This window comes from Ruegeria arenilitoris (assembly GCF_013035425.1).
GTDB lineage: Bacteria > Pseudomonadota > Alphaproteobacteria > Rhodobacterales > Rhodobacteraceae > Ruegeria > Ruegeria arenilitoris_A.
In genome coordinates this window covers 340,823-396,517 of record NZ_WQHX01000004.1, presented here as the reverse complement: position 1 = coordinate 396,517, position 55,695 = coordinate 340,823, and the positions used below count along the sequence as shown (strand labels likewise).

Genomic DNA, 55,695 nt, shown 5'->3' with positions numbered 1-55,695 from the left:
TGAGGCGGAAATACTTGTCCGGCTATCTGGTACGCCGCAACAGGCCAGAAAATGGGCTGAGGTCGCAGCCACCGTCACCGCCCGTATGCGACACGGGCAGGCAGTGAACCTTGACCCCACCGCTTTGGTCCTAGATACGGTGTTCAAGATACAGGAAACCGCCGGCCAAAACAGATGAGCGATACCCCCCAAATTACCGACAGCCATTGCCATCTGGATTTCCCTGATTTTGAAGGGAAGCTTGATGAAGTCATCTCTCGTGCGGTCGAAGCGGGTGTTACCCGCATGGTGACGATCTGCACCAAGTTGCGAAATGAACCAAAAGTCCGATCCATTGCCGAAGCCCACGCGCAGATCTTCTACGCTGCAGGCACTCACCCTATGAGCGCTGCAGAAGAGCCGATGGTCAGTGTCGACGAATTGGTTGAACTTTCACACCATCCCAAGATGGTTGGAATTGGGGAAAGCGGACTGGATTATCACTACACTGCTGACTCGGCCGCTGTGCAAAAACAGTCACTGCGTATTCATATCGCAGCCGCACAGCGCACCGGTTTGCCTTTGATCATCCACTCCCGTGACGCTGACGATGACATGGCGCGCATTCTATCCGAAGAATTTCGTAATGCGCCCTATACCTGTGTGATGCATTGCTTTTCATCCACTGCAAGCCTTGCCAAGACAGCGTTGGATTTGGGTTTCTACCTGTCTATGTCCGGTATTACTGCTTTTCCAAAAAGCCAAGCGCTACGAGACATTTTTGCCGCCGCCCCAATTGAACGGATTCTGGTAGAAACCGATGCTCCTTACCTGGCCCCGCCACCTTACCGCGGAAAGCGGAACGAACCGGCATACACAGCTTACACGGCGCGAAACGCTGCCGATGTATTTGGTGTTTCGTACGCGGATTTTGCGGCTCAGACACAGAGTAATTTCGACCGGCTTTTCGCTAAGGCCGCCCGATACAAGGCTGCGGCATGAGTGAATTACGATTTACTATCTTAGGCTGCGGGTCGTCCGGGGGCGTACCTCGACTGGGCGGGCATTGGGGAGAATGCGACCCAAAGAATCCAAAAAATACCCGGCGACGTTGTTCGCTGCTTGTTGAAAGAGACAGCCCAGAGGGAACGACTTCGGTCTTAATCGACACCTCTCCGGACATGCGCAGTCAGCTGCTGGATACTGGCACCGGTCGGCTGGATGGCGTCGTATATACCCATTCCCATGCGGACCATACGAACGGAATCGACGACCTTCGTATGATCGTATTCAACATGAAGTCGCGCGTTCCAGTTTGGGCAGATGGGGACACTCAGAACGATCTGTTGGGGCGGTTTGGATATGCTTTCGTTCAACCCGAAGGTTCGCCGTACCCCCCGATCCTTGAACTAAAAACCATTGATGGACCTTTTCAGATAGACGGGCCCGGAGGAGCTATTCCATTCAGCCCTTTCCGCGTAAATCACGGATCAATCGATGCGCTCGGCTTTCGCATCAAGGATCTGGCTTACTTGCCTGATGTCGCAGAATTTCATAACGACACACGTTCAGAACTTGCTGGGCTGGATTACCTAATCATCGATGCATTGCGACGGTCACCACATCCGACCCATGCCCATTTGGACAGAACACTTGGCTGGATAGACGAGCTGCGGCCAAAGCACGCTGTATTGACGAATATGCATATCGATCTGGATTATGCCACGGTCGAGGCGGAAACTCCGGATTACATCACACCCGCCTATGACGGTATGGTGATCCGGCAACCGGTTTAGGCTCGAAAGTGTATTCGCCGCCAGACGCAGTCAGGACGACTTAATGTTCCAAAGTCTGATCGATGTTGTCCTACCGGTTTTTCTAGTAATCGGAGCGGGTTACGCCGCGACGTATTTCGGGTATTTTCGCGAAATCCACATCGATGGACTGATGAAGTTTACACAAGGCTTCGCAATCCCCTGCCTGTTGTTTCTTGCCATCGCAAACATCGATCTTAGCACAAGTTTCAATCCCAAGCTTTTAGCAAGCTTTTATACGGCAGCTGGTCTGTGCTTTGTCGCTGGAATGCTTGGAGCACGCTTTATTTTTGGCCGGGAATGGGAAGACTGCGTTGCAATCGGGTTTTGTTGCCTTTTCTCGAATTCCGTTCTTTTGGGCTTGCCGATTACCGAACGTGCTTATGGTCCTGACAACCTGACAGGTAATTATGCAATAATCGCCTTTCACTCTCCGTTTTGCTACCTCGTTGGCATTACGGTGATGGAGGTGATCCGCAACCGTGGTCACGGCAGTGCCCGAATGGTTAAATCTGTGCTGTCTGCCATGTTCAAAAACGCGCTGATCTTGGGGATCGGTCTTGGATTCATAGTCAACCTCTCCGGAATTACAGTGCCTGCTACATTGGATGAAGCTTTGGGTTTGATTACCAGGGCCGCTTTGCCGGGTGCGTTGTTTGCGTTGGGCGGCGTTCTGGTCATGTATCGGCCCGAAGGTGACCTGCGCACGATCGCTTTTGTCTGCAGTGTTTCGCTGCTTTTGCATCCAAGCCTGGTTTGGGTGTTCGGGACATCACTGTCGTTACCACAAGATCTGTTCCGCTCTGGTGTCTTAAACGCGGCTATGGCTCCTGGATTTAACGCATACATTTTTGCCAATATGTATGGCCGGGCAAAACGTGTAGCCGCTTCATCGGTTTTGGTGGGTACGGCGGTTTCGATTCTTTCCGTTTGGATGTGGCTGATACTTTTGGGTTAAGCGTTTTTTCGTTGTTCGGATTGACTCTGCCCGCTAACGCGACATCTTCCCCTCGAACAGTTTTCGGAACTAACGAATGCCACACGCCGTCATTGTCGCTCATGGTCAGCCATCGGACCCAACCCCAGCCGAAGTTTCATTGGCCGCGTTTGCACGGTCAGTCGGTGCTTTGACTCCTGATATTTCTGTCCATTCTGCCACGCTCGCCGCTCCGAATGCGTTGGAAAACTGCTTGGATGAACTTCCCGATGGAGCGACAATTTATCCGTTGTTTATGGCCAAGGGTTGGTTTGTGAACAACGCCCTACCCAAAAGGATCGGATCCCGAAATGTTAGCGTGCTTGATCCATTGGGGGTCGATCCAGAATTGCCGGCATTGGTCTGGGACGCGCTTCACAAGATTTTGGAGCTGAATAAATGGTCGGCGATAGAGGTTGATTTGGTAATCGCGGCACATGGGTCGGGCCGGAGCCAAAACCCGGCAAAAGTGGCGCAGGAGTTCGCATCGCGCCTGAAAAGTTTTGGGTCATTCAAATCGATCCGAACTGGCTTTGTCGAACAGCCGCCTTCGATCGCCGAGGCCGCTGCCGGAACCGAAAGCAAATCGATCTGCCTTCCGTTCTTTGCCTGCACTGGCGGGCATGTTCTTGAAGACGTTCCACAAGAACTGGCGCGTGCTGGTTTCAATGGTCATGTAATGCCCGTTGTCGGAGAATTGCCGAGAGTTCAACAGCACATTGCTGACAGGTTAAACCAGGTATCAGCTGAATAACGAACGAAAGTATTCCGATAACCGCGGTTATCGGTCTCCTTGCTCCACTCAATTACCAAGAGAATTGAGTTTAATTGGCTTTCGCTGGTTCTTCATAGAAAACGTGGCGGGATCTGCCATTTTTCTTAGCCTCATACAACGCCTGATCGGCAGCATTCAGGACCTTTGCCCATTCCTGTGTTTTGAATTGCGTCGACAGGGCCGTTCCGATGCTGGCTGATATAATACATTCCGTGTTGTCGAATGCGATCGGCTCGCGCAGTCTGGCGATTAGTCTTTCGGCAATGCCGGTCAGTGTTTTGCGATCTTTCAATCCTTTGAAAATCAGAACGAACTCATCGCCCCCAATACGCGCGACGGTGTCTTCGCTGCGTGTTTCTTCCATCATAATTCGCGCCGCCTGTTGCAGCACGTGGTCACCAGCTGCATGACCGAGACGATCATTTACTGACTTAAAGAAATCCAAATCAAGGTGCATCAGCGCGAAGCTTGATTGCGATTGTATGAGCTGATCCAGCATGTGATCCATAGCCCGCCGATTTTTGAGACCCGTAAGCGTATCCGTATAGGCCTGTTCTTCGGCTTCCAACATGGCGCCCTGCAATCGCAAATTCAGGGACCGGGACGCTTCCATCGCGGCTGATTTCGCCTCTACGAGATACAGTAATTCGATTGCCAGATCAGCCCCGGAAAAATCAGCGCTTGTCAGAGCATAGTCCCGTACCGCGTCTAGGATAGATATACCGAAGGACAGATTGATGACCGCGCCTGAACGGTTCCGCAGCGGAGCGACTAGCCCCTTGAGCGTTGTTCGCGGTTCATCGCGAAATCTAAGTTGCAACCGGCCGCAAGAAGCCACCATAAGACCCGAAACCGTTGTTACTGATTTAGGACGAATGAGTTCGAAGATATCAAGAAAATTTCGCTGAGCCATCGGCTGATCTGGACGCAACTTCTGCAACGTGTGACCGACGCTTTGAATTTGTCCTGTTTCGTCGACAATGACAAACATCGGACACAGAGTTTCCAGCAACTCAACCAGATCCGACATTGGTGTCATTGCGCTCGGGCCCCAAGGTCGAATCGTCGGCCTTCAGAAAAGGCACTTTCCACCAAAATTATCGAGATTACATCGTTTGCGCCCAGACCCTCATCATTGGAAAGCATGACCAAAGCACCGTAATCATCGGCCATGGCGCGCAACACCCCCGTCATGACACTGGAATATCCGGGCAACCCTGGTGAACAGCGCAAAGTATATTCCGTCGAAGATTGCTCGCGCAGTTCCAACACAGGCAAGTCTAGATCGGATACAGCCAGACGGGCCCGATCCGAAAGGTCATCCAAAGAATGCAGGAACTCAACATATGTCACGCCGCCAAAGCGTAGCAAACGGCGCAGACCTTCCATATTCGGGTGCGATACCAAGTAAGTTCCAAGGTCTTCAAGAAATTCTGATTGAGATCGACTCAGCTCGGCACACAACGCGTCCAGTACTCGTGTCGACACATCTGCATCGTATATCAGCATAGGCTCGAATTCGACAAACCCGAGATTTGCTTTCTCGGTCGCACGTTGCCAGCAGGACCACCCATAAGTGGCACAGACGAATGATTGAATCGCCCTGTTGATCAGACCGTGCATTTTAAGCCTCAGGTTTCGCGTACTGCATGATCTGACGGCAGAAAACTTAACAAACTGCCAAAGTTGGCCAGTTTTTCACTACAATGCCAGTCAGTTTGACTGTGACACAAACAGGGCAAACAAAGAGAATCGGCTTAAAAGTCTGTAGGTGCGCCACCTTCCGCTTTTCGGCGTTCCACAAACTCAGCCAGTTCTTCTCGGATAGCTTCTTCCATGGGTGGGGCTTCAAAACTGCCAACGATTTCCTTGAACATTCTATGCGCCCTCTCAGCAGTCCAGATACCACCGGCCGCGTCCCAGGCCTCATAATTCTTCCAATCGCTAAGAAATGGCTGGTAGAAGGCGGTAGAATATCTGTCCTGCGTGTGTTGAATCCCAAAAAAGTGCCCGTCATTGCCAACATCGCGAATGGCATCTAAGGCGATATCGTCAGGTCCGGTCGCGACCAGCTCTGGCTGCATATAGCGTTGAATATGCTGTAAAATTTCGCAATCCATGACGAATTTCTCAGGGCTCGCTATAAGGCCGCCTTCAAGCCAACCGGCCGCGTGATAGACCATGTTGGTGCCTGATTGCACTGCCGCCCATAAAGAGTTTGAAGTTTCCCAGATCGATTGTCCGTCCGGCACATTTGCAGCGCATACCCCCGACGAGCGCATCGGCAGGTTGTAAAAACGGGCCATCTGACCGGTCATCTGGGTCGATCGCATATATTCCGGCGTCCCAAATGCAGGAGCACCCGATTTCATGTCTACGTTCGACGTAAATGTACCGATTACACATGGAATTCCCGGCCGGACATATTGGAACAGAGCTATAGCGCATAATGCTTCGGCTAAGGACTGTGCAACAGCTCCGGCCATGGTAACAGGCGCCATTGCCCCGGCCAATGTGAATGGGGTCACCACAATCGCTTGCCCACGTCGCGCTAGGCGCAAACAACCGTCGATCATTGGGTGATCGTGCTTTAACGGAGAGGTGGAGTTGATATTCGTGTACATGCGCGGCGAAGCCTCGAATTCTTCGTGGCTTAGGCCGCTGGCAATTCGCACCATTTCCATGACATCTTCGACCCGCTCTTTGCCCAGTGAATAGGCATGCATGGCTTTGTCGGTCAGGGTAAGTTTATCGTAGAGCACGTCCAGGTGCCGAACACTCGCGTGGACGTCCACCGGCTCAACCGGGTAACCTCCTGCGAAATGAATACAGTTGAAAAATTGAGTCAGCTTCAGCAAATCCTGGCACATTCTACGGGTGCCTGGAACTTTCTTACCTATCTCCATGTCCCAGTAATTCGGTGGGGAGGACACGTTCCCGAAAAGCAGATTTCTACCGCCAATAGTGATTTGGTGGTCTGGGTTGCGCGGTGTAATGGTGAAACTGGATGGAGCTTTAGCCACCATTTCCATTACAAAATCACGCCCCATTCGAACGTTCGAGTCCTTGATTGTGCACCCTGCTTCGCGAAGAATACCAATGGCTTCTTCGTTGTAGAACTCGATTCCAATCTCTTCGAGAATGCGCATTGCACCGTCGTGAATGGCTTCGATTCCTTCTGGGCCAAGCGGTTCGGTTGGACGATCTGTGTTAACTGGCGGGTTCCATGGCATCTGGTCAATAACTGCGCTGCCACGCCTCGCGGCGGCTCCTGCGCGTCCACCACTGCGGCGTCGGGATGTCCTGGTTTCTGCCATTGGGTCCTCCGAGGGTCTGCTTTGTTCAAGCAAGCCCTGAAGTGCCGGTAAATGGCCGTTCTGTCAGCGACAACGGATGTCGGTTTTGTGGCCCTATTATGCTATTTTCCCCTTAATGTCGTCACTTGCTCGACAACCATCCGGCGATGTATCCGATATCGGGCAGAACTACATCTGCCAAGGGTTCCAAAACTTCCGCCGGAGCCACGCCAGTCAACACACCGATTGTGGTCATTCCCGCGGCCCTGCCTGCCTCAAGATCGTGACGGCTATCGCCCACCATAGCGATTTGTGAAGGATTGATCTTCACGTGATTGGCAAAAGCAAGCAATTGCCCCGGCCCCGGTTTAAATCCGTGCCCGCTGTCGTATCCAGCGACAAAATCAAAATAGTCTCGTATGCCCATAGACCGCAAATGCTGCACAGCAGGCATTTCTCCGTCATTTGTAGCAACCCCAAGTTTTAGTCCGGTCTGACGCAAATTACTCAGAAACGGGCCAAGGGGTACTGCTGGTACCTGCTCGGCCAGCGCGGACTCTCGATTCAAAATACCGACAAGTTCAGAATGATCATAGCCCTTCAGATGTGGTATCAGGGCGTCTGCAACTTCGCTGACTGTTCCGGCAATAACAACACTGTCGCCTTGATAACAGCCCTGCGCAAAGTCAAAACCTACTACCTTACCCAATTTGGCAGCCTGACTGGTATCTCCTTCAGAAAGGCGCAGTAGTACTGCGCGACCGAAAGCACCCCAAGTGGCCGCAAAATCAAAAAGAGTACCGTCTTTGTCGAAAATGAGCGCCTCAACTCGCACGCCACGCTCTCCTGTCAAGTCCAGTGCATTGCCGATTCGCCCGCCAAGACGGATCGAGCTTGTGCAGGAAGATCATAACTTTCTGAATTAGCGTCACAATATGAGACCACCCAGGAATCATCCAACAACAGAAAATCAAGCACTGACACCAAAAACTCGGTCTCTCCAACTCGGTTACGCAGATCCTGTTCCGAGGCTCCTGTTGCGCCTAAAAATATCGGCAGAAGCTCTTCGTTACCCACCAGCCAGCTCAGTGCATTCAGGGCCAGTGTTTCTGCGGAGTTCTTAGAGATCGACATAAACTCGCCTCGTTATTGAGCTTGGAAAGGGTTTGTTAACCAGACTCATAAAGACTTTGGCAACGCATGCAATCTAACGGTGAACGCCAATGTCTGTGCAAGGCACGATACTTGTCCTCGACGGGGTCTCGACCAACCGCATTATGCTCAAGGTGCAGTTGACTGCTGCTTGGTATCATGTCGTTCAAGGTGAAAGACTAAGGGGACTGCCGACTTTGTTACGCCGAAGCCAGCCCGACCTTGTTCTGGCGGCGCAAACTTTGCCAGACGGCAAAGCAGCGGACGTAAAGAAACTGTTGGCCGGCGATCCAACTCTTGCAGATATTCCCGTTGTCGCCATAACGCAGCAAAACGACAAGGCCGCGCGAATTCAGGCGCTAGCCGACGGTTTGGATGACGTCCTGGCATACCCGTTCAAAGACACCCTACTGCTTGCACACGTCCGTAGCCTTCTTCGCATACGTGGGAAACAACAAGAGTTGCGGATCAATGATGAACCCAAGTCTATTGGATTTGCAGAACCGCAAACCGCCTTTTATAAGCCTCCCCCCGCAGGTTTGGTGGCGTTACTTGCTCACAGCACTCGCACCAACTCGATATGGCGTAAGGCTTTGTCCAAGCAAATGCCAAACTCCATATCAACGCACACATTACCCAACCTGAAGGGTATACTTTCCGCCCCAGCCCCTGACGCGATTGTTGTAGAACTTGGACCCGGAGCAGCCGGACAAACAATTCTGTCGGACTTACGATCCAGGGCGACAACGCGCCATTCGGCGCTGATCGGAGTGATGCAGGGTGATAATGCGGACTTGGCTGCCGAAGCGTTGGATTGGGGAGCTGACGCCGTGTGCCAGGGCGGTTTCGAGACAGACGAGATTGTCCTACGATTGAAACGGCACATAGCCCGCAAGCAGACAGACGACAAGCTGCGCGCATCATTACGCAAGGGGCTGACCGACTCGCTGACTGACGCATTGACAGGGCTTCACAATCGCCGTTTTGCCATGTCCGCGCTTGACCAAATCGCGCGCAAATCCTTGAATTCAGGGCGTAGTTTCGCCGTTATGGTTGCAGATCTTGACCACTTTAAGTCGATCAACGACAGGTTTGGACATAGTGTCGGCGACCTCGTGTTGACCGAAGTGGCAGGCCGACTGCAGCGCACCGTCGAAAAAGCTGGGTTTGTCGCGAGGATCGGTGGTGAAGAATTCTTGATATGTATTCCCGATGTTCCGCAAGAAAACGCATTGGAAACAGCAGACTTGATATGCGACCGCATATGTGCGGAGCCGTTTCGATTGCCGGACTCCCAGTTATCGATCCCAGTCACAATCAGTATTGGCCTAAGGTTGTGCGAACCATGGAGCTTAAATCGAAGTGGTAGTCCATTTCTGGCTGGTGATTTATTAAAATCTGCGGATATAGCACTGTACGCCGCAAAGAAAGCCGGTCGCAATCAAGTGCAGATTAGGCCAGATGCCGCGTAGTTAACCTTCAGTTTTCCTTGGGCTTTCCATTTCGATGGCGGCCACGCTTGATTACCTCTTCCAGACGTTCGGCATAAATCTGTCGTTCACTATCGGTCATTTCGGAGACTTGAGTCAGCCACTCCTGATGCAAAGACTCCTGCAAATCAGCAGTGGCCTGAACCTGTTGATCCAAAAGCCCTTGAACAATCTCCGGCTCAAACGGGACTTGCAGCAAAGCCTTACGCAGTTCTTGAAAATCCTTCGAACGCCGTTCTGACCCTTTGCTGCGCAATGTAGCCAATTCGCCCCTAAGCACCTTTCGGTCCTCTTTAGGCAATGCGTGGTACAACGCTAGCCCAAAGCCGGGCGGCACCCTTGCCTGCTCTCCTCCCTTTATCCTCAGGGCCGTTCCGAGAATGATACCAACAACCAACAGGTTCACAGCCAATGAGACCGCTAAGAGGATCGGCATCCATCGGCGCTTTGATACGGGGATTTCACTCATTCCGTGCCCTCCAGATACTCGGTGTCCAAATTGAGTTCAGCCATCAAAAACGTCGCTTCTTGCGGCAGGAAGAGGTTGGCTGGATCAGGTAGAAAGGCAGGAGCAGAAAAGCCGATCCAGATCCCCGCTGCACACGCGGCTGCCAGCCCCCCCAGAACTCTTAGCCCGCCGATACCTTCAATTACCTTTCGCCACGCGCGTAATTCAGGTCGCTTCGCCGCTTTCAGCCTTTTTAACCGAACCAATTCAGCGTCGGTTTCGATCCGAACCGCCAAATCATCGGGCATCCCAGAGCTTTCCTGACGGGCCTGGGCAAACAGATTTTCCAACTCATTATCATCAGCCATTTTCGTACCCCAGTTCGTCGCGCCGCTTGGCCAGTATTGTGGCGAGTGATCTTTTTCCCCTTGCGGTCAAACTCTCGACCGCCTCTACCGAGATGTCCATGATCCCGGCGATTTCGGGATTAGACAACTCTTCGATATGCCGTAAAATCACGGCTTGCTGCTGTCGCTCTGGCAACTGCTCAAGCGCGTTCTGCAGCGCATCCGAGCGTGCCTCATCTTGTATCTGATCCACAACACTGGCAGAGATGTCCTGAACTTCCGGAGCGTTTTCAACAGTTTCAGGCCGTTTTCGTCGCCGTAGATCGATGCACAGATTCATAGTCACGCGGTATAACCAAGTGGAGACCTTCGCTTGCCCCGGCACCCATTCGGGTGCCATTAGCCAAAGGCGCATCATGGCTTCTTGCGTTACGTCTTCGGCTTCGGATCGATTACCTAGCATTCGAAGAGCCACCGAAAAACTGCGCGGCCCCAGACGATCAGTCAAAAGGCGCGCCGCCATCGCATCGCCATTGGCGAACTGGCCCAGCAATGACTCGTCGCTGGGCTCAGGTCCAATAGCGGACCCGACTTGCGACCTATCCAGGTGCGAGGTCAGATCCTCCATCCTGCATCAGTTGCTGTCAGTGTCGTTGTCGCGCATACGCTTGTGCTTGCGGCCCATTCTAACTTTTGCATCCGCATATTCCTGTTCCGAAATCGAACCGTTGCCATCAGCATCGATACGTTCGAACATTTTTGCGCCACGGCGCGGTTTCGGCAACTCATCTGTGCTGAGAAAACCATCATTGTTTGCATCCTGCCGTTCGAACATCTTCTGTACACGGTCGTTAGCCTTGGCCTGCGCAGCGGCTTGCATCTCGTCCAAGCTCAACTGCCCATCGCCGTTGCTATCGGCATCAGTAAATCGTTGCATACGATGTGTATCAATTTCAGCTTGTGTTATTTGGCCATCCCCGTTCGCATCCAGTTCTTGAAATGTCGGCTGTTGCCGGTCTTTTGACCCTTTAGCAAGTACAGCTGTACCGGTGACAGCCACAGCGGAGAGAACAATTGCTGAAATAATGGTTGCAGGTTTCATTTCAGATTTCCTTTGCTTTTGCAGGCCCAATGCCATTGTTGATACATTTTAAAACGCTGAAGGAATGAATTTCCGTCGAACTTTTTTGGGATCTCAAGTGCATTATTTAAGTTGTCGGCTCTGGATGCTATTTTGAGGCGACCGCCGCAAAGCGACGCACCCCCTTTTCCAACGGCTCGATAATGCGCAATATCCCGAACAACTGAATGCGCGAGTATCATTATGACAGATCACACTATTGACATGACAGCCGAGGATGACCGCCCGACACGCCCCGCGCTGATCCGAGGTTTTCGCGGTAAATGCCCCAATTGCGGTGAAGGTAGACTATTACACAGCTACCTAAAGGTCAGCGATGAATGCACCCATTGCGGGCAAGAGCTGTTTCACCATCGGGCAGACGACGGCCCTGCTTATCTGACGATTCTGATCGTCGGCCATCTGCTTGCCCCGGCACTGCACATTTCTTATGTACATTGGCGTCCCGAACCGTGGACAATGGCCATCGCTTTTTCAATTGGCTGTGTTGCCTTGTCGCTGTATCTGCTTCCACGGCTCAAAGGGGTTGTAGTTGCCTATCAATGGGCGCGCCGGATGCACGGGTTCGGAACCTCTGCATGAGTTTGGATAAATCCGCGATCCGGAATGCTTCTACCGTAATCGTGTTACGGGACCGGTTCGACGACCCGTCGATCCTGATGGGTCAACGCGGAGCGGCTGCGGCGTTTATGCCAAATAAGTTCGTTTTTCCAGGTGGTGCCGTCGACCCTGAGGATGCGGATATTCCGCTATCGGCTCCTTTGCCGGAGATTTGTCGGAACCGATTGTCCCATAGATCCGAAAAGGGCTTGGAGAATGCCCTGGCCACTGCCGCAATTCGCGAGCTTTGGGAGGAAACTGGCCTTGTTCTCGGCCAACCGGGTTCGTGGCCGGATAAACCTCCAAAGGATTGGCAAGCCTTTGCAAACATGGGGTTTCGACCTTCTGCCGATGCACTGCAGTTTGTTTTTCGCGCAGTCACACCCCCAGGTCGGCCGCGCCGGTTCGACGCCCGTTTTTTTCTGGTGGATTCCGAGGCGATTCAGGGGGATCTTGACGATTTTACGCATGCCTCAGACGAGCTATCGCATTTGCAGTGGGTAAAAATCCGACAAGCGCGCGAGTTTGATCTGCCGTTCATAACCGAGGTCGTACTGGCAGAGATTGCTGAACGCGCCAAGGACCGCAATCCACCAGACAGCGTTCCGTTCTTTTTGAATAACGAAGAGGCTAGCCTGTTTTTGCAGCTAAAAGGATTCTCGATGCCGCAACACGACTGAATAGCGTCATCTCATTCGGCTTATCACCACAGTCACTTCGGGTTTTTTGCCAAGCTCGACCCGCGCGCTTTGACGAACAATCCGCCTTAAAGCTTCCTCTAGTTTTTCATCATCGCGCAAGGTTTTGACCTCAGCACGCATCAAAAACTGATTTAGATCCTCTTCCAGTATTTCGGTCAAAGCCGCGTTCGACGCGCCGATTTCGGGTAAACCTATCGCATCGCACCATGGTTCGCCCAGTGGTTCGTCGTCCTCGTCAATAATGACTGTGACTGTCACATGGCCATTCAACGCCATGCGGATGCGATCGCGCACAACGCCATCCAAAGCACCAATTTTTACGGTACCATCCAGATAGGTTCGACCTGTTTCAACGTAATCAACAACTGTAGGTGCGTTCCCAGTCAGGTCCAGAATGGTTCCGTTCACGGCAAGAACACCAGTCCGTCCGCCAACCTTAGCCAGCTTGGCATGTTCGCGTAAATGCCGATGTTCACCGTGCATAGGGATAACCATCTGCGGGTCCATAAGAGCATGAATCCTCTCAAGGTCTGGTCGGTTTGCATGCCCTGAAACGTGGTAAAGACCAGAACTGTCGTCGACGACATCAACGCCTTTTTCGCTGAGTTGATTGATTATGCGGATTACACCCTTCTCGTTGCCAGGAATTGTTTTTGAGGAAAACAGAAACAGATCACCCTCTTTGACTTCCAAGCCACGATACTTCCCGCGGGCCAGCTGCGCACTGGCGGCTCTTCGTTCGCCCTGACTGCCAGTGACGATAAGCATCAAATTCTGACGTGGGACGTCGGCTGCCTCTTCAGCGCTGATTACGCGGGGAAAATCGGATAATATTCCTGTCTCAGTTGCGGCTTCGATCATCCGTCGCATGGCGCGCCCAAGCAACACCACCGATCGACCGGCCTTCTGACCCGCTTCGGCCAAAGTTTTTACCCGTGCCACGTTCGAAGCAAAAGTTGTCGCGATTACCATGCCGTCAGCATCCTGAACCAGCTTGGCGATCTCGGGACCAACCTCTGATTCCGAACGACCAGGATGGTCGGAAAACACATTGGTGCTGTCACAGACCAAAGCCCTTACCCCGGGTTTCGCTACCTCAGCCCAAAGGGTTTCCTCAAACGGCTCGCCCACGACCGGTTTCGAATCCAGCTTAAAATCACCTGAATGAACCACGCGACCAGCCGGAGTGTCTATTACAAGGCCAGCGCTTTCAGGGATCGAGTGCGACACCGGTAAAAAACCAATATTGAATGGTCCCACCTTGGTCTGTTCTGGCCAAGCAGACACGGTATGCACTGCCTCGGTCGGGTGGCCCTGATCCTCCATTTTGCGCCGGGCTATATTTGCGGTGAAGGGACGAGCGTAAATTGGCACACCAAGATCTGCATAACACAAGGCTACAGCGCCCACGTGGTCTTCGTGCGCATGTGTGACAAATATCGCCTCCAATTGATCCGCACGTTCTTTGAGCCACGTGATATCCGCAAAAATCAGGTCAACGCCCGGAGAAGAATCCATATCCGGAAAGGCGACCCCCAAATCCACTAGGATCAGCCGTTCTTGCCCCGGCTTTCCATAACCGTAGACATATGCATTCATGCCAATTTCGCCTGCACCGCCGAGCGGCAGATAAATCAGTCTTTCACTGCTCATGTTGAGCCATTATCCTTATTATAACTATGGATCACGGTCAGTCCGTGCATCGTCAAATCGTCTTCGATCACATCAAAGCCAACATCGGCCTGATCAAACAATGGCGCGAGACCACCTGTCCCTATGACCTTCATCGGCATCCCAAACTCAGCTTTAATGCGCGATATCAATCCTTCAATAAGCCCGGAATACCCCCAATACACCCCGGATTGAATGCAACCAACAGTGTTGGTCCCAATCACTTTTTCAGGTCTGGTAATGTCGATATGAGGCAACGCTGCCGCGCCTTGATGTAAGGCTTCAAGACTTAGATTGACCCCTGGCGCAATTATCCCGCCGACATATGCCCCGTCCGCTGCAACGACATCAAAGTTCGTGGCAGTTCCAAAATCGACCACAACCACATTTCCACCGTGGCGGTCAAACGCTGCAGCAGCGTTTGCAAGACGGTCTGGCCCTGGGATTGTTCCCTCGTCCACCCGGGGGTTTACCGGCAACAAGCAATCCGGCTTACCAACCACCAAAGGTCTGCATCCAAAGAACCGGTCGGCAAAGACGCGCAAGTTAAAAACCACACGCGGAACCGTCGACGCGATGATCACATCGGAGATGTCAGCCTCAATACCGTAGTGTTTCACAAGGGTGGAATACCAAGTGAAATAGGCGTCTGCAGTGCGGGCATGGTGGGTCGAGGTGCGAAGCGTACACAGAAACTTCTCGCCATCCCAAATCGAGAAAACCGTATTGGTATTGCCGCAGTCAATTGCCAAGAGCATCTGCGTCTCCTTCAGAAATATACATCCGCCGCAGGTATGCTGACGCGACCTCTGGCGGTGTTTAGGACAAGGTTACCGCCCGCGTCCACCGTTTCAAAAGTTCCAACTGTTTCCGAAGCCGTCGTACGCGCCGAAATAACTTCCCCCAAGCGGGCCGCACGAGACAGCCAGGCAGCCCGGATCGGCTCAAACCCATAGATAGAAAACTGGGTTTCGTATTTCGCGTATGCGACGGCAAGCTCGGACAGGAAATCTTCCGGGGTAACGTTGGTACCAGTTTCAGACAGCAAAGAAACAGGCCGCAACGCATCAGGCTCGACCTTATCGGCTCCGGGGGCTTGCGACAGGTTTACTCCAATACCGATCGCCAGATGGGTCACTTGGTTCGCTTGACCTGTGCTTTCCAATAAGATGCCTGCTAGTTTTCCGCCATTCAGCAAAACATCGTTGGGCCATTTTAGTGAAAACCCAGATGCCCGTCCTGTTACAGCCACACAAGCGTCAAACAATGCAAGAGCGGCGACAAAGCTGCGCAAGGCGGCTTGTTCCGGATTGCCTTGCGGTCTCATTAACAAAGTCGCAGCCAAATTTCCTTGTGGATTGGCCCAGGCGCGCCCTCTTCGACCGCGGGCCGCAGTTTGGTTATGTGCCATTATCCAAACAGGGCCTTGAGCGGAAGGCGCAATTCGGGCCGCTTCGTTCAGAGTGCTGTCAACTTCCTGCAGAACATGCAGACCATATCCCTGAGGCCAATCGCTCATGTCAAAAAGGCCCAGCTATACAGCCAGGCCCTGCGTCTTTCTTGGCTGAACATTCAATTGACAAGCGTGGCCGCAGCGGCTGCCGCTGCACCTTCAATACCAAACTGGTAGAAAACTCCGATAAGCATCAGTGCAGCCGATCCCATCAGCGCGCCCCACAAAACAGGCGATGAGTGGGTTTCAATCGGTTCGTCATTATCGGACCCGAAATACATGTAGAAAACGATCCGCAGATAGTAGAATGCGCCAATCACCGATGCGATGGCGGAAACTATCACAAGGCCAATTAGCCCCGCCTCGACACCAGCCTGCCAAACGCCAAACTTTGCAAAGAAACCCAGCATAGGCGGCACGCCGGCCAGGCTGAACATCAATATCAGTACCGCCAATGCTTTGCCCGGATCCCGTTTGGAATATTGCTTCAAGGCGTCGATGTTTGTGACCGGTTTCCCGTCTCGTTCCATCATTAGAATAAAGGCGAAGGTTCCGATATTCATCGTCACGTAAATGGCCAGATACATTAACATCGCTTTTATGCCCAACACCGTTCCTGCCGCCAATCCGATAAGCGCGTAACCCATGTGAGCAATGGACGAGAACGCCATCAGGCGTTTGATGTCGCGCTGACCAATCGCCGCAACGGCACCCAAAAGCATGGATAGGACGGACAACAGAACAATCACTTGCTGCCAATCTTTAACCACGCCCCCAAAGGCATCGTGCAAAACCCGAGCGAACAATGCCATTGCTGCAACTTTTGGTGCGGTTGCGAAAAAGGCAGTGATTGGGGTCGGCGACCCTTCATAAACATCAGGAGTCCACATATGGAACGGCACAGCGGAAACTTTGAAGGCAAGGCCAGAAATCAAAAAGATCAATCCAAACAGCAAACCAATTGAAACGTCTTCATGATGGACAGTTTGGATGATGCCAGAAAACAAGGTTGTTCCGGTAAAGCCGTAGACCAGTGACGCCCCGTACAGCAGAAGACCGGAGCTTAAGGCACCCAATACGAAGTACTTCAATCCGGCCTCAGTTGATTTGGCGCTGTCCCTGCGCAGCGCGGCGACTACGTAGAGGGACAGAGATTGCAGCTCAAGCCCCATGTACAATGACATCAGATCGCCAGCGCTGACCATCATCATCATACCGACCGCAGCCAGTGCAACCAGAAGTGGGTATTCGAACCTGAGCAAACCGCGGCGCGTCATGTAGTCCTGACTCATGACCAAAACAGCAGCGGCAGACAACAAAATCGCCACCTTTGCAAACCTGGAAAATCCGTCATCTACGAACATGCCATTGAACGCGATGTTTGTGCCGTCGCCGTTTGTCGCGATCCAGAAAGACAGAGCCGCCATCAGTCCGGCCGTGACCCATATAAGCGCCGGCGCTAGTCCGTCTTTGGTGGTATAAACAGCCCCAATCAGAGCGGCCATCGCATATACCGCAAGTACAACTTCCGGCAAAATTATCGTTAGATCAGCTTGGATCATGTCTCCAAAGCTCCCTTAATGCGAGGCGGCCGTCTGGGTCGCCGCCTCAGCCGCGGCCAAGGCCGTGTCATAGTTCGAAATCAACGCTGCAGTCGTATCCCCGATCACATCGGTCACCAATGAAGGATACACGCCCAGAAGGATGGTCATGATGATCAGCGGTGCGAAAACAAGTCGCTCGCGCGCGCTCATATCCGTGATCGATTTCAGGCTTTCCTTTATCAAATCGCCAAACACCACCCGACGGTACAGCCACAGCGCATATCCTGCAGAAAAAATCACACCGGTCGCAGCTACAGCGGTTACCCAAGTATTCACTTGAAAAGCGCCCATGAGCGTCAGGAACTCGCCGATGAACCCGCTGGTACCTGGCAGACCGACGTTGGCCATGGTGAACAGCATGAACACCAGCGCATAGGCAGGCATCCGGATTACCAGGCCGCCATATGCCTCGATATCGCGGGTGTGCATACGGTCGTAAATTACTCCGACGCACAAGAACAATGCGGCGGAAATGAACCCATGGCTCAGCATCTGGAAGATTGCGCCATCGATCCCTTGCTGGTTCGCAGCAAAAATACCCATGGTCACAAAACCCATATGCGCGACCGATGAATAAGCGATAAGCTTTTTCATATCCTCCTGCACCAGCGCCACCAACGAGGTGTAAACCACTGCAATCGCAGACATCCATAGCACAAGATCGGTCATCACCGCCGACCCTACTGGGAACATCGGCAGGCTGAACCGCAAAAAGCCATAGCCACCCATTTTCAACAGGATCGCAGCCAGCACCACCGACCCGGCGGTAGGTGCTTGAACGTGTGCGTCCGGCAACCATGTGTGCACTGGCCACATTGGCATCTTCACTGCAAATGAAGCAAAGAATGCCAGGAACATCAGCGTTTGCAGGCCGCCAACTACATAAATTCCCAGCACACTGAACCCGTCAGAGGAGAACTGATGGCTCATGAGAGCTTCGATATCAGTGGTACCCGCATCTGCATACATGGCTACCATCGCAACCAGCATCAGAACCGAACCGAGGAATGTATAGAGGAAGAATTTAAAGCTGGCATAGATACGATCTTTCCCGCCCCATATGCCGATGATCAGGAACATGGGGATCAGGCCCGCTTCGAAGAACAAGTAGAACAGCACCAGATCCAACGCCATGAAAACGCCCAGCATCAGGGTTTCCAATAGCAAGAAAGCAATCATGTACTCTTTGACGCGGGTTGTGACCTCCCAACTGGCGAGAATGGTCAACGGCATGATAAAAGTGGTCAGCAATACGAAAAGAACGCTGATACCATCCACGCCCATTTTGTACTTTAGGCCCATAAGCCACTGACCTTCTTCCACCATCTGAAAGCCAGTGTTGGACGGATCAAAGCCCGTGTAGATACCGATCGAGACCAGGAAGGTCACGGTCGTCGCGACCAAAGCCACCCATTTCGCATTTCGCTGCGCAGCCACATCTTCGCCATGAAGGAACAGCGCCAGAATACCTGCTGCGATTGCTGGGATAAACGTGACAATGGAAAGGATATTGTCCATTAGTTCGCGCCTCCGCCGATCGACATCCAGGTGACAAGAGCCGCGATGCCCAGAACCATCCAGAAGGCGTAAGTAAAGATGTAACCGGTCTGCGCCTTGCCCGCGAGGCGCGTAAAGAAGGGTACGACGCCCATTGCTACTCCATTCAGGAATCCGTCGATGGTGTTGCCGTCACCGCGTTTCCACAGGAAACGCCCAAGAGCGACGGTGGGTTTTACAAAGACGACTTCGTAGATTTCGTCGAAATACCACTTGTTCAACAGGAACAGGTACAACGGTCGTTGGTTCGCGGCCAGACGCGCCGGTAGTGAAGTGTTCACCATGTAGAACCAGTAAGCCACCACAAAGCCCAGCAGCATAGCGACAAATGGTGATACCTTTACCCACTTGGGGACCGCGTGTGCTTCGTCCAGAACATGATTGTCAGGTGCGATATAAAGCGCGCCTTCTCCTGGTTCTCCAACAAAAGCGTAGTGGTGATCCCCGCTGTGTCCTTCCGGTTTATCATGCGCGGCGTCGTTATCATGGCCTTCATCGGTGGTCGTACTGTCACCATGGTCGTCATCGGCATGCCCAGAGTCCGCATGAGCTACATCGCCGTGTTCGGCCGCCTCGGCGACGGGGATACCATAAAACTTACCCACCTTATCGGCATGACCAAAGAAGTTGCTGTACCAGATCATCCCGGCAAATACCGCACCCAATGACAGAGCGCCTAGCGGGACCAACATGGTCATAGGACTTTCATGCGCATGCTCATGAGTATGCTTGTCGCCTCGCGGTTCCCCATAAAACGTAAGAAAAATCAGGCGCCAGCTGTAGAATGAAGTGAATACCGCCGCAATAACCAGCATCCAGAACGCGTATCCTGTTCCGCCTGCAAACGCGCTCTCGATAATTGCATCTTTGGACAGAAAACCGGCGAAACCGATATGAGTAAGCGGGATGCCAACACCGGTGATCGCCAATGTTCCGATCATCATTGCCCAGAAGGTGTAAGGGATTTTCTTACGCAACCCGCCGTACTCGGTCATCTCTTGCTCGTGATGCATGGCGTGGATCACAGATCCTGCCCCGAGAAAAAGCAGCGCCTTGAAAAAGGCGTGTGTCAACAAGTGGAACATCGCGGCCGAATACATCCCGACACCCGCTGCCACGAACATGTAGCCCAACTGGGAACAGGTCGAATACGCAATCACGCGTTTGATGTCGGTTTGTACCAAGCCCACGGTGGCGGCAAAGAATGCCGTCGACGCTCCTAGGAATGTTACAAATCCAGTCGCACCCGGCGCGAACTCCATAAGCGGTGACATGCGGCAAACCAGAAAAACACCGGCGGTAACCATGGTCGCGGCATGGATGAGCGCAGAAACCGGCGTGGGGCCTTCCATGGCGTCCGGCAACCATGTGTGCAGGATCAATTGTGCCGATTTTCCCATCGCACCGATGAACAGAAGCACGCAGATAACCTCGACCGCAGTCCATTCTCCCCAAAGGAAAGACAACTGCGTCTCAGCCAGCTTAGGAGCCGACGCGAATACGTCTGAAAAGTTAATACTGTCAGTCAGGAAGAAGATCGCGAATATTCCCAACGCAAAGCCAAAGTCACCTACACGGTTCACGATAAAGGCCTTCATCGCGGCTGCGTTGGCTGACGGTTTGCGGTAATAAAAGCCGATCAAAAGATAGGATGCCACGCCGACGCCTTCCCAGCCAAAGAACATCTGGACAAGATTGTCCGCAGTCACCAGCATCAGCATCGCAAAAGTAAAGAATGACAGATAGGCAAAGAAACGCGGCTTATAGCTTTCGCCTTCGCGCCATTGCGGATCGTGATCCATGTAACCAAAAGAGTATAGATGCACGAGCGCCGAAACAGTCGTCACCACAATCAGCATAATTGCCGTCAGCCTGTCCAAGCGTATTGCCCAGCTTGTCGAGAGCGATCCGCTTTCAATCCAACGCAGGATTTCAATATGCTGCGTTTGGCCGTCGAATGACAGGAACACAATCCAGCTTAGCAAACATGCCAAAAACAACAGCCCTGTTGCGGTCCACATAGCAGCCTGCTCGCCAATGAATTTCCAGCCGAACCCGCAAAGCAAGGCACCCACCAAAGGGGCAAAAAGGATAGTCGTTTCCATGATCCCTTACCCCTTCATCATATTAACGTCTTCAACCGCGATCGATCCACGATTACGGAAAAAACAGACCAGAATGGCCAGACCAATCGCCGCCTCGGCCGCCGCCACGGTCAGCACGAACAGCGTGAACACCTGCCCGACCAGATCGCCGAGGAAACTGGAAAACGCCACGAGGTTGATATTCACCGCCAACAGCATCAACTCGATGCTCATCAGCAGGATGATGACGTTCTTGCGGTTCAGGAAGAGACCGAAGATGCCGATGACGAACAGCGTCGCCGCGACCGTAAGATAGTGTTCAAGTCCGATCATCTTTTCACAGCCCCTGCCCCGGTTTCACGTCTTTCAATTCCATTGCCTTGGCCGGATCGCGCATCATTTGGCCGACGATGTCCTGACGCTTGATATCCTGACGGTGGCGCAGCGTCAGCACGATCGCCCCGATCATGGCTACCAGCAGGATCAAGCCCGCCAATTGGAACAGAAGAAAATATTGGTCGTAAAGAATGACCCCCAGCGCTTCGGTGTTATGGCGATCCGCCGGAACTGGCTGCGCAAGATTGGCCGCCGCGTCCTGGGCACTGTCCCAGGCGCCAAATGCCATGACGAACTGCATCAGGATGACCAAACCAATCAGCAGGGCCAGTGGCATGTATCGTGCCATCTCGGCTTTCAATTCGGCAAAGTCGACGTCCAGCATCATCACCACGAACAGGAACAGAACCGCGACCGCGCCCACGTAGACGATGATCAGCAGCATCGCCACGAACTCGGCCCCCAGCAGAACGAACAGCCCCGCCGCGGACAGGAAGGAAAGGATCAGCCACAGCACCGAATGCACCGGCTGGCGGCTGATTACTGTGAACAACCCTCCGGCGATAGCGCTGATGGCAAACAGATAAAAGGCAAAGACGGTCATTGATCCTTATCCTCGTTGCCGCCCATGACCTCTTGCGCCAAATCCAAGGCGCGAGTCATGGCCGGGATGCCGGCAAAGACCGACATCTGTCCGATCGTTTCCACGATCTCTTGATTCCTGGCCCCGGCTTCAAGCGCGTGGCGCACAGTCTGGCGTACTGCAGTGTCCGCTTGTGCGCCCTGACATGTTAACCCCGCCAACGTCAACAGAAGACGGGTCTTGGCGTCCAAGCCGTCGGTGTTGACGGTGTTTCCAAACATCATCTCCATGACTTCTTTGGGCATTGTCGGCCAAAGCGCCTCGAACCCTTTGGGCGAGAAATTCTCCATCGCCGGGTTCATCGCCTTGGCCATGTCCTGAGCCTGCTTCATCATCAGCTCAAACGGATTTGTCGGGCTGTCGCTCATCGGTACGGCGCGTCCATTTCCAGATTGCGGGCGATCTCGGCTTCCCAGCGTTCGCCATTATCCAGCAGTTTTTCCTTGTCATAGAACAGCTCTTCCCGCGTTTCGGTGGCGAATTCAAAGTTCGGGCCTTCGACGATGGCATCGACTGGGCAGGCTTCTTGGCAGAATCCGCAGTAGATGCACTTGGTCATGTCGATATCATAGCGCGTGGTACGGCGGCTGCCGTCCTCGCGCGGTTCGGCGTCGATGGTGATGGCTTGCGCCGGGCAGATCGCCTCGCACAGTTTGCAGGCGATGCAGCGTTCTTCACCATTCGGATAGCGGCGCAGGGCGTGTTCACCCCGGAAGCGCGGCGACAGAGGACCTTTTTCGTGCGGGTAGTTCACGGTCGCCTTGGGCGCGAAGAAATACTTCAGCCCCAGCTTCATGCCAACCCAGAAGTCTTGCAGCAGGAAGTACTTAGCGGCGCGGGTGTAGTCGATTTGGGTCATGCTCAGCCTCCTACGCTCCAACGGGCAAACGCGCCCCAGAACCAGTCGAATTTCGCTGCGAAAGCCACGAAAACCACCCATGCCAGCGAAAATGGCAGGAACACCTTCCAGCCCAAGCGCATCAGTTGGTCATAGCGGTAGCGAGGTGTAATCGCCTTGACCATTGCGAAGAGGAAGAAGAAGAACGCCATCTTGCCGACCATCCACAACACGCCGTCCGGCAAGCCCGGGACTGGCGACAGCCAGCCACCAAAGAATAGCAGCGTGGTCAGTGCGCACATCAAGAAGATCGCGATGTATTCGCCGGCCATGAACAGCAGGAATGGTGTCGCCGAGTATTCGACCTGATAACCGGCGACCAATTCCGACTCTGCCTCGGGCAGGTCGAACGGAGGCCGGTTGGTTTCCGCCAATGCCGAAATGAAGAACAGAAAGACCATGGGAAAGTGCGGCAGCCAGTACCAGCTAAAGAAACCGAACCTACCATCCTGCGCATGCACGATCTCGCCAAAGTTCATCGAACCGGTTGAGATAATCACACCTATGATGATCAGGCCAATTGAGACCTCGTAGGAAATCATCTGTGCGGCAGACCTAAGTGAACCAAGGAACGGGTACTTTGAGTTCGACGCCCAACCGCCCATTATCACGCCATAAACTTCGAGTGACGAGACGGCGAAAACGTAGAGAATGGCCACATTTATGTCCGATAGCACCCAGCCATCGTTAAACGGGATTACAGCCCAGGCGATCATGGCCAAAACGAAAGAGGTCAGCGGAGCAAGGATGAATACCGTACGGTCTGCTCCCGCTGGAATGACCACTTCTTTGACGACATATTTCAATGCATCGGCCACAGATTGCAGAAGGCCATACGCGCCAACCACATTGGGGCCGCGCCGCATCTGGACAGCCGCCCAGATCTTGCGGTCACCGTAGACAAGGAACAACAGCGAGATCATCACAAAGGCTACAACGGCAAGCACTTGCGCGAGAATAATTATGGCTATTCCGCCGGGGGTGTTAAAGAAATCAGCCATTTGTCCTCACACCGTGGATCGTCGGAATTACATTTTGATCGGCATTTTTTTTCATTCTGCGGCGATCCTGTCTGTCTTGAGCGCCTTAGCCTGCGCTGAGAGTTCAGCCATCAGTTGTGAAGCGCGCGCAATCGGGTTCGTCAGATAGAAATCCTTGATTGCATAACGGAAGGTGGCCTTGCCAAGCTTCGCTGGCTTTAAAGGCTGCACCTTATTTTCGATCACTTCGTCTACCTGAGCCAAATGCGGGACAGCTTCGATCAACGCAGTTCTCAAATGCGCCAAAGTGTCGAACGGCAAGGTTGCGTCCAGCTCTGCCGACAGGGCCCGAAGAATCGCCCAATTCTCCTTGGCCTCACCTGGCGCGAACCCTGCCCGCATGGCGAGTTGCGGGCGGCCTTCAGAATTTACGAACAACGCGTTTTCTTCAGTGTATGCGGCACCCGGAAGGATCACGTCAGCGCGGTGTGCGCCCCTATCGCCATGGCTGCCCTGATAAATGACAAATGCGCCTTCACTGATCTCGACCTCGTCGGCACCCAGATTGTAAATCACGTCAGCCGAACTTATTGCTTCCATACCATTTTCGTTAGTCGCATCCACGTCCATCGCACCGACTCGCGACGCCGCTATGTGAAGCACCAACAGACGGCTTTCTGTATTTTCTGCAACTGTCTGAGCAGCAGCCAGAACGGCGTTACCATCAGCCTCTTGCAAGGCGCCCTGGCCAACAATGATCAAGGTCCGCTTGGCCTTGATTTCGTCGTCACCGCTCATATCGACAACCTTTTGCAACGCGGCACGGTCTTCGCCCATGTGGTGATAATCATAGGTCAGATCGACGGCAGGCCCGATCAAAGCCACTTCGGCCCCGTGGGTCCAAGCTTTGCGAATGCGGGCATTGAGAACCGGAGCTTCGTCCCGGGGGTTCGTCCCGATCAGCAAAATGCGTTCGGCTGTGTCAATTTCTTCAATCGCAGCAGTTCCCACATACGCTCCACGGTTGCCAGCAGGCAGCTTGGCTCCATCAGTACGGCATTCGACAACACCGCCCTGCCCTTCGATAAGTTGCTTCAGTGCAAACGCAGCTTCTGTTGGAGCCAAATCACCGACAATCCCGGCGGGCTTTTCAGCGCCTTTCAGAGCGTTTGCGGCTTTGGTCAGCGCCTCGGTCCAGGTCGCCGGACGTAGTTTACCGTTTTCTCGCACATACGGTTTGTCCAGCCTTTGACGCCTCAGGCCGTCCCACACAAACCGCGTTTTGTCACTGATCCATTCCTCGTTAACCCCATCGTGGTTTCGGGGCAGGAACCGCATGACCTCGCGACCCTTGGCGTCCACGCGAATGTTGGAACCCAGCGCATCCATCACATCAATGGATTCAGTTTTGGTCAGTTCCCACGGGCGGGCAGTAAAGGCATATGGCTTTGACGTCAACGCACCGACTGGACACAAGTCGATTATGTTGCCCTGCAAATTCGATTGAAGCGTCTGGTTCAAATATGAAGTGATTTCCGCATCTTCACCTCGCCCGGTCTGACCCATCTGAGTGATCCCAGCGACTTCGGTTGTGAAACGCACACAACGCGTGCAAGAGATACACCGTGTCATCGCCGTTCCAACGAGCGGACCAAGATCCAGATCATCCACCGCTCGCTTGGCTTCTTTGAATCGCGAGCCAGAGACGCCGTAGGCCATCGCTTGGTCCTGTAGGTCGCACTCTCCGCCCTGATCGCAGATCGGGCAGTCGAGCGGATGGTTGATCAGCAGGAACTCCATAACCCCTTCACGGGCTTTCTTTACCATCGGAGAGTTCGTTTTGACCACCGGCGGCTGTCCTTCCGGACCCGGACGCAGATCGCGAACCTGCATCGCGCATGATGCCGCTGGTTTTGGCGGGCCGCCCACAACCTCAACAAGGCACATCCGGCAATTGCCAGCAATCGACAATCGCTCGTGATAGCAAAACCGGGGCACTTCAATTCCCGCTTGCTCGCAGGCCTGAATCAAGGTCATGGCCCCATCGACTTCAATTTCCTGTCCATCGATGTTGATCTTGCGAAGGTCAGACATGGTCTAGTTCGCCCTCAAATAAACGCCAATGGCGCTGTTTCTTTCAATTTCCTTCCGACCCAGGGAACAGAAGGTTTTCGGGTTATCATAGGACACACCATTCTGAGCCAGATATGCCTCACCTTTGGCGCGCATTCTGTCTTTTTCAGAATCCGATTCCACGTAAGCGCGAATTTCCTGATCCGAGTAACCCAGACTGTTTGCTTTGGATTTCAACCCCCACATCACACCAATCGCTTTCAGGCGGCGTCCGCTGATTGACTCGCAATATTCAGAAATTTCGTTTGCAACTGCGATGTAGTAGAGTTCGTTGTCTATTTCTTTCACTTCGCGCAAAGGTGGTTTTGCCTCGGCCGCGACCGGAACACTAGCAGCTATTATCAATGGGAGCATTTTCAGAATGGACATAGGCTTTCCTTTCGTTCTGTGCAAAACAGAACGAAGCCTGAACCGAGTGCTATGCAATAACACCTTCATAGCCAACCTATTTTGAAAACCTTTCTCGATCATGGCCGCTGACACTTTCCCGCAAATGTCAGTTTGTCGTTTTCGATACGCAGCGTTTGCGGTTCGGAGTCAGGCCCCACTTTCCATTCGATTTTGGAAGACCCAAAATTCCGAATACAAAACCTAATTCCCTCATAGCGCCCAGCCTCACGAGCACCATCTAGCGAGGCACCGACGCCATTCACGGTAACAGTGAAATCTGCAGGCGACGCTCGTTTGTCTACCGAACGGGCGTTGGCACGAAAATATATTCCATCAAACAGGACACGATTGTTTGACGATTTTGCTCCACATCCGGACAAAATAGCCAAACAAAGGAAGGCAGAAAGAAGAACACGTAAGGAAACCCGGGGTTTCCTCATGCCAAAAGCGCCATAGCGCCATGCCTTCAACCTATGTCCCGCTTCACTGTTCATCAGAATGCAGCTACCAGCGCAATAAGTCCCAGAATGAACATGCATGCCCAACCCAGAACATAAAATATCGACCTCGGACCCGCATTCGGTTTGCCAATACCGCGCAAGTGGATGACCAGCATTACAATCCGAGCCACTAGAGCGACCGAAGCCAGCAAGTTCACCCAAAAGGGGCTTGCGCCCAAAAGAATCGCGGCGACCGTAACGGTCAGGAACGCAGGTAAGGTTTCAGTCCCGTTCAAATAGGCTCGGTTCAGTCGATACGCCTTATCAGAATAATCCTGCTCCGGCGTGCCCCCAGGAGCCAGCCCCTTTCCTTGCTTGGCCAACGCCGTGAAAGGCGACATGAAAAGGACGATCAATGTAAAGATCACCAAAGAGGCAATCGCGTGGGAATATTCAGCAAATACTTCCATTAGAATTACTCCGCAGCTATCGCACCAATACGGCCTGATTTTTGGGCCTTGATGCGGTCTTCGATCTCTTCGCGAAAATTGCGGATCAAGCCTTGAATTGGCCATGCCGCAGCGTCGCCAAGGGCACAGATCGTGTGACCTTCTACCTGTTTGGTCACATCAAACAACATGTCGATTTCTTCGAGTTCGGCTTCGCCTCGGACCAAGCGGTCCATAACCCGCATCATCCAACCCGTGCCTTCCCGACATGGTGTGCATTGTCCGCAACTTTCGTGCTTGTAGAACTTTGAAAGCCTCCAAATCGCCTTGATGATGTCCGTGGATTTGTCCATCACAATTACGGCCGCCGTTCCCAGTCCCGAACCCAACTCGCCGCGAAGATAGTCAAAATCCATTATTGCATCGCGCATGTTTTCGCCGCGCACGCAAGGCACTGAGGACCCACCGGGAATTACAGCCAGCAGATTATCCCACCCACCGCGAATGCCGCCGCAATGAGTTTCGATCAGTTCTTCAAACGAAATCGACATAGCTTCTTCGACAACGCAGGGGTTGTTCACATGGCCAGATATCGCAAAAAGCTTGGTTCCGGCGTTGTTCTGGCGCCCAAATCCAGCAAACCAATCAGCACCACGCCGCAGGATAGTCGGTACAACGGCAATCGACTCCACGTTGTTCACTGTGGTCGGGCAACCGTAAAGCCCCGCACCAGCAGGAAACGGAGGTTTCATCCGGGGCATGCCTTTTTTGCCCTCAAGGCTCTCAATCAGCGCGGTTTCTTCCCCACAAATATAAGCTCCAGCACCGTGGTGAAGGAACAGATCGAAATCCCATCCCGATCCGGCGGCGTTTTTGCCCAAAAGACCTGCGTCATATGCCTCGTCAATCGCAGCCTGCAGTGCCTCCCGCTCGCGGATGTATTCGCCACGCAGATAGATGTAACAAGTATGCGCATTCATGGCGAAAGAAGCGATCAAGCATCCTTCGATCAGGGTGTGAGGATCATGGCGCATAATCTCTCGATCTTTACAGGTGCCGGGTTCGGATTCGTCTGCGTTCACAACAAGATAAGCAGGGCGCCCGTCGCTTTCCTTAGGCATGAATGACCATTTCAGGCCAGTTGGAAAACCCGCGCCGCCGCGACCGCGAAGACCCGAGTCTTTCATCGTCTGAATGATCCAATCGCGTCCCTTGCCGATCAAACCTGCGGTACCGTCCCAATGCCCGCGGGCTTCCGCGCCTTTTAGCGTTCGCTCATGCATCCCATAGATGTTGGTAAAGATCCTGTCCTGATCCTTCAGCATCGCTCGCTTACCCTTGGTTGTCCTGACGCATGCGCCAGAGTTGAAAAATATTGACACCCGCGTAGATGAAACCTGCCAGAGCGGCAAAATCAAAAAGCAACGCATAACGCCCCGGCAATTCCATCGCGGGGCCAATAAATAGCGACATCGCAAGCCAGAAAAGCATAGTCACCGCGATGACCACGCCAATACGTCGGCCCTTTCGGGCTATTGCCTGTTCTTTGTCTTTGTCCATCTCACCCTGATGCCTTGCTGGGCACCGTTGTTCAGTCTTCGTAAATGCCATCTTTCTTGGCACGCTTCGCAAATTCTGTATCCTCGCCAGCCGCCAGTTTGACCGCTTGCTGAATCCAACCATCTCGCTCTATCCGACCCTTGAATTTCAACCGGGAGTCCACCCATGCGACGTTTTCCGGCGTCCATTTCGCTATCTGGTCAAAGTGGAAAAATCCGAGATCGTTTAGGGTCTGTTCCAATTTGGGACCTACGCCCTTCAAAAGTTTCAGATTGTCAGGTTTTCCATTTCGGGCGTCCGTCAGAATCTCTGGCTGGTCATCTGTTTCCTTGGCCTTGGCTTCGGCAGCCTGTCTTACAGCAGGCTTCCCCGGAGCCATCGCCTTTGGCGGTTTCGGTGAAGTCTTGTTAGCCGCCGCTTTGCCATCTTTACCAAGCCACGGAGTAAGGATCGATATTTCAGTTCCGTCAATTCTTTTGATCGTATCGCCCAGATCTGCGGCCAAAGCGACGCTTGCATTGTATTTCGGCTTGTCGCCTTCATGTTCCATTAGGCTGGTCAATCCGCCCAAAGGTTCCGCAGCGTAGCGTCCGTTCTGCGAACCAGGGGTCGGAACCTTACCCGCCGCCAAATCTTCAATGATGCTGGAAAAACTTTCGGCCGTCAGGTCTTCGTAGTAATCCTTGCCGATCTGAGCCATCGGCGCATTGGTGCAGGAACCAAGACATTCAACTTCTTCCCAGCTGAGCTTGCCATCTGCCGACAGCTCATGCGGTTTCGCCGAAATCTTTTCCTTGCAAACAGCGATCAAATCCTCGGCCCCGCATATCATGCAAGAAGTCGTGCCGCACACCTGAATATGCGCAATAGAACCAACGGGTTGAAGCTGAAACATGAAGTAAAAAGACGCAACTTCAAGCACGCGAATATAGGCCATGCCAAGCATATCGGCGACGGCCTCAATCGCTGGACGGCATAGCCAGCCCTCTTGTTCTTGTGCGCGCCAAAGCAGCGGGATAACCGCACTGGCTTGACGCCCTTCTGGGTACTTGGTGATCTGCGCTTCGGCCCATTGCCGATTTGCGGCGGTGAAGGCAAAGCTATCTGGTTGCTCGGGATGCAGTCGACGAAGCATTAGCGGTCTATCTCTCCAAATACGACATCCATCGTGCCGATAATGGCAGCGACATCGGCCAACTGGTGACCTCCGGCAACATGGTCCATTGCTTGCAAATGCAGGAACCCGGGCGCTCGAAGCTTGGCGCGATATGGTTTGTTGGAGCCGTCAGCCACCAAATAAACGCCAAACTCGCCCTTTGGTGCTTCGACAGCGGCATAAACTTCGCCCGCAGGTACGTGGAAGCCTTCAGTGTAAAGTTTGAAGTGATGGATCAGACTCTCCATCGAAGTCTTCATATCCGAGCGTTTTGGCGGTGTGATCTTTCCGCGCGCCAAAACGTCACCGGGGCATTCGCGTATCTTGGCGATTGCCTGACGAATGATAAGAAGCGACTGGCGCATTTCTTCCATACGCACCAGATAGCGATCATAACAATCGCCGTTCTTGCCAACGGGAATCTGGAACTCGAATTCGTCGTAGCATTCATAAGGCTGTGCACGCCTTAGGTCCCATGCCAGGCCCGATCCGCGCACCATCACGCCCGAAAAGCCGTATTTTTGGATGTCGTCTTCGGTCACAACGCCAATATCTGCGTTGCGCTGTTTGAAGATGCGGTTTTCAGTCAGCAGGCCATCAATGTCGTCTAGAACAGAGGGAAATTCGTGGCTCCATGTCTCAATATCGTCCAGCAGTTCCGGCGGCAGGTCCTGATGCACTCCTCCAGGACGGAAATAAGCAGCATGCAAACGAGCACCACACGCACGCTCGTAGAAAACCATCAGTTTTTCGCGTTCTTCGAAACCCCAAAGCGGCGGAGTCAATGCGCCGACATCCATTGCCTGAGTGGTCACGTTTAGCAAGTGGTTCAGTACGCGCCCGATCTCGGAATAAAGGACGCGGATCAATGAGCCACGACGCGGCACCTCGACCCCTGTCAACTTTTCAATGGCCAGGCACCATGCGTGTTCCTGATTCATTGGCGCCACGTAATCCAGCCGGTCAAAATATGGCAGGTTCTGCAGATAGGTCCGGCTTTCCATCAGCTTTTCCGTGCCACGGTGCAACAAGCCGATATGCGGATCGCAACGCTCCACGATCTCTCCATCCAGTTCCAGCACAAGACGCAACACACCGTGCGCTGCCGGGTGTTGTGGGCCGAAGTTGATGTTGAAATTGCGAATCTTCTGCTCGCCACTTAGCGCGTCGGCGCTACCGTCATCGTATCGAGAGCCGTCCATCATTACCGCCCCCGCTTTTTCTTGTTCGCCTCAGCCCGAACACGGACCTTTTTTGACTCAGCTGCTTTGGCCGCTGCACCAGCAAGCAATACGCCCAGCGCACCCACGAAAATTATTTCCCCCAGCATCTCAGCGACGCTCCATTTCTTGCAGCTTCATGGCCATCACCCAAAGCAGGACCAAGGTTCCAATCGGGACGACACAAACCACCACCCAGAATTTCTGGATTCCGAAATGCGGCAACAACTTTATCATCGGGATAATCGTTGCCACGGTTATGACCAGCCAGATCAGAAACTCCATAATTTACGACTCCTGCTTCTCGTCTCCCGGAAGAATGTAGTTCGCACCCTCCCATGGGGACATGAAATCGAATTGACGGTATTCCTGCACAAGAGAAACAGGTTCGTATACGACACGCTTTTGCGCCTCGTCATATCGTACTTCTGTATAGCCGGTGGTCGGAAAATCCTTGCGCAGCGGATATCCGCGAAAACCATAATCGGTCAGAATACGGCGCAAGTCCGGATGCCCTGAAAACAGAATGCCGAACATGTCAAAAACTTCGCGCTCGAACCAATTGGCCGATGGGTGAACTTCGGTAATCGAAGGCACCATGTCTTCCTCTCGGATCGAAACCCGAAGCCGAACGCGTTGGTTCCGGTACATCGACAAAAAATGGTAAACAACGTCAAACCGCTTGGCGCGTTCGGGATAATCCACCCCGGTGATGTCCACTAGAGTTGAAAACTGGCAGTTACGGTCGGATTTCAAATGCTCGACAAACTCGACCAGATTTGACGGGGCGACATCAATGTTCAGCTCCCCATGGGTAACATCCCAGGACAGAACGCAATCGGGACGCTTGAGTTCTATATGCGTGCCAAGTTCGTTGAGTGCTTCGCTCATCAACTTTCTCCTCAGCGCACTATGGTGCCGGTACGGCGAATTTTGCGTTGCAGCTGCATCAAACCGTACAGCAACGCCTCGGCAGTCGGGGGACATCCGGGAACATAGATATCTACCGGAACGATGCGATCGCAACCACGAACGACTGAGTAGGAGTAGTGATAATATCCACCGCCATTCGCGCAAGATCCCATCGAGATCACGTAACGCGGCTCGGGCATCTGATCATATACCTTGCGCAGAGCCGGAGCCATTTTGTTAGTCAGCGTTCCTGCAACGATCATAACATCGGACTGCCGCGGCGAGGCGCGGGGCGCAATACCAAACCTTTCAGCATCGTAACGCGGCATCGAAGTATGCATCATCTCGACCGCGCAACATGCCAGCCCGAAAGTCATCCAGTGCAGCGAACCGGTGCGTGCCCAATTTATAATGTCTTCGGTTGACGTCAGCAGAAATCCCTTATCCTGCAACTCGGCGTTCAGGGTCTGGGTCGCAACTTCTTTGTCAACACCAGCGGTATTGGCACCCGTCATCACTCCCATTCCAGCGCCCCTTTCTTCCATTCATAGGCAAAGCCAATGGTCAGAACGGCCAAAAACACCATCATGGACCAGAAGCCAACATCGCTGATGTCCTTGAACCCTACGGCCCAGGGGAAAAGAAATGCGATTTCAAGGTCAAAGATGATGAACAGAATCGAAACCAGATAGAATCGGACGTCGAACTTCATCCGGGCATCGTCGAACGCATTGAAACCACATTCATATGCGCTGACCTTTTCAGGGTCGGGATTGCGTACGGCAAGCACTACGGCAGCAAGAATCAGTACGATTCCCAAGCCTGTAGCAACGGCCAGAAACACCATAATCGGGAGGTATTCCCGCAACAGGTCTTCCACGAATAGCTCCTTTCCCGCGCAGGCCTCGAATGGGTGCGCCGTCAATTGGCAGTTTGACTGGACATTCTCTATCCGTGTGGGGTGATAGGGTCAACCGAACACAAACGCACAGGGGACGAATTCTCGAACCCAAACAACCCCGTATCTAACACGGTTCGCAGGCACAGTTAAAAAGTTGCAAGAACTAGCTAAGCCTAGCAATTCCAATTAGGTTTCCGTTGGTCGAAAAACGCGGCAATCCCTTCGCCGGCTTCGTCAGTTTCCCACCTTTCAACCAGCGCGTTGATGGTTTGATCGATCACTTTATCGTCGATTCTGGGTCCCAGCGTTCGGATCAACGATTTGGCCGATGCTACTGCACCCGGCGCACAGGCAAGATACGGCTCCACTTCGGCCTCGACCGCGTCTGCCAAGTGGTCAAATGGCACAGCCTTGGATAGCAGACCGAGGTCAACAGCCTCAGCGGCGTCAAACAATCGCGCCGACATAAAGACACGTCTTGCACGCGCTTCGCCCATGCGCGCTATCACATAAGGGCCGATGGTCGCAGGTATAAGCCCCAGCCGGGTTTCGGTCAGGGCCATTTTCAAATTGTCTGCACCAAGAGCAACGTCGCAGACCGCCGCCAAGCCTACGCCTCCGCCAAACGCATTTCCCTGCAGGGCGCCAATCAGAGGTTTGGGCAGTTCGTTGAGGCTCTGTAACATCTCGGCCAGTTTGCGTGCTTCGGCAAAGCGGGTTTTTGCATCTGCCGCCATTTGCTCCTGCATCCATCCTAGATCACCGCCGGCACAGAAACTCTTGCCCGTACTTGCAAGAACAACCACACGGACCGCGGGATCTTGCGCCAATTGGATCGCGGCATCAGTCAATTCCGCAATCATTTGCGCCGACATCGCATTATGTTTTTCAGGGCGGTTCAATGACAGCGACGCAACGCCCCGGTCGTCGGTCGCTAATGAAATTGTGTGGTACATTCCAACCCTTTCATCATTGGCGCATGGCACGGGCCATTTGCGCTGCTTCTTCCAGAACTGCTTCGTCCAGCCCTGTTTGATACCCTAACCTGTGCAGATGCGCGGCCACCTCCTCGGTCGCGACATTACCTGCCGCCCCGGGCGCATAGGGGCAACCGCCTAAACCACCGACTGCAGCATCGAAGACCCGCACACCCAAAGTCAGTGCAGCATCGATGTTGTCGATAGCCCTGCCATTGGTGTTATGAAAATGACCGGCTAACCGCGTGACTGGGACACGATCCCGTACGGCCAGCAGCATTTGTGCCACCGAATCCGGAGTACCCTGTCCGATCGTGTCTCCTAATGAGACCTCGTAACAGCCCAGGGAAAACAAACGGTCCGCGACCTCTGCGACTTTATCTGGCGGTGTTTTACCGTCATAAGGGCAATCCGTAACGCAGGACACATAGCCTCTCACAGGCAAGTCTATGTGTCGCGCGGCTTCGAGAATAGGAATGAACCTTTCAATCGATTCCGCGATAGTGGCATTGATGTTCGCTTTGGAAAATCCTTCGGACGCTGAGGCAAACACTGCGATCTCGTCGGCATTAGCCGCCAATGCATCCTCGTACCCGCGCATGTTTGGTGTCAGAGCTGCATAGCGCACTCCTTCCTTGCGAGTAATCCCTGCCAAAACCTCTGCGCTTCCTGCCATTTGCGGCACCCATTTTGGTGAAACAAAACTAGCGACTTCAATTCGGTGAAATCCTGCCTGACTAAGGCAATCGACCAATGCCACTTTCTCGGATACCGGAATTTGGCGCTTTTCATTCTGAAGTCCATCGCGCGGCCCAACTTCAAAAATCTCGACCGGTTCAGCCATTGCTAAGCCTTTCTTTCATTAAATCTGATCAGAATTCTCGGCAGCAGAACTACGGCCAAACTTTTCGAAACAGATCATTCCTCTTGTAAACGGACAAGCGCCGCCCCCGCTTCTACCTGTGCACCGGCGGAAGACAAAACTTCGGCAACAACGCCGTCTCGCGCGGCGAGCAAAGCATGCTCCATTTTCATAGCCTCTAGAATAACCAGCCTATCGCCTTTGCTAACTGTTTGACCCATCTCCACAAAAACGGCTTTTACGAGACCGGGCATCGGCGCTTCGATCAAGTTGGTATCACCGGCGGCGGCAGTGTCCCGATCAAGCGGGTCAACGACATCGAAACTGTGGCCGTAGTCACAAAAGACAGTGATCTTTGATCCGGAAACAGCCACATTCGGCATCGGAGTGTCCTCCAGACGCCAACGGCCATCAACGCGTTCAGCTGCAACCGTTTCGTCGTTTACGCTCCAGACTTGAATATCCGGTCCTTTGACTTGAACATCGAACACAATCTGTTGTCCGTCTTGTTCCAATTGAACCGAACGGCGCAAAGGCGACCACAGTGTAAACCCGACATCGTCACCTGGTTCGAACAGTTGAAGCGCCGCCATAGCTGCGGCTACTCCAATTTTTGCCGATCCCTGACTTTGACTGGTCAGGTACTCGATATCACGCCCTATTAACCCGGTGTCCACGTCACCTTTAATAAATTCTTGATGTCGCGCCAGTGCGCCGAGAAAGGCAAGATTGGTTACTGTCCCCGCAACTTCTGTTTCCTGCAAAACGCGGTCCAGCATTTTCAAAGCCACCCCGCGTGTCGGACCGTGAACTATCACTTTTGCGATCATCGGATCATACCAAGGGCTGATTGCGTCCCCGGCACGAACGCCGCTGTCAGCTCTGCAATCTGCGGGAAACTTTAGATGCGTCAGCATTCCCGTTGCGGGTAGAAATCCCTTTGGCACGTCCTCGGCATACAAACGCGCTTCAAAGGCGTGCCCAGTGATTGACAGGTCTTCTTGGCGCAGGGGCAGAGTCTCTCCTGAAGCCACCCGCAGTTGCCACTCCACCAAATCGACCCCTGTAATTGCTTCGGTTACAGGATGTTCCACCTGAAGGCGTGTGTTCATCTCCATGAACCAAAACCGATCAGGACGCAGGCCATCTGATGCATCGACAATGAATTCGACTGTCCCGGCACCTTTATATCCTATGGCTTCGGCAGCGCGAACTCCAGCTTGTCCCATGGCGCTTCGCATTTCTTCGGTCATACCGGGAGCCGGAGCTTCCTCTATCACCTTCTGGTGGCGCCGCTGAAGGGAGCAATCCCGTTCGAAAAGGTGAACCGCATGGCTACCGTCGCCAAAAACCTGAACCTCGATATGCCGGGGCTTGGCTACAAACTTCTCGACCAGCACAGCGTCGTTACCGAAGGCGGTCAGAGCCTCACCACGTGCACTTTCGAGCGCCTCGGAAAAGTCCTTGGGCTGCTCGACCAGCCGCATGCCCTTTCCGCCTCCGCCAGCGACGGCTTTTATCAAAACCGGATAGCCAATCGCCTCGGCAGCACCCGCCAAATGCTCAGGGTCCTGATTGTCACCATGATAACCCGGTACAACAGGAACACCCGTTTTCTCCATCAGAGCTTTAGCGGCGTCCTTTAGGCCCATCTTGCGGATTGCATCGGCCGATGGGCCAATAAAGGTCAACCCAGCAAGCTTAACCGCCTCGACAAAGTCCGGGTTTTCGGAAAGGAACCCATATCCTGGGTGTATAGCCTGAGCACCAGTATCCAGGGCGGCTTGTATAATCGCATCGCCTCTGAGGTAACTATCCGCCGGCGCTGGCCCGCCTATGTGCACGGCCTCGTCTGCCACTTGCACATGTTTGGCATTTGCGTCGACGTCCGAAAAAACAGCGACACAACTGACTCCCATTTTTTGCGCGGTGTGCATTACCCGGCACGCGATCTCCCCGCGGTTGGCAATTAGGATTTTATTGAACATCAGCGAATCCTTGTAATTCGAATCCCACCGCTTCAAATTTCAACTTATGAGCGAAAACATTTACGATCCCGACTTCGTAGCCGGCGTCTTTGATCGTTGTTCCAGTGCCTACCGAAACTGGAGCACAATTGCGTCTTTTGGGATGATAAGGGCTTGGCGCAAAGCCTGTGTAAAAGGACTTGAATTGCCTCCTGAGACCAATGCAGCGGGTGTCGATCTTATGGCCGGAACTGGTGAGGTCTGGCCGCACTTGTTCAGCAAATTTCCCAAAATCAGCAAAATCACCGCCATAGATATAAGCTCTGGTATGCACAAACAGGCGATAGACCGCCTTCACAAAAGTAAGGAAGACCGAATTTCTCACCACTGCGCAAATATGTTGACCACTGACCTGCCGAGTGCGACTGCCGATTTTGCAATCTCTACTTTCGGTCTTAAGACTTTCAACGCTTCGCAACATCTGACCTTTGCACAGCAATTGGAAAGGATCCTCAAACCGGGAGCGCCATTTTCTTTGATCGAAACAACAGATCCCGTCGAATGGCATTTGCGACCTCTTTACCGTATCTATTTGGACAGCGTTTTGCCGCAAGTTGAACGGTATTTTTTGAACGGCGCGCAGGACTTTGCCATGATCGGCACCTACACACGAAACTTTGGCAAAGGTTCCAGCGTGTTGAACGCGCTCCAAGCCGCGGGGCTTGAAATAAAAGTAAAGTTCTTTGTCGGTGGCAGTGCCGTTAGGTTCGCGGGGTTCAAACCAATCACAAATGGTCATGAATCACATCCTGAACACGCCAAAGCGCGTCTCCCCGATCGGCGCGTTCAATGCTGCTCTCAGCGATAATGCCAGCACATCGCGGCTTTTGCGCGGGTCAATTATGCCGTCATCCCAGAGACGCGCGGAGGCGTACAATGGATGCGACTGCTCCTCGAACATTTCCAAAGTGGGGCGTTTGAATTCAGCTTCTTCTTCTTCGGACCAGATCCCACCTTGCCTTTCAATCCCATCTCGCTTGACCGTGGCCAAAACACCCGCAGCCTGCTCGCCGCCCATGACTGAGATGCGCGAATTGGGCCAGGTCCAAAGAAATCTGGGCTGATAGGCGCGGCCGGCCATGCCGTAGTTGCCAGCGCCAAACGACCCGCCGACAAGCATAGTGATTTTGGGAACTGCAGTTGTTGCCACTGCGGTCACCATTTTGGCGCCATGCCGAGCAATACCCTCGCTTTCATATTTTTGCCCAACCATGAAACCGGTGATATTCTGCAGGAACACAAGGGGAACTTTGCGTTGCGAACAAAGCTCGACAAAGTGGGCACCCTTTTGAGCGGACTCGGAAAACAAAACACCGTTGTTGGCAACAATTCCAACTGGGCAACCTTTGACATGAGCAAAGCCGGTTACCAATGTCTCACCGAACCGTGGTTTAAACTCGTCAAAACGCGACCCGTCCACAAGCCGCGCGATCACTTCGCGTATGTCATAAGGCGTCCGCAAGTCTGAGGGGACTATGCCAAGAATTTCTTCGGGGTCGTATGCAGGGTCCTCGGGACTTGCCCAATTTGTTTTGCTGCCTTCGCCCAAATTCAGTGACAACACTGCACGGCGGGCCAGCGCCAGAGCATGCGTGTCGTCTTCGGCCAAATAATCCGCTACACCGGATAACCGGGTGTGAACATCGCCGCCGCCCAAATCCTCGGCGGATACGACCTCGCCAGTTGCGGCTTTCACCAAAGGTGGCCCGGCCAGAAAGATCGTTCCCTGCTCTCTTACAATGATCGTCACATCCGACATTGCTGGCACATAGGCTCCGCCCGCAGTACATGAACCCATCACGACAGCGATCTGAGCAATACCTTTGGCGCTCATCCTTGCCTGATTATAAAATATGCGGCCAAAGTGATCGCGATCGGGAAAAACCTCGTCCTGATTGGGTAGATTGGCGCCCCCAGAATCGACGAGGTAGATGCACGGCAGACGGTTTTCTTCTGCAATCTCTTGCGCGCGAAGGTGTTTTTTAACGGTCAGGGGATAGTAGGTACCGCCTTTGACTGTTGCATCGTTGCAGATCACCATGACGTCGCGCCCTTCTACGCGTCCAATACCGGCGATGACGCCCGCACAGGGTGCCGCACCATCGTACATACCATGCGCTGCAGTGGCCCCTATTTCGAGGAACGGGGATCCGGCATCCAACAGGTTGGCGACCCGACGACGAGGCAATATTTTTCCCCGCGATTCATGGCGCGCGCGAGACTTCTCGCCGCCGCCCATTCGGGCCGATTCAGCCGCCTCTGATATCTGCTTCAACGCATCTAGATGGGCGGCACGGTTCGCTTGGAAGACCGCTGATGTTGGTACGGCTTTGGATGTTAGTTTCATTGCATCTTTCCCAAATCGCGGAGTTCCAGCGCACGTTCGGCTGTTTCATTCAAAACACAACCGGCGTAGACGATTGAACGTATTGTTCCACCTGACCACAGGCTGTACTGCAACCCACACTCGGCATCCCGAAAACTGATCCACGCCCGTTGTGCTTCACGAAGCTCGTTCGCCAATTCTGCGCTCTCCTGTGCAAGCTCTGCTCTACGAAGCTGGTATTGCTCATTTAGAAACGCGTCCCAGATCAACGTTTCCTCTTGAATACATTCAGTTATTCCGAGTGTCGTACTTTGTCCCGGAACGGTTTGACATAAGTTTGCAGCTTGCCCAACGCATTCAGGCAAACTGTTTCCAACCAATTCTTGAGAAGAACACTGTTGAACATAACCTTTGTCCACAAAGGCTTGTTGGGCAGAAACAACAGTCGGCAATAAAGATAGTATTATCGCTGATCGTATCATTTGGTCTGTTCCTCTGCCGCCAAGATTCTGAGTTCTTTTCGAATAACCTTTCCCGTTACCGTCATCGGCAACGAACTCAAAAAGGCTACTTCGCGAGGATAAGAGTAATGGGCCAAACGATCTTTAACCCATTCTTGTAGTTCCGATGCGGAAGATTCCGCGCCGGGTTTCAGAACAACATACGCCTTCACGATTTCGGTTCGCAATGGATCGGGCTTGCCTACCACACCCACCGTTGCCACAGCAGGATGAGTCAGCAGGCAATCCTCGATCTCGGCCGGTCCAATCCGGTAACCGGACGAGGTAATCACATCATCGTCTCGACCAACGAAACGAAGATAATCGCCCTCCCAAACGCCACGGTCACCGGTGATCAGCCAGTCACCACGAAATTTCTCGACCGTTGCCTCGGAACGGTTCCAGTATTCCAACATCATCGAAGCCGAGCCGCGCCGGATTGCCACGTCACCTTCTTCGTCGGTTGCGTTGCCGTCAGCGTCTAAAACCGCAACCTCGTGCCCCGGCACCGGTTTCCCGATACACCCGGGACGCACAGGGAAATCAACAGCGCAGGAAGAAACAGCCATGTTGCATTCGGTCTGACCGTAGAACTCATTAATGGTTAAACCGAAAGCCCGCTCGCCCCATGCCAGCATTTCTGCCCCAAGCGGTTCCCCGCCCGATGCAACAGAACGCAGACCCGGAACCGCCTGATCCGCCGCCTTCAGCATCCGCAATGCGGTTGGAGGAAAGAACACGTTCCGCACATCGCCACGGGCGATCACATCGGCGCAGGCGTCGGGTGTAAATTTCTCAAGCCTCGCTGCGACCACAGGAATGCCAAGTGCCAGCCCGGGCATCAGCACGTCGAAAAGCCCACCGATCCATGCCCAGTCAGCTGGTGTCCAAAGACGATCGCCATCTCGCAAATGATTGTGGCTAATAGATACACCAGGCAGATGACCCGTCAGTACACGGTGCCCATGTAACGCGCCCTTGGGACGACCGGTTGTGCCAGAGGTATATATCAATACCGCAGGGTCCTCGGGCCCTGTGTTTGCAAACTGAAAGTCTTCATCCGAAGGCGCGATCTGATCAACCAAAACAGATTCAGCCAGATTGCCCAGCAGAGCAGCCCCTACTGCATCTGTAAGCACTATTCTCGCGCCTGCGTCGCCGACGCGCGTCGCCAAAGCGTCATGTTTGAACAGCTTGAATAATGGTACCGAGATGGCACCGATCTTCCAGATCGCAAGATGCGCAGCTGCGCACCAAGGGGACTGGCCGAGTAACACGCCGACGCGATCACCTGCTTTTACCGTTGGCAGAAGTGTTCGAACGATGCCGTCAGTCATCTTGTGCAGTCGATCGTAGGTGTATTCCTCTTGTCCCCTTTCGGTCAGACAAATGATCGCCGCGTTATCGCGTGGATGCGATAGACATTGCCGGGACATGTTAAGCCGTTCAGGAATCGCCCAGCCTCCTACTGAGTTCAAACCCGGTATGCGGCTAGTGGTACGCATGCGAAAGACTCATTAATTTTTGGGCGCTTGCCCGCTGGGTGGAACGCCAAAAAACCCAAGGAACTTGATACAGATCAGAGTTGGCCCGACCCGCTTTATGCAAAATGCCGCCATCAACCATTTCAAAGGCCATACAATGACTCAGAAACTCGCCGCTTTGACGCTTTCGGCTACTCTCGTCGCGTTTGCCGCTCCTGCCCTTGCTCAGAATCAGGGCGATTGGACAGTCGGTGTGGGTATTGGTTACCTCGACCCCAAATCCGACAACGGTACTCTGGCTGGCTTTGATGCCGACGTCGACTCGGATACTCGCCCGATATTCACTGTTGAATATTTTATACAAGACAACCTGGGAATCGAGTTGTTGGCGTCCACGCCTTTTGAGCATGACGTGACTTTGGGCGGCAGCATCGACGCTGGCAGCGTCAAACACCTGCCTCCGACCCTGTCGTTGAACTATCATTTCCCGACCAACAGCGCGTGGAAGCCTTATGTCGGCGCCGGGCTCAATTATACAATCTTCTACGATGAAGATTCCCCGCTTGGCGACCTGAATGTCGACAATTCCTTCGGCGTTTCGCTGCAGGCAGGACTGGACTATATGGTTACCGACAGTGGTGCAATTCGACTGAACGTCCGCTGGTTTGAAATCGACACTGACGTCGAACTTGATGGCACCGATATTGGTACAGCCGAAATTGACCCTTGGCTCATCGGTGTATCCTACGTCCACAAGTTCTGATCCTTGTTAGAGGCGCCCCTAGGAACTTCGGCCTGGGGCGGTTTCTTTAGAGCATATCGGCCATTAACTCGCGTCCGATCAGCATTCGGCGGATTTCGCTGGTGCCCGCACCAATTTCCATCAGTTTGGCGTCGCGAAAAATGCGGCTGACAGGAGTGTCCGACAAAAAGCCTGCTCCGCCCATTGCCTGCACCGCCTGATGCGCCTGAGCCATTGCCTGCTCTGACGCATAAAGGCAACAGGCCGCGGCATCCTGACGGGTCACATCGCCCCGGTCACAGGCCTTTGCGACCTCATAAACATAAGCGCGCGCCGAATTCATAGCTGTGTACATATCGGCGATTTTTCCCTGCATCAGTTGGAAGCTGCCGATTGGTTGGCCGAATTGCTTGCGTTCAGCCAGATAGGGCATGATCTCATCCAAACAGGCCGCCATTATGCCAGTGCCAATCCCAGCCAGAACCACGCGCTCATAGTCGAGTCCAGACATTAGGACGGCAACACCCTTACCCTCTTCGCCAAGAACGTTATCAAACGGCACCTCAACGTCTTCAAAGATCAATTCAGCGGTGTTCGATCCACGCATACCCAGCTTGTCGAAGTGTGGTGAAGTCGAAAATCCGGTCATTTCTTTCTCAATGAGAAAGGCTGTTATCCCTCTCGATCCGGCTTCGGGGTCGGTTTTGGCATATACGACCAAAGTGTCTGCATCCGGACCGTTCGTGATCCAATACTTATTCCCATTCAACCTGTAATGGTCATTACGCTTTTCAGCACGCAGCTTCATTGACACAACGTCTGATCCCGCCGAGGCTTCAGACATTGCCAGAGCGCCAACGTGATCACCAGCGATCAAACGCGGTAAATATTTCTGCTTTTGCTCTTCGTTTCCGTTTAGCTTGATCTGGTTAACGCACAAATTCGAATGCGCTCCGTAAGACAACGAAACTGAGGCAGAGGCGCGCGCCACTTCTTCAACGGCGATCGTATGCGCAAGATAGGACATACCTGCACCACCATATTCCTCTGGCACGGTTACACCTAAAAGGCCCAGATCGCCCATCTCGCGCCACAGTTCGTTTGGAAAGGCGTTGGTCTTATCGATTTCAGCTGCCAACGGCTTAACACGCTCCTGCGCCCAGCGGTGCACCATCTCGCGCAGGGCATTCACGTCCTCCCCCAAATCGAATTCCATCGTGGCCGTGAACATTCGACTCTCCTCTTTCGCGTTAATGAACAACTGTTCAATAACTGAATAACAGCCAAACCTCAGCCGGTCAATCTCTCTGCCTTGCAATAGACCCGAACGCAAAACGCCGCCCTTGGGGGCGGCGGTCAAAAGGAAAGTGCGTGCAGCGCAGGCGCACACCGATAGATCATGACTGGTACACTGACCCCACTTCAGCGCGAATTATCCGAGCAATCAAATCGCAATCCTCCAAAGAAAACGTCAGAGGAACCCGCATGTCCATGATCCCGGTCAGAATACGATCGCTCGCCGGCATCCGCTCACTTTCTGCATACCGCCAACTGTCATAGCGCGAAGTGAAACCAGTTGGCTCCGCACCTCCGAACCATTTCAACTCGACCCCGCGCGCCGCACAACGCCTTATGACTTCGGAAATACGTTCGGGAAGCCAGTCGAGAAGAAGAAACTGAATGGACGAGCCCACATATTTTTCAGTCTCAGGTCGTTCAACGATCGTCAGGCCCGGAGTGCCTCTCAATCCTTCTTCTATTGCCGCGTAACGCTCATTCCAACGGTCAACCTGTCGATCGAGATCGCGTAATTGCGGGCGCAGAATCGCTGCGCGCAAATTATCCATCCGACCAGATACATTGGGCGTCGTATATTTGATCCGCTCGAAGACCTCCGGATCAGGTGCAGCAAGATGACGTTCATAAAGCATGTAAGACCCGGACAGCATCGTGGCTTTAGCTGCCAGTTCTGCGTCGTCAGTAACTAGCAGACCACCTTCGCCTGAATTCACATGCTTGTATGTTTGACAGGAATAACAACCAATTGCCCCTTGGCGACCAGAAAGCTGGCCTTGCCATGTGGCTCCCATTGTGTGCGCGCAATCCTCGATAACTATGACGCCAGCATCGTCGCACATTTGCATCAATCGATTCATATCGCACAAATGTCCGCGCATATGGCTCAACATCAGTACTCGCGCCTGGTCGAGCTTGTTTTGCAAGTCATCCAAATCGATTGTCAGATTTTCCGTTACGCCAACGAATACTGGTTTAGCACCGACTGAAGCAATCGATCCCGGAACCGGAGCCAGCGTAAAGGCATTTGTCAGAACCGAGTCACCCGGCCGAACGTCCACCGCGCGCAAGGCCGTCGCCAAAGCGTACCCACCGGATGAAACCGCCAAACAGTACTTCGCACCCATTTGGGCCGCGAACTCCTGTTCCAGCAGTGCGGTTTCCCCCAATTCACCTGGTGCGGTATTGTAACGATGCAAACGACCATGGCGAAGAACCGCAATGGCGGCTTCAATAGCGTCTTCCGGGATGGGTTCCTGCTGCGTAAAGCTGCCAGAAAAAGTCTCTTTCATAGGCTCGTTCTTAGGGTCTTGAGGGATTGCGTCAAGGGATTATGCTGCCGCGCCGATCAGACCGGCCACCAATTCAGGCAAGTCTCTAAAGTGTTCCAGAAGAGCTTCTGGTTCCAAAGCTGCCATATCTGCGCCGGAGGGTCCGAAAGTGACCAATACAGACGGCACACCGGCCGCACGGGCTGTGTTTCTGTCCGTATCCGAGTCTCCGATCAGAATGCAAAGGTCGGGATTGCCGCCTGCCCTCCGCGCCGCCTCCCGCAGGGGTTCGGGGTCGGGTTTACGAACTGGCAGCGTGTCAGCCCCGACCAACGAAGCAAACTGGTCACGTACACCCATTCGCGTCAATAGCAAATCTGCAAGTGCCTCTGGTTTATTGGTGCAAATGCCAATGCCATAACCTGCAGCCTTAAGTGTGCCCACAGCTTCAATCGCACCGGGGTAGAATTGTGTGTGCGTGTCTATGGCCTGAGAATAAGCCTCCAGCAGTACCGGATAATACTTATTGACCGTTTCGTCCGCGTAGGCTCCTACCCGTTTTAGCCCGTGCGTCAGCATCATTCGACCGCCCCGCAAAGCAATCGCTGCGTCCTGGCCGTGTACCAGAACGTCACCATGTCCCATTTCGCGAAAACAGTGGTTGGCCGCAGCCAACAAATCGCCAGATGTATCGGCCAAAGTCCCATCCAGATCAAAGATGACTGTCCGCATGTATTCTCCTTGTTCGGCAGGTTTCCGCCAATACGTGTTGCAATCGGCAATCTTCTTTGATGGCCGCAGCGCTTGCGCCTTTAGCGTCAGCGGATAAAACGGACGGCGACAAAACAAAAGAGAAAACGATTTTATGAATACCGCCCTTGTCATCCTTGCCGCCGGAAAAGGCACGAGGATGAATTCCGATTTGCCAAAAGTTCTTCAACCTATCGCTCAAACTCCTATGCTGGTTCATGCGATGCGAGCAGGCGCGGTTCTTTCGCCAGAACGCACCGTTATTGTAGCCGGGCACGGTGCTGAAGAAGTGGCCAGGGTTGCAAAGGTCGAGGACGAATCTGTAAGCGTGGCGGTTCAAGAGGAACAGCTTGGCACCGCGCACGCTGTTGCACAAGCGCGGGACGCGCTGACAGGCTTCAAGGGCGATGTTGTTGTCCTGTTCGGTGATACTCCTTTCATTGAGCCAACGACACTGGAGCGAATGATTGCTGCCCGTAAGTCCTTTGACTTGGTTATGTTGGGCTTTGATATTGCCGAGGTTCAACCGCGCTATGGCAGGATGATCATGGACGGTGACAGGTTGCAGAAAATCGTTGAATACAAAGACGCAACCGAAGAACAACGCGCCATTCGCTTTACAAACAGCGGTCTTTTGGCCTGCAATTCCGATCTGCTTTTCGATCTAATTGATCAGGTCAGCAATGAAAACGCATCTGGTGAGTTCTATCTGACCGAACTTGTTGCGTTAGCCAACGCGCGTGGGTTGACGGCAACGGCGATCAAGTGCGACGAGGCTGAAACTCTAGGTGTGGATTCCCGTGCTGATCTTGCAGCTGCCGATGCCGCTTTTCAAACCCGGGCACGCAACGCTTTGTTGCAGCAGGGGGTTACGCTAATGGCGCCGGATACAGTCTATCTGTCCGCCGACACCGTAATAGGACGCGACACCGTCATCGAACCTAACGTGGTTTTTGGGCCGGATGTCACTGTCGAAAGTGGTGCGACCATCCGAGCCTTTTCCCATCTTGAAGGTTGTCACGTAAGCCGAGGAGCAATCGTTGGCCCATATGCACGTATTCGACCTGGCACGGAGTTGGCAGAAAATGCGCGGATCGGCAATTTTGTAGAAATCAAGAACGCTGTGATAGCCGAGGGCGCAAAAGTAAATCATCTCAGCTATATCGGCGACGCTTCTATCGGGGCCGCGTCGAATATTGGCGCGGGTACGATCACCTGCAATTACGACGGGATGATGAAACATAAGACGACAGTTGGCGAAAATGTATTTGTCGGTTCTAACACCATGCTCGTTGCCCCCGTCACGCTTGGGGATGGAGCAATGACAGCTACAGGGACCGTGGTAACCAAAGATGTTGAGCCAGACGCGCTTGCCGTCGCTCGCGCCAAACAACAAAACAAACCGGGTTATGCAAGCAAGTTTTTTGATATGTTGAGGGCGAAGAAGGCTCGCCGCGACAAAGGAGCCTGAGTAATGTGTGGAATTGTTGGCGTTTTAGGCAATCACGAGGCTGCCCCTATTCTGGTTGAGGCGCTGAAACGCCTCGAATACCGCGGGTACGACAGCGCTGGGATTGCCACAGTGAACGGTGGCACATTGGGGCGCAGGCGCGCGGTCGGTAAACTTGTCAATTTGAGCGATCTGTTGGTGCATGAACCTCTGCCGGGAAAATCGGGCATTGGTCACACTCGCTGGGCCACACATGGTGTACCTTCGATCACTAATGCGCATCCGCATAAGGCAGGCCCTGTGGCTGTTGTTCATAATGGCATTGTTGAAAACTATCGCGAGTTGCGCACCGAATTGGCGGAGCATGGGGTCGGGTTTGAAACCGAAACTGACACAGAGACCGTCGCCCTTTTGACGGAATATTATATGGGTACCGGACTGTCTCCAGCCGAGGCCGCCTTCCAAACCATCGACAGGCTTGAGGGAGCGTTTGCGTTGGCATTTCTGTTCGATGGTGAAGAAGACCTGATTGTCGCCGCGCGCAAAGGCTCCCCGTTAGCCATAGGGCATGGGGCGGGTGAAATGTACGTGGGTTCGGATGCCATCGCTCTGGCACCATTGACGGATCGCATCACGTATCTTGAAGAAGGTGACCGCGCAGTGCTGACCCGCACCTCGCTTGAAGTCCGCAACGAAGCAGGCGAGCTGGCCAACCGCCAAATGCGTCAGATCAAACTGGACAATGCCCGGGCAGACAAGGGTGAGCACAAGTACTTCATGGCAAAGGAAATCGCTGAACAACCGATTGTGGTGGCGGAAGCGATTAGATCCTATCTACCATCAGGTGGCGATCACGTGGTTCTGCCGGGCGATGACATCGATTTCACCAAGCTGGACCGCCTGACAATGGTCGCCTGCGGCACCGCATTTTATGCCTGCCTTACAGCGAAGTATTGGTTTGAAAAGCTGGCCAAAATGCCGGTCGAGGTCGATATCGCAAGCGAATTCCGGTATCGGGAACCTCCGGTCCCTGATCGCACCCTGGCGTTATTCGTAAGCCAATCTGGTGAAACCGCTGATACTCTGGCTGCGCTTCGATACTGCGAGGGCAAAGCAGATAAAATCGTTTCCGTCATCAATGTTCCTGAGAGCTCGATCGCTAGAGAAAGTGACGTAGCGCTACCAATTCACGCCGGCGTGGAAATCGGCGTTGCCTCGACCAAGGCGTTTACATGCCAATTGAGCGTTTTGCTTATGTTGGCTCTGAAGGCCGCTGTTGATCGTGGCACATTGAGTCCGGAACAGATCTCTGACCATGCAGCAGCCTTGCGTGGGTTGCCCTCGGTTTTGAACACAGCGCTGGATGAATTTAACACTATTCGCAAATCGGCCCAACGCCTGTCCGAAGCGCGCGACGTTCTTTTTCTGGGCCGTGGGCTGATGTACCCGCTGGCAATGGAAGGGGCGCTTAAACTGAAGGAAATCAGTTATATCCACGCGGAAGGTTACGCGTCGGGGGAATTGAAGCACGGGCCTATCGCCCTGATCGATAAGGATATGCCAGTGGTCGTAATGGCTCCTAAAGACGCAGTTTTTGACAAGACTGTGTCAAATATGCAGGAAGTCATGGCGCGCAAAGGCAAGGTCATTTTGGTATCCGATGACGAAGGAATTGCCGATGCTCAAGACGGGGTATGGAGCACTATACGGATGCCCCATGTTCATCCAAATCTGACACCGATCCTGTATTCCGTTCCTGCACAATTGCTGGCCTACCATACGGCCTTGGCCAAGGGGACGGATGTGGACCAACCGCGTAATCTGGCGAAGTCTGTGACTGTGGAATGACTAACCCGGTTCCTTTGGAATACTATTTGGATCAGATAAAATTCCATGCAGACGCCCATCGTGCAAAACAGGTGGCGGCCTATCACAAAGCTCAGCGACCATATCTGGGTGTGCCTAATCCGATTCTGAACGACCTAACAAAAGCTTGGCGCAAGGAATTGGATGTATCGGGCAGGGTCGCTCTCGCGGACGCATTGTGGCGAACCAATATCCACGAAAGCCGTGTCGCTGCGTCAAAACTTTTGACGCAGGCGCGCATCCGACCAGACGAAGCGGTCTGGAGCCTATTGCAAAGTTGGCTGCCCGAATTTGACGCATGGGCCATCGCAGATCATGCTTGCACGGCAGTCCAGAAACGCTTGATCGCAGACCCGAACCGGCTGGATCAGGTCGCTGAATGGACTGTTTCAGATCACATGTGGACGAAACGTGCCGCTTTGGTCTCAACCCTTCCGTGGACCAAGCAGAACCATCCAAAACCCGATGACTTAGAACGGCGTGATCGAATTTTGCAGTGGGCTGCTGGTTATGTCCCGGACCGAGACTGGTTTATCCAAAAGGCGATAGCCTGGTGGCTACGTGAACTGTCAAAACATGATCCCGAGCGCGTAATCGTATTCCTTGACCGGCATGGTGATGAAATGAAGCCCTTTGCCCGAAAAGAAGCAGGAAAATACTTGCGCGGCTAGTTGGAATATACTTCCAATTCAACCAATTCGTCATAGGGCACAAGTAACGCCCGCATCGCGTCCAAGGATAGTCGGCTACCGCCCCCCCCAGAAGCAGACACCGGAACCAGTGTAATGTAAGCCTGTGCTCCGGTCCTTGGAACGACCACCCGGCCTGTCATTTCCACTTCGACCAACGGCGTTTCCAGCCACCGACCAGGGGTATTCGGATCGCCAAGACCCGCAACAGTCTTTCTGGGTCCATTCCAACCCGCATTGGCAGTGGCCGGAGGCGGTGTTTCGGCCACGGCTTCAACTGTAGCAGGTTGAAGCTCGGGCTCAGGGCTTGAGCCACCAAAAATTCGATCGGATGTGGACCTCACAGCATCGCACCCACTGACCAGAATACATGCTATCAACAGCGTATATCTCATGCTGGAAACTTATCCGCCCTCGCCAATCTGTTCCAGCCTAAAGCGCAGTTCGCCCTTGCCGGTAAGCAATTGCCGCTTTACCTATGGCCTATGACTGCTCCGCTCATCGACCCGTTTGCCCGCGCCATCACTTATCTCCGCGTTTCTGTTACGGACCGCTGCGACTTCCGCTGTGTCTATTGCATGGCGGAAAATATGACCTTTCTGCCTAAGAAAGACTTACTGACGCTAGAGGAACTGGACCGCATGTGCTCTACGTTCGTCAGCATGGGCGTGGAAAAACTGCGGATCACCGGTGGCGAACCTTTGGTGCGCCGGAACATTATGAGCTTTTTCAACAGCATGACCCGCCACTTGGAAAGCGGTGCGTTGAAGGAATTAACTCTAACAACAAATGGTTCCCAACTACATAGATTTGCTGACGACCTGTATGCCGCTGGTGTCCGCAGAGTAAATATTTCGCTGGATACGCTGGACGAAGACAAGTTCAGCAAAGTGACCCGGTGGGGTCGCCTTAAGCAAGTCTTGAACGGTATTGATGCCGCTCAGAAGGCTGGCTTACGGATAAAGATTAACGCCGTGGCTCTCAAAGGGTTCAACGAAGAGGAACTGCCTTCGATCACAAAATGGTGTGCCCAACGCGGCATGGACCTGACCTGGATCGAAGTCATGCCGATGGGAGATATCGGTAATGAAGATCGCCTGGATCAATACTGGTCTTTGAAAGATGTTCGTCGGGAATACGAAAACCATTACACAGTCACTGATCTGGCTGAAAGGACTGGTGGACCCGCCCGCTATGTCCGGCTCGAAGAAACCGGTCAGAAAATTGGCTTTATTACTCCGCTTTCTCATAACTTCTGCGAAAGCTGCAACCGAGTACGCCTAACGTGCACAGGCCAGCTTTACATGTGCCTCGGACAGGAAGATATGGCGGATCTGCGCGGTGTCCTGCGCGACAACCCAGATTCCGAACGACCGCTTGAAGCGGCGATCCGTGCGGCAATCGACCTAAAGCCCAAAGGCCACGACTTTGATTACTCCCGTCAGGCTGTCGACGGTCAGATGAGCCGACACATGAGCCACACAGGCGGCTAAAATGCCGGTCCAACACAGCCAGCCTACGCTGCTCTATCACTTGTATTGCGGGGTTACTTCGATCATTGCCCCGTTTGCATGGCGAGTTGTCCGCAAAAAGCTGGAAGCTGCAAAGGTACCAGCTGAAAGACAAAGAGAGCGACTGGGTCACGCCAGCTTACCGCGGCCTAACGGACGCTTGATCTGGTTTCACGCCGCGAGCGTGGGGGAAAGTCTTTCCGTTCTCAGTTTGATAACAAAAATGGGAGAGCGATTGCCTGACGCTGAGTTTCTGATCACGTCTGGCACACCGACCTCTGCATTGCTGATTGAAAAAAGAATGCCGCCGCGTACTCGCCACCAATATCCTCCGCTGGACTCCGCCGACTCCGTTCGGCGATTTCTGAACCATTGGAGACCGGATGCCGGGATTTTTGTAGAAAGCGAAATCTGGCCACGCCTTATCGTCGAAAGTTCAAAGCGGAGCGTTGCCCTGGCCCTTTTGAATGCGCGCATGTCAAAGAAATCGGTAAATGGCTGGAAAAAACACCCCCAGACCTCAAGTTTCATATTGGCCCAATTTCGACTGTTTCTGACGCAGAATAGCAATACTGCAGCAAATTTGATTTCTATGGGGGCCGCTGCGGACCGCGTGCAGTCTGGTACAAACCTGAAATCATTTTCTGATCCATTGCCTGTGGATCAGGCGAGTCTCACCGACATTCGAAGACAGATTTCAGATCGCCCGGTGTGGATCGCAAGTTCGACCCATGCCGGTGAAGAGGAATATGTTCTGGACGCACACAAAGAGCTTTTGAAACGCTGGCCGGATTTGCTTTTACTGCTGATCCCACGTCACCCTGAGCGACGCGATGAAATTTCCGAGTTGATCAGGAAATTGGGGTTTTCCTATACGCTGCGTACTGCAAAAGAAGCCATCAGCACGGATACCCAAGTGTATGTTGCAGATACTTTAGGGGAAACCGGAACATGGTACGCCCTATGTCCGATTGTGTTTCTTGGTGGCTCATTGAAAGAAATAGGTGGTCATAACCCATTTGAACCGGCACAAGCCGGGGCAGCAATAATTACCGGGCCGGGTTTTTTCAATTTCGCAGAAACATTTGCGCCGCTTATTTCATTTGGTGGCGCTGTGGAAGTTAAGACAAGCCTCGATCTGTCACATGCAGTAGCAAAATGGCTGGGTGACCCGTCTGCACTGGCGGATGCGCAAGCAGCTGCCCAGTCTTGCGTAAATACTCAGAAATCGCAGTTAAATTCGATTTTGGACAGTCTTTGCAAAGCCCTAAACCTCGAAAGCTCTGGACCGGCCGTCGTTTCTAATTCAGAGTTTTCTGGGAAGCGTGGGGACTGAACCCCGCGCTCCAGATATCTTAAGCTGCAGGCATCCTCTGTTCAACAATCTCGGCCCACCAACTGCATCCTGCAGGTATGGCATCGTCGTTAAAATTATACTCCGGATGGTGCACCATCGCCGTGTCGCCATTTCCAACCAGGATATAGGCGCCCGGTCGCTCTTCGAGCATAAAGGCAAAATCTTCGCCACCCATAACAAGCGGTGCTTCTTCGCAAGCGCCCGAAACCGAGCGAGCCACCTCAGCAGCGAATTCTGTTTGCTCGTCACTGTTCACCATAACGGGGTAACCGCGAATGTAGGTAACGTTGGCCTTGCCGCCGAAAGTCGCAGCAACGCCATTGCAGATTTCGTTGATACGCTGCTCCGCCAGGTCTCGCATTTCTTTGCTCATGGTGCGTACGGTTCCTTTGATCTGAACCGTCTGCGGGATCACGTTGAACGCTTTGGACGAGGTTTCAAAAGAGGTTACCGACACCACAACCTGATCAATCGGATCGGCATTTCGCGATGCTATTGTCTGCAGAGCAAGCACAGCCTGTGCAGTCATCACAGTGGTGTCTATCGTCTCTTGCGGTTTGGCCGCGTGGCCGCCGCGACCCTCAAAAGTGATGTCAAACTGATCGGTCGCAGCAAAGAATGATCCGGGCCTGATCGAAAAACTGCCAGTTGGTTTGCCTGGCCAGTTGTGCATGCCATAGACCTCTTGAATGTTCCAACGGTCCATCATTCCGTCTTCACACATCTCTCGGCCGCCTCCGCCGCCTTCTTCGGCGGGTTGGAAGATGACCACAACCGTACCGTCAAAGTTACGAGTTTCAGAAAGGTATTTCGCAGCCCCCAACAACATGGCCGTGTGTCCATCGTGGCCGCAGGCATGCATTGCCCCATCAGTTTTTGAAGCATAGTCCAGACCAGTCGCTTCGTGGATCGGCAGCGCGTCCATGTCAGCGCGCAGTCCAATGACTTTGCCTTTAGTGTCTGCTTTGCCTTTGATGACCCCTACAACACCTGTTCGGCCGATACCGGTCACAACTTCATCGCATCCGAAATCTTTCAACTTATCGGCGACCAGCGCGCTGGTACGGTGCGTTTCGAACAAAATTTCCGGATTTTCATGAATATCGCGTCGCCACGCGGTAATTTCATCTTGCAGTTCAGCAAAACGGTTCTTGACTGGCATTTTTTTTCTCCTGCGATTTTTCAAGCGGCCGGCATGCGGCGTTCGACCATTTCAGCAAACCAAGAGCATCCTATCGGGATGATCTCGTCGTTAAAGTTGTATTCGGGGTGGTGCAATCCGGCGCTATCGCCATTGCCCAGAACGATAAAAGCTCCGGGCCTCTCCTCGAGCATGAAAGAAAAATCCTCGCCGCCCATGACCATCGGTGCCTCACCACAGCTGCCACCAACCGAGATCGCGGCCTGAGCAGCATAACCTGTCTGTTCTTCCGCATTTATTGTGACTGGAACACCGTGTGTGTAGGTCACTTTGGCGGATCCCCCAAATGTCTCGGCGACGGATTGAGCGGCCTCGCCTAGACGTTTCTCGATCAGATCGCGCATTTCATTGGAATGCGTTCTAACAGTCCCCCCCACACGCGCAGATTGGGGTATGACATTGAATGCATTTGAGGACGTTTCGACCGATGTCACCGACACAACTGCCTGTAACGTCGGATCCACGTTTCGCGACACAATAGTCTGCAACGCTACAATCAGTTGGGAGAGCATAACCGTCGTATCAATGGTTTCATTCGGTTCTGCGGCATGTCCGCCCTGCCCTTCCAAATTGATTTCGAACTCATCTGCAGCAGCCAGCAATGGGCCAGATCGAATGGCGAATTGCCCCATCGGCAGCCCTGGTACGTTGTGCATGGCATAAACTTCCTGAATCCCAAAGCGGTCCATCAGACCGTCTTGGCACATAGCCTCAGCACCTTTGCCGCCTTCTTCGGCGGGTTGGAAAATAACAACTGCGGTGCCATCGAAGTTCCGCGTCTCAGACAGATATTTCGCCGCGCCCAAAACCATTGCCGTGTGGCCGTCGTGACCGCAGGCGTGCATCGCGCCGTCGACTTTCGATGCGTATTCCAAACCAGTTTGTTCCTGCATCGGCAAAGCATCCATGTCGGCGCGCAACCCAATAACAGAACCTTTTGTGTCAGTCTTGCCTTTGATGACACCTACCACTCCGGTTCGACCAATTCCGGTCACAACTTCATCGCAGCCAAACTCTTTCAGCCTCTCAGCGACCAATGCGCTGGTGCGATGAGTTTCATAAAGAATTTCAGGATTTTGGTGGAAATCCTGTCGCCAACCAGTGATTTCCTGATGCATTTCGGCAAGGCGGTTTTTGATCGGCATTTGGGTCCTCAACTGTTGTTCAAACGATTGGCATTCGTCGTTCCACCAGTTCAGCAAACCAGCTGCAACCGGCGGGAATAGCGCCATCGTCGAAATTGTATTTTGGGTGGTGACACATTGATGTGTCTCCATTTCCGATAAAGATGTAGGCTCCGGGCCTTTCTTCAAGCATGTAGGCAAAATCTTCTGACGGCATGATCGGCTCCGCATTGTCGTTTACTTTGCCTGCAACTGCCATAGCTGCTTCCGCTGCGTAAGTCGTTTCAGCCTCAGAATTCACGGTTACCGGATAACCCGGCGTCCACGTTACCTGAGCTGCGGCGCCGAAAGCCGAAGCAGTGTCTTCCGCAATTCGGAACACGCGCTCTTTGGCAATCGCTCGATACTCGTGGTCCAACGTTCGCACTGTGCCCTGCAGTCGAACGGTATGCGCAATGATGTTTGAGGCGACGCTGTCGGTTTCAAACGTTCCGACCGTCAGTACAACCCGTTTGATCGGATCGACTGTGCGGGACACTACTGACTGAAGGGCCACTACGATATGCGATGCAACCAGAGTTGTGTCGATCGCCTCATGGGGCGCAGCCGCATGACCGCCTTTACCAGTAACCGTAATGTCAAACTCGTCGGAAGACGCCATCAGTGCGCCGGGCCGAATTGCAAACTCACCGACCGGAACGCCTGGCGCGTTGTGCATGCCATAAACCTCTTGAATTCCCCATCGATCCATCAAACCATCCTTGCACATGGCAAGACCGCCCGCGCCGCCTTCTTCAGCGGGTTGAAAGATCAACACAACGGTACCATCGAAATTCCGTGTTTCCGCAAGATACTGGGCCGCCCCCAACAACATCGACGTGTGGCCATCGTGACCACAGGCGTGCATCTTTCCTGGCACGGTTGAGGCATAATCGAGCCCGGTCGCCTCTTCGATCGGCAACGCGTCCATGTCGGCACGCAGCCCAATAACGCGATCCCTTGTATCCATCCGGCCCTTTATAACCGCAACAACGCCAGTTTTTCCGATACCCGGAGTGATATCGTCCACGCCGAAGTCCTTGAGGCGTTCAACGACAAACGCGGCAGTCTCATGAACGTCGTAGGAAAGCTCGGGATGGGCATGCAGATGGTGGCG

The 55,695-nt window shown here is 53.4% G+C and carries 61 protein-coding genes (2 of these 61 only partly in view); 15 read left to right on the top strand and 46 right to left on the bottom strand.

Annotated elements, in window-relative coordinates:
- The 5 genes from GOV45_RS14425 to GOV45_RS14405 form a co-directional block, all read left to right on the top strand.
- On the top strand, positions 1-178 hold the 3' end of the coding sequence (locus GOV45_RS14425) for a DNA polymerase III subunit delta' (protein ID WP_170479019.1). The gene continues 944 nt to the left of window position 1, outside the view; the window shows 178 of its 1,122 coding nt (coding positions 945-1,122); the start codon falls outside the window, past its left edge; it ends in the stop codon at positions 176-178.
- Positions 175-981, top strand: coding sequence for a TatD family hydrolase (locus GOV45_RS14420; RefSeq protein ID WP_170479017.1), 807 nt, complete (start codon positions 175-177; stop codon positions 979-981). The genes GOV45_RS14425 and GOV45_RS14420 overlap by 4 nt, the downstream gene beginning before the upstream one ends.
- On the top strand, positions 978-1,775 hold the full coding sequence (locus GOV45_RS14415) for an MBL fold metallo-hydrolase (RefSeq protein WP_170479009.1): 798 nt from the start codon (positions 978-980) through the stop codon (positions 1,773-1,775). Before GOV45_RS14420 ends, GOV45_RS14415 begins: the two co-directional genes overlap by 4 nt.
- Before the next feature lie 43 nt (positions 1,776-1,818).
- Positions 1,819-2,751, top strand: a complete 933-nt coding sequence (locus GOV45_RS14410) for an AEC family transporter (protein ID WP_170479007.1) — start codon at positions 1,819-1,821, stop codon at positions 2,749-2,751.
- Positions 2,752-2,827: 76 nt separating this feature from the next.
- A complete protein-coding gene (locus tag GOV45_RS14405; RefSeq protein ID WP_170479006.1) occupies positions 2,828-3,523 on the top strand; it encodes a CbiX/SirB N-terminal domain-containing protein in 696 nt (231 codons plus the stop codon).
- A gap of 70 nt (positions 3,524-3,593) precedes the next feature.
- On the opposite strand, the gene GOV45_RS14400 is transcribed toward GOV45_RS14405, so the two are convergent.
- The 5 genes from GOV45_RS14400 to GOV45_RS14380 all read right to left on the bottom strand — a co-directional run bounded on the left by GOV45_RS14400 (position 3,594) and on the right by GOV45_RS14380 (position 7,974).
- Positions 3,594-4,583: a GGDEF domain-containing protein gene (locus GOV45_RS14400; RefSeq protein ID WP_437436524.1), complete on the bottom strand. Its 990-nt coding sequence runs from the start codon at positions 4,581-4,583 to the stop codon at positions 3,594-3,596.
- Positions 4,580-5,167 carry a heme NO-binding domain-containing protein gene (locus tag GOV45_RS14395; protein WP_170479004.1) on the bottom strand — a complete coding sequence of 196 codons (588 nt, stop codon included), beginning with the start codon at positions 5,165-5,167 and terminating at the stop codon, positions 4,580-4,582. The genes GOV45_RS14400 and GOV45_RS14395 overlap by 4 nt, the downstream gene beginning before the upstream one ends.
- Positions 5,168-5,301: 134 nt before the next feature.
- Entirely contained in the window at positions 5,302-6,861 is a 1,560-nt protein-coding gene (locus GOV45_RS14390; protein ID WP_170479002.1) for a trimethylamine methyltransferase family protein, read from the bottom strand.
- Between the two features lie 121 nt (positions 6,862-6,982).
- Positions 6,983-7,675: an HAD family hydrolase gene (locus GOV45_RS14385; protein WP_170479000.1), complete on the bottom strand. Its 693-nt coding sequence runs from the start codon at positions 7,673-7,675 to the stop codon at positions 6,983-6,985.
- A gap of 14 nt (positions 7,676-7,689) precedes the next feature.
- On the bottom strand, positions 7,690-7,974 hold the full coding sequence (locus tag GOV45_RS14380; RefSeq protein WP_170478999.1) for a DUF3572 domain-containing protein: 285 nt from the start codon (positions 7,972-7,974) through the stop codon (positions 7,690-7,692).
- 89 nt (positions 7,975-8,063) lie between these two features.
- Between GOV45_RS14380 and GOV45_RS14375 the strand changes: the two genes are divergently transcribed.
- On the top strand, positions 8,064-9,464 hold the full coding sequence (locus GOV45_RS14375) for a diguanylate cyclase (RefSeq protein ID WP_170478997.1): 1,401 nt from the start codon (positions 8,064-8,066) through the stop codon (positions 9,462-9,464).
- A 7-nt stretch (positions 9,465-9,471) separates the two neighbouring features.
- On the opposite strand, the gene GOV45_RS14370 is transcribed toward GOV45_RS14375, so the two are convergent.
- Genes GOV45_RS14370 through GOV45_RS14355 form a run of 4 tightly spaced genes read right to left on the bottom strand, consistent with a single transcriptional unit; the run spans position 9,472 to position 11,379 of the window.
- Entirely contained in the window at positions 9,472-9,951 is a 480-nt protein-coding gene (locus GOV45_RS14370; protein ID WP_170478995.1) for a periplasmic heavy metal sensor, read from the bottom strand.
- Entirely contained in the window at positions 9,948-10,298 is a 351-nt protein-coding gene (locus tag GOV45_RS14365) for a hypothetical protein (protein ID WP_170478993.1), read from the bottom strand. Before GOV45_RS14365 ends, GOV45_RS14370 begins: the two co-directional genes overlap by 4 nt.
- A complete protein-coding gene (locus GOV45_RS14360; protein ID WP_170478991.1) occupies positions 10,291-10,905 on the bottom strand; it encodes an RNA polymerase sigma factor in 615 nt (204 codons plus the stop codon). Before GOV45_RS14360 ends, GOV45_RS14365 begins: the two co-directional genes overlap by 8 nt.
- A 6-nt stretch (positions 10,906-10,911) precedes the next feature.
- The gene (locus GOV45_RS14355) at positions 10,912-11,379 is read right to left on the bottom strand and encodes an EF-hand domain-containing protein (RefSeq protein WP_170478989.1); all 468 of its coding nucleotides are present in this window, start codon (positions 11,377-11,379) and stop codon (positions 10,912-10,914) included.
- Positions 11,380-11,601: 222 nt separating this feature from the next.
- Here GOV45_RS14355 and GOV45_RS14350 point away from each other — a divergent pair, with 222 nt between their 5' ends.
- Together GOV45_RS14350 and GOV45_RS14345 are read left to right on the top strand one after the other, a co-directional pair.
- On the top strand, positions 11,602-12,000 hold the full coding sequence (locus GOV45_RS14350) for a DUF983 domain-containing protein (RefSeq protein WP_170478988.1): 399 nt from the start codon (positions 11,602-11,604) through the stop codon (positions 11,998-12,000).
- A complete protein-coding gene (locus GOV45_RS14345) occupies positions 11,997-12,698 on the top strand; it encodes an NUDIX hydrolase (protein ID WP_170478986.1) in 702 nt (233 codons plus the stop codon). The genes GOV45_RS14350 and GOV45_RS14345 overlap by 4 nt, the downstream gene beginning before the upstream one ends.
- A gap of 6 nt (positions 12,699-12,704) precedes the next feature.
- Here the strand turns inward: GOV45_RS14345 and GOV45_RS14340 are convergent, their stop codons facing one another.
- From GOV45_RS14340 to GOV45_RS14215, 27 genes are all read right to left on the bottom strand, one after another.
- A complete protein-coding gene (locus GOV45_RS14340) occupies positions 12,705-14,372 on the bottom strand; it encodes a ribonuclease J (RefSeq protein ID WP_170478985.1) in 1,668 nt (555 codons plus the stop codon).
- The gene (locus tag GOV45_RS14335) at positions 14,369-15,148 is read right to left on the bottom strand and encodes a type III pantothenate kinase (protein ID WP_170478983.1); all 780 of its coding nucleotides are present in this window, start codon (positions 15,146-15,148) and stop codon (positions 14,369-14,371) included. The genes GOV45_RS14340 and GOV45_RS14335 overlap by 4 nt, the downstream gene beginning before the upstream one ends.
- An 11-nt stretch (positions 15,149-15,159) precedes the next feature.
- Positions 15,160-15,909 carry a biotin--[acetyl-CoA-carboxylase] ligase gene (locus GOV45_RS14330; RefSeq protein WP_170478981.1) on the bottom strand — a complete coding sequence of 250 codons (750 nt, stop codon included), beginning with the start codon at positions 15,907-15,909 and terminating at the stop codon, positions 15,160-15,162.
- Positions 15,910-15,962: 53 nt separating this feature from the next.
- Positions 15,963-17,405, bottom strand: coding sequence for an NADH-quinone oxidoreductase subunit NuoN (nuoN, locus tag GOV45_RS14325; RefSeq protein WP_170478979.1), 1,443 nt, complete (start codon positions 17,403-17,405; stop codon positions 15,963-15,965).
- 15 nt (positions 17,406-17,420) lie between these two features.
- Complete coding sequence (locus GOV45_RS14320) at positions 17,421-18,965, bottom strand: NADH-quinone oxidoreductase subunit M (RefSeq protein ID WP_170478978.1); 1,545 nt, start codon at positions 18,963-18,965, stop codon at positions 17,421-17,423.
- Positions 18,965-21,109 carry an NADH-quinone oxidoreductase subunit L gene (gene nuoL, locus GOV45_RS14315; RefSeq protein WP_170478976.1) on the bottom strand — a complete coding sequence of 715 codons (2,145 nt, stop codon included), beginning with the start codon at positions 21,107-21,109 and terminating at the stop codon, positions 18,965-18,967. Before nuoL ends, GOV45_RS14320 begins: the two co-directional genes overlap by 1 nt.
- A gap of 6 nt (positions 21,110-21,115) precedes the next feature.
- Complete coding sequence (gene nuoK / locus GOV45_RS14310; RefSeq protein WP_050602759.1) at positions 21,116-21,421, bottom strand: NADH-quinone oxidoreductase subunit NuoK; 306 nt, start codon at positions 21,419-21,421, stop codon at positions 21,116-21,118.
- A gap of 4 nt (positions 21,422-21,425) precedes the next feature.
- A complete protein-coding gene (locus GOV45_RS14305) occupies positions 21,426-22,028 on the bottom strand; it encodes an NADH-quinone oxidoreductase subunit J (RefSeq protein ID WP_170478974.1) in 603 nt (200 codons plus the stop codon).
- Entirely contained in the window at positions 22,025-22,435 is a 411-nt protein-coding gene (locus tag GOV45_RS14300) for a carboxymuconolactone decarboxylase family protein (RefSeq protein ID WP_170478972.1), read from the bottom strand. Before GOV45_RS14300 ends, GOV45_RS14305 begins: the two co-directional genes overlap by 4 nt.
- A complete protein-coding gene (nuoI, locus tag GOV45_RS14295; RefSeq protein WP_039524264.1) occupies positions 22,432-22,926 on the bottom strand; it encodes an NADH-quinone oxidoreductase subunit NuoI in 495 nt (164 codons plus the stop codon). The genes GOV45_RS14300 and nuoI overlap by 4 nt, the downstream gene beginning before the upstream one ends.
- 2 nt (positions 22,927-22,928) lie before the next feature.
- Complete coding sequence (nuoH, locus tag GOV45_RS14290; protein WP_170478970.1) at positions 22,929-23,966, bottom strand: NADH-quinone oxidoreductase subunit NuoH; 1,038 nt, start codon at positions 23,964-23,966, stop codon at positions 22,929-22,931.
- A 51-nt stretch (positions 23,967-24,017) separates the two neighbouring features.
- Complete coding sequence (nuoG, locus tag GOV45_RS14285) at positions 24,018-26,039, bottom strand: NADH-quinone oxidoreductase subunit NuoG (protein ID WP_170478968.1); 2,022 nt, start codon at positions 26,037-26,039, stop codon at positions 24,018-24,020.
- 3 nt (positions 26,040-26,042) lie between these two features.
- Entirely contained in the window at positions 26,043-26,447 is a 405-nt protein-coding gene (locus GOV45_RS14280; RefSeq protein WP_170478967.1) for a DUF5333 domain-containing protein, read from the bottom strand.
- 98 nt (positions 26,448-26,545) lie between these two features.
- Positions 26,546-26,962 carry a hypothetical protein gene (locus GOV45_RS14275; RefSeq protein ID WP_254448007.1) on the bottom strand — a complete coding sequence of 139 codons (417 nt, stop codon included), beginning with the start codon at positions 26,960-26,962 and terminating at the stop codon, positions 26,546-26,548.
- Complete coding sequence (locus GOV45_RS14270; protein WP_170478965.1) at positions 26,962-27,378, bottom strand: MAPEG family protein; 417 nt, start codon at positions 27,376-27,378, stop codon at positions 26,962-26,964. Before GOV45_RS14270 ends, GOV45_RS14275 begins: the two co-directional genes overlap by 1 nt.
- A 5-nt stretch (positions 27,379-27,383) precedes the next feature.
- The gene (gene nuoF, locus GOV45_RS14265) at positions 27,384-28,682 is read right to left on the bottom strand and encodes an NADH-quinone oxidoreductase subunit NuoF (protein WP_170478963.1); all 1,299 of its coding nucleotides are present in this window, start codon (positions 28,680-28,682) and stop codon (positions 27,384-27,386) included.
- Between the two features lie 7 nt (positions 28,683-28,689).
- Entirely contained in the window at positions 28,690-28,917 is a 228-nt protein-coding gene (locus GOV45_RS14260; RefSeq protein WP_170478961.1) for a DUF5337 domain-containing protein, read from the bottom strand.
- 31 nt (positions 28,918-28,948) lie between these two features.
- Positions 28,949-30,052, bottom strand: coding sequence for an NADH-quinone oxidoreductase subunit NuoE (nuoE, locus tag GOV45_RS14255; protein ID WP_170478959.1), 1,104 nt, complete (start codon positions 30,050-30,052; stop codon positions 28,949-28,951).
- Positions 30,052-31,275, bottom strand: coding sequence for an NADH-quinone oxidoreductase subunit D (locus GOV45_RS14250; protein WP_170479050.1), 1,224 nt, complete (start codon positions 31,273-31,275; stop codon positions 30,052-30,054). Before GOV45_RS14250 ends, nuoE begins: the two co-directional genes overlap by 1 nt.
- A gap of 2 nt (positions 31,276-31,277) precedes the next feature.
- Positions 31,278-31,403 carry a hypothetical protein gene (locus tag GOV45_RS23495; protein WP_302477852.1) on the bottom strand — a complete coding sequence of 42 codons (126 nt, stop codon included), beginning with the start codon at positions 31,401-31,403 and terminating at the stop codon, positions 31,278-31,280.
- 1 nt (position 31,404) lies between these two features.
- Positions 31,405-31,578: a hypothetical protein gene (locus GOV45_RS14245; RefSeq protein WP_170478957.1), complete on the bottom strand. Its 174-nt coding sequence runs from the start codon at positions 31,576-31,578 to the stop codon at positions 31,405-31,407.
- A gap of 3 nt (positions 31,579-31,581) precedes the next feature.
- Positions 31,582-32,184: an NADH-quinone oxidoreductase subunit C gene (locus GOV45_RS14240; RefSeq protein ID WP_170478955.1), complete on the bottom strand. Its 603-nt coding sequence runs from the start codon at positions 32,182-32,184 to the stop codon at positions 31,582-31,584.
- Between the two features lie 11 nt (positions 32,185-32,195).
- Positions 32,196-32,729, bottom strand: coding sequence for a NuoB/complex I 20 kDa subunit family protein (locus GOV45_RS14235; protein WP_120635911.1), 534 nt, complete (start codon positions 32,727-32,729; stop codon positions 32,196-32,198).
- A complete protein-coding gene (locus GOV45_RS14230; protein ID WP_170478953.1) occupies positions 32,720-33,085 on the bottom strand; it encodes an NADH-quinone oxidoreductase subunit A in 366 nt (121 codons plus the stop codon). Before GOV45_RS14230 ends, GOV45_RS14235 begins: the two co-directional genes overlap by 10 nt.
- 194 nt (positions 33,086-33,279) lie before the next feature.
- A complete protein-coding gene (locus GOV45_RS14225; protein WP_170478951.1) occupies positions 33,280-34,062 on the bottom strand; it encodes a crotonase/enoyl-CoA hydratase family protein in 783 nt (260 codons plus the stop codon).
- Positions 34,063-34,075: 13 nt separating this feature from the next.
- Positions 34,076-34,927 carry a hydroxymethylglutaryl-CoA lyase gene (locus tag GOV45_RS14220; protein WP_170478949.1) on the bottom strand — a complete coding sequence of 284 codons (852 nt, stop codon included), beginning with the start codon at positions 34,925-34,927 and terminating at the stop codon, positions 34,076-34,078.
- 74 nt (positions 34,928-35,001) lie between these two features.
- Entirely contained in the window at positions 35,002-36,933 is a 1,932-nt protein-coding gene (locus tag GOV45_RS14215; RefSeq protein ID WP_170478947.1) for an acetyl/propionyl/methylcrotonyl-CoA carboxylase subunit alpha, read from the bottom strand.
- Positions 36,934-36,979: 46 nt separating this feature from the next.
- On the opposite strand from GOV45_RS14215, the gene GOV45_RS14210 reads away from it, so the two are divergent.
- Positions 36,980-37,780, top strand: coding sequence for a class I SAM-dependent methyltransferase (locus tag GOV45_RS14210; RefSeq protein ID WP_170478945.1), 801 nt, complete (start codon positions 36,980-36,982; stop codon positions 37,778-37,780).
- On the opposite strand, the gene GOV45_RS14205 is transcribed toward GOV45_RS14210, so the two are convergent.
- The 3 genes from GOV45_RS14205 to GOV45_RS14195 are packed head-to-tail and all read right to left on the bottom strand — an operon-like array spanning position 37,715 to position 41,303.
- Positions 37,715-39,319, bottom strand: a complete 1,605-nt coding sequence (locus GOV45_RS14205; RefSeq protein WP_170478943.1) for a carboxyl transferase domain-containing protein — start codon at positions 39,317-39,319, stop codon at positions 37,715-37,717. The genes GOV45_RS14210 and GOV45_RS14205 overlap by 66 nt on opposite strands.
- Positions 39,316-39,780, bottom strand: a complete 465-nt coding sequence (locus tag GOV45_RS14200) for a lysozyme inhibitor LprI family protein (protein WP_170478941.1) — start codon at positions 39,778-39,780, stop codon at positions 39,316-39,318. Before GOV45_RS14200 ends, GOV45_RS14205 begins: the two co-directional genes overlap by 4 nt.
- Complete coding sequence (locus tag GOV45_RS14195) at positions 39,777-41,303, bottom strand: AMP-binding protein (RefSeq protein WP_170478939.1); 1,527 nt, start codon at positions 41,301-41,303, stop codon at positions 39,777-39,779. Before GOV45_RS14195 ends, GOV45_RS14200 begins: the two co-directional genes overlap by 4 nt.
- A 136-nt stretch (positions 41,304-41,439) precedes the next feature.
- Between GOV45_RS14195 and GOV45_RS14190 the strand changes: the two genes are divergently transcribed.
- Complete coding sequence (locus tag GOV45_RS14190) at positions 41,440-42,045, top strand: OmpW/AlkL family protein (protein ID WP_170479048.1); 606 nt, start codon at positions 41,440-41,442, stop codon at positions 42,043-42,045.
- Between the two features lie 46 nt (positions 42,046-42,091).
- Here the strand turns inward: GOV45_RS14190 and GOV45_RS14185 are convergent, their stop codons facing one another.
- The 3 genes from GOV45_RS14185 to GOV45_RS14175 form a co-directional block, all read right to left on the bottom strand.
- A complete protein-coding gene (locus tag GOV45_RS14185; protein ID WP_170478938.1) occupies positions 42,092-43,255 on the bottom strand; it encodes an isovaleryl-CoA dehydrogenase in 1,164 nt (387 codons plus the stop codon).
- A gap of 166 nt (positions 43,256-43,421) precedes the next feature.
- The gene (locus GOV45_RS14180; protein WP_170478936.1) at positions 43,422-44,612 is read right to left on the bottom strand and encodes a DegT/DnrJ/EryC1/StrS family aminotransferase; all 1,191 of its coding nucleotides are present in this window, start codon (positions 44,610-44,612) and stop codon (positions 43,422-43,424) included.
- Between the two features lie 39 nt (positions 44,613-44,651).
- The gene (locus tag GOV45_RS14175) at positions 44,652-45,323 is read right to left on the bottom strand and encodes an HAD-IA family hydrolase (RefSeq protein ID WP_170478934.1); all 672 of its coding nucleotides are present in this window, start codon (positions 45,321-45,323) and stop codon (positions 44,652-44,654) included.
- Positions 45,324-45,456: 133 nt separating this feature from the next.
- On the opposite strand from GOV45_RS14175, the gene glmU reads away from it, so the two are divergent.
- From glmU to GOV45_RS14160, 3 genes are read left to right on the top strand one after another with little or no spacing between them, the layout of a single operon-like run.
- The gene (gene glmU / locus GOV45_RS14170) at positions 45,457-46,812 is read left to right on the top strand and encodes a bifunctional UDP-N-acetylglucosamine diphosphorylase/glucosamine-1-phosphate N-acetyltransferase GlmU (RefSeq protein WP_170478932.1); all 1,356 of its coding nucleotides are present in this window, start codon (positions 45,457-45,459) and stop codon (positions 46,810-46,812) included.
- Positions 46,813-46,815: 3 nt separating this feature from the next.
- Positions 46,816-48,639, top strand: a complete 1,824-nt coding sequence (gene glmS / locus GOV45_RS14165; RefSeq protein ID WP_170478930.1) for a glutamine--fructose-6-phosphate transaminase (isomerizing) — start codon at positions 46,816-46,818, stop codon at positions 48,637-48,639.
- Positions 48,636-49,328 (top strand): DNA alkylation repair protein, encoded by a 693-nt coding sequence (locus tag GOV45_RS14160; RefSeq protein WP_170478928.1) that lies wholly within the window; start codon positions 48,636-48,638, stop codon positions 49,326-49,328. Before glmS ends, GOV45_RS14160 begins: the two co-directional genes overlap by 4 nt.
- Here GOV45_RS14160 and GOV45_RS14155 read toward each other — a convergent pair.
- The gene (locus GOV45_RS14155) at positions 49,325-49,741 is read right to left on the bottom strand and encodes a hypothetical protein (protein WP_170478926.1); all 417 of its coding nucleotides are present in this window, start codon (positions 49,739-49,741) and stop codon (positions 49,325-49,327) included. The genes GOV45_RS14160 and GOV45_RS14155 overlap by 4 nt on opposite strands.
- Before the next feature lie 90 nt (positions 49,742-49,831).
- Between GOV45_RS14155 and moaA the strand changes: the two genes are divergently transcribed.
- Together moaA and GOV45_RS14145 are read left to right on the top strand one after the other, a co-directional pair.
- A complete protein-coding gene (gene moaA / locus GOV45_RS14150) occupies positions 49,832-50,839 on the top strand; it encodes a GTP 3',8-cyclase MoaA (RefSeq protein ID WP_170478924.1) in 1,008 nt (335 codons plus the stop codon).
- Position 50,840: 1 nt separating this feature from the next.
- Entirely contained in the window at positions 50,841-52,193 is a 1,353-nt protein-coding gene (locus GOV45_RS14145) for a 3-deoxy-D-manno-octulosonic acid transferase (protein ID WP_170478922.1), read from the top strand.
- Positions 52,194-52,212: 19 nt separating this feature from the next.
- On the opposite strand, the gene GOV45_RS14140 is transcribed toward GOV45_RS14145, so the two are convergent.
- The 3 genes in view from GOV45_RS14140 to GOV45_RS14130 are tightly spaced (at most 20 nt apart) and all read right to left on the bottom strand, a layout consistent with a single transcriptional unit that may run on beyond the window.
- Complete coding sequence (locus tag GOV45_RS14140) at positions 52,213-53,376, bottom strand: M20 aminoacylase family protein (RefSeq protein WP_170478921.1); 1,164 nt, start codon at positions 53,374-53,376, stop codon at positions 52,213-52,215.
- Positions 53,377-53,396: 20 nt separating this feature from the next.
- Positions 53,397-54,560 carry a M20 aminoacylase family protein gene (locus tag GOV45_RS14135; protein ID WP_170478919.1) on the bottom strand — a complete coding sequence of 388 codons (1,164 nt, stop codon included), beginning with the start codon at positions 54,558-54,560 and terminating at the stop codon, positions 53,397-53,399.
- 19 nt (positions 54,561-54,579) lie between these two features.
- Positions 54,580-55,695 carry the 3' portion of a M20 aminoacylase family protein gene (locus GOV45_RS14130; protein ID WP_170478917.1) on the bottom strand. Its footprint extends 51 nt past the window's final position, so only the last 1,116 of its 1,167 coding nucleotides appear in the window; its start codon lies off the right edge, out of view — the gene reads right to left on this strand; it ends in the stop codon at positions 54,580-54,582.

Excerpts from the sequence above, each read along its gene's own strand:
- GOV45_RS14420 (WP_170479017.1), top strand. The coding sequence starts at position 175 with ATGAGCGATACCCCCCAAATTACCGACAGCCATTGCCATCTGGATTTC.
- GOV45_RS14415 (WP_170479009.1), top strand. The coding sequence starts at position 978 with ATGAGTGAATTACGATTTACTATCTTAGGCTGCGGGTCGTCCGGGGGC.
- GOV45_RS14410 (WP_170479007.1), top strand. The coding sequence starts at position 1,819 with ATGTTCCAAAGTCTGATCGATGTTGTCCTACCGGTTTTTCTAGTAATC.
- GOV45_RS14405 (WP_170479006.1), top strand. The coding sequence starts at position 2,828 with ATGCCACACGCCGTCATTGTCGCTCATGGTCAGCCATCGGACCCAACC.
- GOV45_RS14400 (WP_437436524.1), bottom strand. The coding sequence starts at position 4,583 with ATGACACCAATGTCGGATCTGGTTGAGTTGCTGGAAACTCTGTGTCCG.
- GOV45_RS14395 (WP_170479004.1), bottom strand. The coding sequence starts at position 5,167 with ATGCACGGTCTGATCAACAGGGCGATTCAATCATTCGTCTGTGCCACT.
- GOV45_RS14390 (WP_170479002.1), bottom strand. The coding sequence starts at position 6,861 with ATGGCAGAAACCAGGACATCCCGACGCCGCAGTGGTGGACGCGCAGGA.
- GOV45_RS14380 (WP_170478999.1), bottom strand. The coding sequence starts at position 7,974 with ATGTCGATCTCTAAGAACTCCGCAGAAACACTGGCCCTGAATGCACTG.
- GOV45_RS14375 (WP_170478997.1), top strand. The coding sequence starts at position 8,064 with ATGTCTGTGCAAGGCACGATACTTGTCCTCGACGGGGTCTCGACCAAC.
- GOV45_RS14370 (WP_170478995.1), bottom strand. The coding sequence starts at position 9,951 with ATGAGTGAAATCCCCGTATCAAAGCGCCGATGGATGCCGATCCTCTTA.
- GOV45_RS14365 (WP_170478993.1), bottom strand. The coding sequence starts at position 10,298 with ATGGCTGATGATAATGAGTTGGAAAATCTGTTTGCCCAGGCCCGTCAG.
- GOV45_RS14360 (WP_170478991.1), bottom strand. The coding sequence starts at position 10,905 with ATGGAGGATCTGACCTCGCACCTGGATAGGTCGCAAGTCGGGTCCGCT.
- GOV45_RS14355 (WP_170478989.1), bottom strand. The coding sequence starts at position 11,379 with ATGAAACCTGCAACCATTATTTCAGCAATTGTTCTCTCCGCTGTGGCT.
- GOV45_RS14350 (WP_170478988.1), top strand. The coding sequence starts at position 11,602 with ATGACAGATCACACTATTGACATGACAGCCGAGGATGACCGCCCGACA.
- GOV45_RS14345 (WP_170478986.1), top strand. The coding sequence starts at position 11,997 with ATGAGTTTGGATAAATCCGCGATCCGGAATGCTTCTACCGTAATCGTG.
- GOV45_RS14340 (WP_170478985.1), bottom strand. The coding sequence starts at position 14,372 with ATGAGCAGTGAAAGACTGATTTATCTGCCGCTCGGCGGTGCAGGCGAA.
- GOV45_RS14335 (WP_170478983.1), bottom strand. The coding sequence starts at position 15,148 with ATGCTCTTGGCAATTGACTGCGGCAATACCAATACGGTTTTCTCGATT.
- GOV45_RS14330 (WP_170478981.1), bottom strand. The coding sequence starts at position 15,909 with ATGAGCGATTGGCCTCAGGGATATGGTCTGCATGTTCTGCAGGAAGTT.
- nuoN (WP_170478979.1), bottom strand. The coding sequence starts at position 17,405 with ATGATCCAAGCTGATCTAACGATAATTTTGCCGGAAGTTGTACTTGCG.
- GOV45_RS14320 (WP_170478978.1), bottom strand. The coding sequence starts at position 18,965 with ATGGACAATATCCTTTCCATTGTCACGTTTATCCCAGCAATCGCAGCA.
- nuoL (WP_170478976.1), bottom strand. The coding sequence starts at position 21,109 with ATGGAAACGACTATCCTTTTTGCCCCTTTGGTGGGTGCCTTGCTTTGC.
- nuoK (WP_050602759.1), bottom strand. The coding sequence starts at position 21,421 with ATGATCGGACTTGAACACTATCTTACGGTCGCGGCGACGCTGTTCGTC.
- GOV45_RS14305 (WP_170478974.1), bottom strand. The coding sequence starts at position 22,028 with ATGACCGTCTTTGCCTTTTATCTGTTTGCCATCAGCGCTATCGCCGGA.
- GOV45_RS14300 (WP_170478972.1), bottom strand. The coding sequence starts at position 22,435 with ATGAGCGACAGCCCGACAAATCCGTTTGAGCTGATGATGAAGCAGGCT.
- nuoI (WP_039524264.1), bottom strand. The coding sequence starts at position 22,926 with ATGACCCAAATCGACTACACCCGCGCCGCTAAGTACTTCCTGCTGCAA.
- nuoH (WP_170478970.1), bottom strand. The coding sequence starts at position 23,966 with ATGGCTGATTTCTTTAACACCCCCGGCGGAATAGCCATAATTATTCTC.
- nuoG (WP_170478968.1), bottom strand. The coding sequence starts at position 26,039 with ATGTCTGACCTTCGCAAGATCAACATCGATGGACAGGAAATTGAAGTC.
- GOV45_RS14280 (WP_170478967.1), bottom strand. The coding sequence starts at position 26,447 with ATGTCCATTCTGAAAATGCTCCCATTGATAATAGCTGCTAGTGTTCCG.
- GOV45_RS14275 (WP_254448007.1), bottom strand. The coding sequence starts at position 26,962 with ATGAACAGTGAAGCGGGACATAGGTTGAAGGCATGGCGCTATGGCGCT.
- GOV45_RS14270 (WP_170478965.1), bottom strand. The coding sequence starts at position 27,378 with ATGGAAGTATTTGCTGAATATTCCCACGCGATTGCCTCTTTGGTGATC.
- nuoF (WP_170478963.1), bottom strand. The coding sequence starts at position 28,682 with ATGCTGAAGGATCAGGACAGGATCTTTACCAACATCTATGGGATGCAT.
- GOV45_RS14260 (WP_170478961.1), bottom strand. The coding sequence starts at position 28,917 with ATGGACAAAGACAAAGAACAGGCAATAGCCCGAAAGGGCCGACGTATT.
- nuoE (WP_170478959.1), bottom strand. The coding sequence starts at position 30,052 with ATGCTTCGTCGACTGCATCCCGAGCAACCAGATAGCTTTGCCTTCACC.
- GOV45_RS14250 (WP_170479050.1), bottom strand. The coding sequence starts at position 31,275 with ATGGACGGCTCTCGATACGATGACGGTAGCGCCGACGCGCTAAGTGGC.
- GOV45_RS23495 (WP_302477852.1), bottom strand. The coding sequence starts at position 31,403 with ATGCTGGGGGAAATAATTTTCGTGGGTGCGCTGGGCGTATTGCTTGCT.
- GOV45_RS14245 (WP_170478957.1), bottom strand. The coding sequence starts at position 31,578 with ATGGAGTTTCTGATCTGGCTGGTCATAACCGTGGCAACGATTATCCCG.
- GOV45_RS14240 (WP_170478955.1), bottom strand. The coding sequence starts at position 32,184 with ATGAGCGAAGCACTCAACGAACTTGGCACGCATATAGAACTCAAGCGT.
- GOV45_RS14235 (WP_120635911.1), bottom strand. The coding sequence starts at position 32,729 with ATGGGAGTGATGACGGGTGCCAATACCGCTGGTGTTGACAAAGAAGTT.
- GOV45_RS14225 (WP_170478951.1), bottom strand. The coding sequence starts at position 34,062 with ATGTACCACACAATTTCATTAGCGACCGACGACCGGGGCGTTGCGTCG.
- GOV45_RS14220 (WP_170478949.1), bottom strand. The coding sequence starts at position 34,927 with ATGGCTGAACCGGTCGAGATTTTTGAAGTTGGGCCGCGCGATGGACTT.
- GOV45_RS14215 (WP_170478947.1), bottom strand. The coding sequence starts at position 36,933 with ATGTTCAATAAAATCCTAATTGCCAACCGCGGGGAGATCGCGTGCCGG.
- GOV45_RS14210 (WP_170478945.1), top strand. The coding sequence starts at position 36,980 with ATGAGCGAAAACATTTACGATCCCGACTTCGTAGCCGGCGTCTTTGAT.
- GOV45_RS14205 (WP_170478943.1), bottom strand. The coding sequence starts at position 39,319 with ATGAAACTAACATCCAAAGCCGTACCAACATCAGCGGTCTTCCAAGCG.
- GOV45_RS14200 (WP_170478941.1), bottom strand. The coding sequence starts at position 39,780 with ATGATACGATCAGCGATAATACTATCTTTATTGCCGACTGTTGTTTCT.
- GOV45_RS14195 (WP_170478939.1), bottom strand. The coding sequence starts at position 41,303 with ATGCGTACCACTAGCCGCATACCGGGTTTGAACTCAGTAGGAGGCTGG.
- GOV45_RS14190 (WP_170479048.1), top strand. The coding sequence starts at position 41,440 with ATGACTCAGAAACTCGCCGCTTTGACGCTTTCGGCTACTCTCGTCGCG.
- GOV45_RS14185 (WP_170478938.1), bottom strand. The coding sequence starts at position 43,255 with ATGTTCACGGCCACGATGGAATTCGATTTGGGGGAGGACGTGAATGCC.
- GOV45_RS14180 (WP_170478936.1), bottom strand. The coding sequence starts at position 44,612 with ATGAAAGAGACTTTTTCTGGCAGCTTTACGCAGCAGGAACCCATCCCG.
- GOV45_RS14175 (WP_170478934.1), bottom strand. The coding sequence starts at position 45,323 with ATGCGGACAGTCATCTTTGATCTGGATGGGACTTTGGCCGATACATCT.
- glmU (WP_170478932.1), top strand. The coding sequence starts at position 45,457 with ATGAATACCGCCCTTGTCATCCTTGCCGCCGGAAAAGGCACGAGGATG.
- glmS (WP_170478930.1), top strand. The coding sequence starts at position 46,816 with ATGTGTGGAATTGTTGGCGTTTTAGGCAATCACGAGGCTGCCCCTATT.
- GOV45_RS14160 (WP_170478928.1), top strand. The coding sequence starts at position 48,636 with ATGACTAACCCGGTTCCTTTGGAATACTATTTGGATCAGATAAAATTC.
- GOV45_RS14155 (WP_170478926.1), bottom strand. The coding sequence starts at position 49,741 with ATGAGATATACGCTGTTGATAGCATGTATTCTGGTCAGTGGGTGCGAT.
- moaA (WP_170478924.1), top strand. The coding sequence starts at position 49,832 with ATGACTGCTCCGCTCATCGACCCGTTTGCCCGCGCCATCACTTATCTC.
- GOV45_RS14145 (WP_170478922.1), top strand. The coding sequence starts at position 50,841 with ATGCCGGTCCAACACAGCCAGCCTACGCTGCTCTATCACTTGTATTGC.
- GOV45_RS14140 (WP_170478921.1), bottom strand. The coding sequence starts at position 53,376 with ATGCCAGTCAAGAACCGTTTTGCTGAACTGCAAGATGAAATTACCGCG.
- GOV45_RS14135 (WP_170478919.1), bottom strand. The coding sequence starts at position 54,560 with ATGCCGATCAAAAACCGCCTTGCCGAAATGCATCAGGAAATCACTGGT.